The organism is Pseudomonas saxonica, from assembly GCF_007858365.1.
GTDB classification, from domain to species: domain Bacteria; phylum Pseudomonadota; class Gammaproteobacteria; order Pseudomonadales; family Pseudomonadaceae; genus Aquipseudomonas; species Aquipseudomonas saxonica.
This window is the reverse complement of record NZ_VFIO01000001.1, coordinates 397,345-455,015: the sequence shown is the minus strand read 5'-3', so window position 1 is coordinate 455,015 and position 57,671 is coordinate 397,345. Positions and strand designations below refer to the sequence as shown.

Annotated in this window: 41 protein-coding genes (2 of these 41 only partly in view); 21 read left to right on the top strand and 20 right to left on the bottom strand. The window is 53.1% G+C overall.

Annotated features, from left to right (window positions below):
- Positions 1–294, bottom strand: partial view of an ABC transporter substrate-binding protein gene (locus FJD38_RS02150; RefSeq protein WP_146383794.1) — the beginning only. It extends 774 nt beyond the left edge of the window; only the first 294 of its 1,068 coding nucleotides appear in the window; the start codon lies at positions 292–294; the stop codon falls past the left edge of the window.
- 335 nt (positions 295–629) lie between these two features.
- On the opposite strand from FJD38_RS02150, the gene FJD38_RS02145 reads away from it, so the two are divergent.
- A complete protein-coding gene (locus tag FJD38_RS02145; RefSeq protein WP_122784500.1) occupies positions 630–1,352 on the top strand; it encodes a UTRA domain-containing protein in 723 nt (240 codons plus the stop codon).
- A gap of 46 nt (positions 1,353–1,398) precedes the next feature.
- On the opposite strand, the gene FJD38_RS02140 is transcribed toward FJD38_RS02145, so the two are convergent.
- The 7 genes from FJD38_RS02140 to minC form a co-directional block, all read right to left on the bottom strand.
- Positions 1,399–3,558, bottom strand: coding sequence for a mechanosensitive ion channel family protein (locus tag FJD38_RS02140; RefSeq protein ID WP_146383793.1), 2,160 nt, complete (start codon positions 3,556–3,558; stop codon positions 1,399–1,401).
- 117 nt (positions 3,559–3,675) lie between these two features.
- Entirely contained in the window at positions 3,676–3,858 is a 183-nt protein-coding gene (locus FJD38_RS02135; RefSeq protein WP_122784502.1) for a hypothetical protein, read from the bottom strand.
- A gap of 143 nt (positions 3,859–4,001) precedes the next feature.
- Positions 4,002–5,291, bottom strand: coding sequence for a M18 family aminopeptidase (locus FJD38_RS02130; protein ID WP_122784503.1), 1,290 nt, complete (start codon positions 5,289–5,291; stop codon positions 4,002–4,004).
- A gap of 186 nt (positions 5,292–5,477) precedes the next feature.
- Entirely contained in the window at positions 5,478–6,113 is a 636-nt protein-coding gene (locus FJD38_RS02125; RefSeq protein ID WP_122784504.1) for an RluA family pseudouridine synthase, read from the bottom strand.
- Positions 6,114–6,203: 90 nt separating this feature from the next.
- Complete coding sequence (gene minE, locus FJD38_RS02120; RefSeq protein WP_019410761.1) at positions 6,204–6,458, bottom strand: cell division topological specificity factor MinE; 255 nt, start codon at positions 6,456–6,458, stop codon at positions 6,204–6,206.
- Positions 6,459–6,461: 3 nt separating this feature from the next.
- Entirely contained in the window at positions 6,462–7,274 is an 813-nt protein-coding gene (gene minD / locus FJD38_RS02115) for a septum site-determining protein MinD (RefSeq protein WP_146383792.1), read from the bottom strand.
- Positions 7,275–7,463: 189 nt separating this feature from the next.
- The gene (minC, locus tag FJD38_RS02110) at positions 7,464–8,204 is read right to left on the bottom strand and encodes a septum site-determining protein MinC (protein ID WP_122784506.1); all 741 of its coding nucleotides are present in this window, start codon (positions 8,202–8,204) and stop codon (positions 7,464–7,466) included.
- Between the two features lie 118 nt (positions 8,205–8,322).
- On the opposite strand from minC, the gene FJD38_RS02105 reads away from it, so the two are divergent.
- Complete coding sequence (locus tag FJD38_RS02105; RefSeq protein WP_146383791.1) at positions 8,323–9,255, top strand: lipid A biosynthesis lauroyl acyltransferase; 933 nt, start codon at positions 8,323–8,325, stop codon at positions 9,253–9,255.
- A gap of 76 nt (positions 9,256–9,331) precedes the next feature.
- Here FJD38_RS02105 and FJD38_RS02100 read toward each other — a convergent pair whose 3' ends face one another.
- The 6 genes from FJD38_RS02100 to FJD38_RS02075 all read right to left on the bottom strand — a co-directional run bounded on the left by FJD38_RS02100 (position 9,332) and on the right by FJD38_RS02075 (position 20,119).
- Positions 9,332–10,423, bottom strand: coding sequence for a fimbrial protein (locus tag FJD38_RS02100; RefSeq protein WP_158637845.1), 1,092 nt, complete (start codon positions 10,421–10,423; stop codon positions 9,332–9,334).
- Between the two features lie 71 nt (positions 10,424–10,494).
- Complete coding sequence (locus tag FJD38_RS02095; RefSeq protein WP_146383789.1) at positions 10,495–13,011, bottom strand: fimbria/pilus outer membrane usher protein; 2,517 nt, start codon at positions 13,009–13,011, stop codon at positions 10,495–10,497.
- A gap of 19 nt (positions 13,012–13,030) precedes the next feature.
- Positions 13,031–13,771, bottom strand: coding sequence for a fimbrial biogenesis chaperone (locus tag FJD38_RS02090; RefSeq protein WP_146383788.1), 741 nt, complete (start codon positions 13,769–13,771; stop codon positions 13,031–13,033).
- Positions 13,772–13,845: 74 nt separating this feature from the next.
- On the bottom strand, positions 13,846–14,397 hold the full coding sequence (locus tag FJD38_RS02085) for a fimbrial protein (protein ID WP_122784511.1): 552 nt from the start codon (positions 14,395–14,397) through the stop codon (positions 13,846–13,848).
- A gap of 221 nt (positions 14,398–14,618) precedes the next feature.
- On the bottom strand, positions 14,619–19,562 hold the full coding sequence (locus FJD38_RS02080; RefSeq protein ID WP_146383787.1) for an RHS repeat domain-containing protein: 4,944 nt from the start codon (positions 19,560–19,562) through the stop codon (positions 14,619–14,621).
- A 26-nt stretch (positions 19,563–19,588) separates the two neighbouring features.
- Positions 19,589–20,119 (bottom strand): hypothetical protein, encoded by a 531-nt coding sequence (locus FJD38_RS02075; RefSeq protein WP_122784513.1) that lies wholly within the window; start codon positions 20,117–20,119, stop codon positions 19,589–19,591.
- Between the two features lie 192 nt (positions 20,120–20,311).
- Between FJD38_RS02075 and FJD38_RS02070 the strand changes: the two genes are divergently transcribed.
- From FJD38_RS02070 to FJD38_RS02055, 4 genes are all read left to right on the top strand, one after another.
- On the top strand, positions 20,312–22,099 hold the full coding sequence (locus FJD38_RS02070) for a hypothetical protein (RefSeq protein WP_146383786.1): 1,788 nt from the start codon (positions 20,312–20,314) through the stop codon (positions 22,097–22,099).
- A 46-nt stretch (positions 22,100–22,145) separates the two neighbouring features.
- Complete coding sequence (locus tag FJD38_RS02065) at positions 22,146–24,524, top strand: hypothetical protein (RefSeq protein ID WP_146383785.1); 2,379 nt, start codon at positions 22,146–22,148, stop codon at positions 24,522–24,524.
- Between the two features lie 93 nt (positions 24,525–24,617).
- The gene (locus FJD38_RS02060; protein WP_146383784.1) at positions 24,618–28,025 is read left to right on the top strand and encodes a hypothetical protein; all 3,408 of its coding nucleotides are present in this window, start codon (positions 24,618–24,620) and stop codon (positions 28,023–28,025) included.
- Between the two features lie 75 nt (positions 28,026–28,100).
- Entirely contained in the window at positions 28,101–31,706 is a 3,606-nt protein-coding gene (locus tag FJD38_RS02055) for an RHS repeat domain-containing protein (protein ID WP_146383783.1), read from the top strand.
- A 105-nt stretch (positions 31,707–31,811) separates the two neighbouring features.
- On the opposite strand, the gene FJD38_RS02050 is transcribed toward FJD38_RS02055, so the two are convergent.
- The 3 genes from FJD38_RS02050 to FJD38_RS02040 all read right to left on the bottom strand — a co-directional run bounded on the left by FJD38_RS02050 (position 31,812) and on the right by FJD38_RS02040 (position 34,741).
- A complete protein-coding gene (locus FJD38_RS02050) occupies positions 31,812–32,447 on the bottom strand; it encodes a response regulator (protein ID WP_122784518.1) in 636 nt (211 codons plus the stop codon).
- A gap of 214 nt (positions 32,448–32,661) precedes the next feature.
- The gene (locus FJD38_RS02045; protein ID WP_122784519.1) at positions 32,662–33,450 is read right to left on the bottom strand and encodes an MlaA family lipoprotein; all 789 of its coding nucleotides are present in this window, start codon (positions 33,448–33,450) and stop codon (positions 32,662–32,664) included.
- Positions 33,443–34,741 (bottom strand): serine/threonine protein kinase, encoded by a 1,299-nt coding sequence (locus FJD38_RS02040; protein WP_146383782.1) that lies wholly within the window; start codon positions 34,739–34,741, stop codon positions 33,443–33,445. The genes FJD38_RS02045 and FJD38_RS02040 overlap by 8 nt, the downstream gene beginning before the upstream one ends.
- Positions 34,742–34,971: 230 nt before the next feature.
- Here FJD38_RS02040 and FJD38_RS02035 point away from each other — a divergent pair, with 230 nt between their 5' ends.
- On the top strand, positions 34,972–35,337 hold the full coding sequence (locus FJD38_RS02035; RefSeq protein ID WP_146383781.1) for a hypothetical protein: 366 nt from the start codon (positions 34,972–34,974) through the stop codon (positions 35,335–35,337).
- Between the two features lie 121 nt (positions 35,338–35,458).
- On the opposite strand, the gene FJD38_RS02030 is transcribed toward FJD38_RS02035, so the two are convergent.
- The gene (locus FJD38_RS02030) at positions 35,459–37,006 is read right to left on the bottom strand and encodes a glycoside hydrolase family 17 protein (RefSeq protein WP_146383780.1); all 1,548 of its coding nucleotides are present in this window, start codon (positions 37,004–37,006) and stop codon (positions 35,459–35,461) included.
- Between the two features lie 279 nt (positions 37,007–37,285).
- Between FJD38_RS02030 and FJD38_RS02025 the strand changes: the two genes are divergently transcribed.
- The 3 genes from FJD38_RS02025 to FJD38_RS02015 all read left to right on the top strand — a co-directional run bounded on the left by FJD38_RS02025 (position 37,286) and on the right by FJD38_RS02015 (position 40,331).
- Positions 37,286–38,140 (top strand): glycine betaine ABC transporter substrate-binding protein, encoded by an 855-nt coding sequence (locus FJD38_RS02025; protein WP_122784523.1) that lies wholly within the window; start codon positions 37,286–37,288, stop codon positions 38,138–38,140.
- A gap of 224 nt (positions 38,141–38,364) precedes the next feature.
- Positions 38,365–38,676, top strand: a complete 312-nt coding sequence (locus FJD38_RS02020; RefSeq protein WP_122784524.1) for a DUF485 domain-containing protein — start codon at positions 38,365–38,367, stop codon at positions 38,674–38,676.
- Positions 38,673–40,331 carry a cation acetate symporter gene (locus tag FJD38_RS02015; RefSeq protein WP_122784525.1) on the top strand — a complete coding sequence of 553 codons (1,659 nt, stop codon included), beginning with the start codon at positions 38,673–38,675 and terminating at the stop codon, positions 40,329–40,331. Before FJD38_RS02020 ends, FJD38_RS02015 begins: the two co-directional genes overlap by 4 nt.
- Positions 40,332–40,552: 221 nt before the next feature.
- Here the strand turns inward: FJD38_RS02015 and gltA are convergent, their stop codons facing one another.
- On the bottom strand, positions 40,553–41,842 hold the full coding sequence (gene gltA, locus FJD38_RS02010) for a citrate synthase (protein ID WP_122784526.1): 1,290 nt from the start codon (positions 41,840–41,842) through the stop codon (positions 40,553–40,555).
- Between the two features lie 349 nt (positions 41,843–42,191).
- Between gltA and sdhC the strand changes: the two genes are divergently transcribed.
- From sdhC to brnQ, 10 genes are all read left to right on the top strand, one after another.
- Positions 42,192–42,578 (top strand): succinate dehydrogenase, cytochrome b556 subunit, encoded by a 387-nt coding sequence (sdhC, locus tag FJD38_RS02005; protein WP_199750930.1) that lies wholly within the window; start codon positions 42,192–42,194, stop codon positions 42,576–42,578.
- Complete coding sequence (gene sdhD, locus FJD38_RS02000) at positions 42,572–42,940, top strand: succinate dehydrogenase, hydrophobic membrane anchor protein (RefSeq protein ID WP_003446906.1); 369 nt, start codon at positions 42,572–42,574, stop codon at positions 42,938–42,940. Before sdhC ends, sdhD begins: the two co-directional genes overlap by 7 nt.
- A 3-nt stretch (positions 42,941–42,943) precedes the next feature.
- A complete protein-coding gene (gene sdhA, locus FJD38_RS01995; RefSeq protein ID WP_122784527.1) occupies positions 42,944–44,719 on the top strand; it encodes a succinate dehydrogenase flavoprotein subunit in 1,776 nt (591 codons plus the stop codon).
- An 11-nt stretch (positions 44,720–44,730) separates the two neighbouring features.
- Positions 44,731–45,435 carry a succinate dehydrogenase iron-sulfur subunit gene (locus FJD38_RS01990; protein WP_122784574.1) on the top strand — a complete coding sequence of 235 codons (705 nt, stop codon included), beginning with the start codon at positions 44,731–44,733 and terminating at the stop codon, positions 45,433–45,435.
- A gap of 259 nt (positions 45,436–45,694) precedes the next feature.
- Entirely contained in the window at positions 45,695–48,526 is a 2,832-nt protein-coding gene (locus tag FJD38_RS01985; protein WP_122784528.1) for a 2-oxoglutarate dehydrogenase E1 component, read from the top strand.
- A gap of 40 nt (positions 48,527–48,566) precedes the next feature.
- Positions 48,567–49,787 carry a 2-oxoglutarate dehydrogenase complex dihydrolipoyllysine-residue succinyltransferase gene (gene odhB / locus FJD38_RS01980; RefSeq protein WP_146383779.1) on the top strand — a complete coding sequence of 407 codons (1,221 nt, stop codon included), beginning with the start codon at positions 48,567–48,569 and terminating at the stop codon, positions 49,785–49,787.
- 105 nt (positions 49,788–49,892) lie between these two features.
- Positions 49,893–51,329 (top strand): dihydrolipoyl dehydrogenase, encoded by a 1,437-nt coding sequence (gene lpdA / locus FJD38_RS01975; protein ID WP_122784530.1) that lies wholly within the window; start codon positions 49,893–49,895, stop codon positions 51,327–51,329.
- Between the two features lie 224 nt (positions 51,330–51,553).
- On the top strand, positions 51,554–52,720 hold the full coding sequence (gene sucC, locus FJD38_RS01970; RefSeq protein WP_122784531.1) for an ADP-forming succinate--CoA ligase subunit beta: 1,167 nt from the start codon (positions 51,554–51,556) through the stop codon (positions 52,718–52,720).
- A complete protein-coding gene (gene sucD, locus FJD38_RS01965) occupies positions 52,720–53,601 on the top strand; it encodes a succinate--CoA ligase subunit alpha (protein ID WP_095002114.1) in 882 nt (293 codons plus the stop codon). Before sucC ends, sucD begins: the two co-directional genes overlap by 1 nt.
- Before the next feature lie 422 nt (positions 53,602–54,023).
- Positions 54,024–55,337, top strand: coding sequence for a branched-chain amino acid transport system II carrier protein (gene brnQ, locus FJD38_RS01960; protein ID WP_122784532.1), 1,314 nt, complete (start codon positions 54,024–54,026; stop codon positions 55,335–55,337).
- 171 nt (positions 55,338–55,508) lie between these two features.
- Here the strand turns inward: brnQ and FJD38_RS01955 are convergent, their stop codons facing one another.
- A complete protein-coding gene (locus FJD38_RS01955) occupies positions 55,509–55,787 on the bottom strand; it encodes a hypothetical protein (RefSeq protein ID WP_122784533.1) in 279 nt (92 codons plus the stop codon).
- Positions 55,788–56,020: 233 nt separating this feature from the next.
- Between FJD38_RS01955 and htpG the strand changes: the two genes are divergently transcribed.
- On the top strand, positions 56,021–57,671 hold the 5' portion of the coding sequence (htpG, locus tag FJD38_RS01950) for a molecular chaperone HtpG (RefSeq protein ID WP_122784534.1). It continues 257 nt past the right edge of the window; the window shows 1,651 of its 1,908 coding nt (coding positions 1–1,651); its start codon is at positions 56,021–56,023; its stop codon lies off the right edge, out of view.

Here is a 57,671-nt window from a genome sequence, read left to right as displayed (position 1 = left end):
TGCCGCGCCGACGTCACCGATATCGGCGCTGGCGTTGTCTTTCTCTGCATCAAACTTGGCCACTTCTTGAGCCGAGCTCATGTCGGTGTCCATGTGTTTGAGGCCGTATTTTTTTTCCAGATCTGTCCACGTGGCTTTCCAGTTGGCCCAGTCATCGGGCATGCCGACACTGTTCACTGCACCTTCGGCTTTTGCAGCGGTTTCGAGGGCTTGCAGGTCAACGTCGGCGGCCATGGCCGAGGTGCAAAGGGCGATGCTCGTGCCTAACAGTGATGCCAGGAAAAACTGTTTCATCCGAAGCTCCTTGGGCGTTTTCAACGCTGCGTTTTATTGATCTTTTGCGGTGGTTTGGTCTAGGTCAGCAATACCTGAGCCAATTTAAGGGGCGCTCATGACACTTTAATGTCGGTATGGGTTGTGCAAGCTCTTTAAGCCATTAAAAGCAACGCTCTGGCTAAGCGTAGACCATGCTCAAAGCCTTACCGGGCCTGGCCTCCAAGCGTTGGCCGGGGTGCGCTGTCATCGAACAGTCATCTGCGCGGCCTAGGCTGATAGTCCGATGATTTGAAGCATTTACAGGCGCAGCCTGCCCACATTTGGTGCTGGACTAGTCCAGATAGGTAACAGTGATGCGAGATGATGCGCCCAAGGCGGTGACAGCCATAAGCCGGACGCTGCAAGAGCAGATAGAGCGAGGACTGCTGGCAGGGGGTAGCCAATTACCGGCGGAACGCAAGCTGAGTGAGTTGTTTGCCACCACCCGCGTTACGCTACGGGAGGCGTTGCTGCAGCTTGAATCCGAGGGCTTGGTCTATCGAGAAGAGCGTCGCGGCTGGTTTGTGTCACCGCCACGGCTGGCCTACAACCTGATGCAGCGCAGTCATTTTCACGCCATGGTCAGCGCTCAGGGACGGGTGCCAACCACCGAAGTGATTTCAGCGCGCTTGCAACCCGCCACGGCGGCGGTGTGCGAGCGTTTACAGCTGCCAGCGCTGTCGAGCGTGATCCAGATTTGTCGGGGGCGACGCATTGACGGTCGACTGGTGCTGTACGTCGAGCATTATCTGAACCCGCAATACTTTCCGCAGATACTGGGGTTTGATCTCACTCAATCAATTACCGAGTTATACGCCCGGCATTATGACTTGCACTACGGTCGAGTGCGTTTCGAGATTGTGCCTACGGCTTTACCCATTGAAGCGGCAGCCACATTGAAAGTGTCCACTGGAAGCCCTGGCTTGAGAATTGTGCGAGTCAATTACGACCAGCACGATCGGCTGATCGACTGTGATCTTGAATACTGGCGACATGATGCGATTCATGTCGGCGTGGATGTAGGCACGCGCGTGTAGAAGCGAGCTTGCTGATCTTCACGCGCCCGTGCCGTCATGCCCCCCCTCAATCCTTTTGCAACACACCGCTTCCCGCAGTAATCACTTGCACGCTCAAACGCGGAGTTGCCAAATCCAGCCCTGCTTCATCCAGATGGCGTTTGAGCGACAGATTGAACGCCCGCGACACTTCCCACTGCTTGATAGGTGCAGTCTTGAAGCGGGCCCGCAAAATCGCGCTGCCGGACTCGAAACTCTCCACACCCTGAATCTCCAGCGGTGACCAGATGTTGCGACGTTGCAGCGGATCGCTGCGCATCTTTTGCCCCACGTCGCGCATCAACTTGATCGCGTCGTCAATTTCCATGTTGTAAGGGATGGCCACACGAAAGATCGCGTAGCCGAATTCGCGGGAATAGTTCTTGATGCTTTTGATTTCGCTGAACGGGATGGTGTGCACAATGCCGTCGATATCTCGCAGGCGCACTGTGCGAATGGTCAGGCCTTCTACTGTCCCCAAATGGCCACCTACATCCACGTAATCATCGATCGCCAGTGAGTCTTCAATGATGATGAACAGGCCGGTGATCAAGTCAGCCACCAGCGATTGGGCGCCGAAACCAATGGCCAGACCGATCACACCTGCACCTGCCAGCAGCGGCGTTACATTCATGCCCATATTGGCCAGGGCGACAATCAGGGCAATGATGAATATGGCTGCAAACAGGACATTGCGAATCAGCGGCATCATGGTTTGCGCGCGAGCATTGGCCAGGCCTTTGCGAGAGCGGGTCAATGCATGGTGGATGGCGGTATCGGAAATAATCCAGATAAACCAGGCAAACAATAAGGTGCCAGCGAGTCCAAACAGTTTGACGCTGATCTCGTGGCCGTCACCCTCGGTAAAACTGATCAGCGACATGCCCCACACGCGCAGCCCCAACTCTATGAACACCAGCCACACCACCATATGAATCAAGGTGTAGACAAAGCTTTTCAGGCGTTCGGAATACAGGGCGTGACGCTTGATCCCGCGTTGAGGTTTTTGCGCGTGGCGCCGCACCAGTCCGTTGATCACCATGCACAGCACAACCAGTACGGTGCAGATCAGTGACTGGCGCAGGGCGGTGCTGCTGTCGCCCGCCGAGATAAAGGTCGCGGCCAGAGAAATGGCAACCAGAATCAAGGCCGCCACATACCAGTAAGTGCCCAGAATCTCGATGCTCTCACTCAAGGCGCGTCGGGTGAGGCGGCGCGACAAGGGTTGGTTGCGGATCAGGTGGGCGATGGGACGGCGGAACCGGATGATAAACAATCCGGCAGACAGTGCTGCCATCACATTCGCAAACGTGGCTGCGGTGTGCGCCAGATGCACACCCAGGGTCGCGACCAGTCGTGGGTCGCTCAGTGCCTGGCCAAATGCAGCAAAGCTGCCGATCCACCACAAAGGACGAAATGCCTGATGCCGCAGGATGTGCAAGGCGCGATGGCGATGCGGGCCGTCTAGCAGCGAAAAGGCGATGACACAGATCGCCGAGAAACAGGTGCCAATCACCAGCGCATAGGCCAGCACCATCGCGAGGTCTTTACCCAGGGATGAGGGCAGCGCGTAGCTACCGTAAACCGTGATGACCAATGCCACGAGCCAGGGGCCCAGTTTGCGCAAGGCAAAGCGCAGCATGTCGACTGCCTTGGGGTGCTGCGGCAACTCCTCGCTCAGGCCAAAGCGCAAGCGCACACGGTGGCTTACCCAGATCAGCAGCGCCGCCAGCAGGCTCCAGACCATAATGATCAGCGCAAACGCGAAGATGATCGGCAGCCATTGATTGGCCGGCAACATGAGTTGCGTAAGTTCTTCTTTGGCCTGACTGATTTCTTTGGACCAGCGATAGGTGGGGCTGTCAGTTCCTGAAAACTGCTTTTCGAGGTCTGACAGCGTGCTGCCGATGAGTCCCAAAACGCCAATTTCAGCTTCAGGTTGGGCTTGCTTCGTGGCGTCGCGGAGCTTTTTCAGGTCAGTCAGCAGCTTGCTGCGCTGTTGATCGTTTTCGAGGTTTTTGATCACCTCGTCCAGTGACTGGCCCAAGGGTTCGGTCGGTTGCGACTGGGTCTTGTCCGACCCGCCGAGCATGCTGGAAATACCAACGGCCTGAGCTGATGTCAGTGGCAGCAGAGTCAGCAGGCAGGCAAGCAAGAGGGAAGGGAAGGTAAAAAGACGAAAAAGCACTGGGCGATCAACCTCGTAGGCGGCGAATTGACCGAGTGTACGCTAGGGGCCGCAATCATTCATTTCTTGTCACATTTAAATAAATGACGGCAAATGTGGCCGCTAAGGGAAGCGTGATTAGTCGTTAAGCTTTGCGAGAATCTTGAACACAATGGTGCCGAAGATCAGCAACATGCCACACCAGATCATCAATACGCCGAAACCGCTTGGGCGCTCGCGAAAGGTGAAGCCAAGGGTCAGTAACAACATGCCGCAGACGATGGGAATGAACACTGACTGAAATTCGGATACCGAGACCATTGTTTTAGACCTGAAGGAAATAATGCTTCGAGTCTAGGATGCTTTTCTGAAAAGTGTGGTGATATGCGTCAAAAATCAATGAGGCCGGCGCGCAGCCTGTGGCCACTACCGCACATTGCGGCAGCGACCACGCAGGGCTTTGTTCAGGGTAATTGGTTGCTGGCGTAAAACGCGCTGAGTACTTTGACCAAGTGCGCGAGGTCGTGACTGCCGGCAAGCTCGCGAATGGAGTGCATGGCAAAGGTTGGCAGGCCGATGTCTACAGTGCGCACCCCCAAATGGCTGGCAGTGATAGGGCCAATGGTCGAGCCGCAGCCCATGTCGCTGCGTACCACAAAGCTTTGCACGGGCACTTCTTCGGCCATGCACAGGTGGCGGAAAAACCCGGCGGTTTCGCTGTTGGTGGCGTAGCGCTGGTTGCTGTTGACTTTGATCACCGGCCCGGCATTGAGTTTAGGGCCGTGGTTGGCGTCGTGCTTGTCGGCGTAGTTGGGGTGAACACCGTGGGCATTGTCGGCCGAGACCAGCAGCGACTTTTGAATCGTGCGCACGTATTCGTCGCCTTCAGGCAGCACCCGTTGCAGGATTTGCTCCAGCATCGGTCCGTCGGCACCGCAAGCCGAACAAGAGCCGACTTCTTCATGATCGTTGGCCACAAACAGGCAGGTTTCTTCTGTTTCGGCATTGAGCAGCGCTTGCAGACCGGCGTAACAGGACAACAGATTGTCGAGGCGTGCGCCGGCGATAAAGTCGCCGTTCAGGCCAATTACCGCTGCGCTTTGGGTGTCGTAGAAACTCAGCTCGTAATCAAGCACCACGTCGGCATTCAAGCCATGCTCACGGGCTAACTGGTCGGTCAGCAAGGCACGGAAATCGGCGCGCTCGTCACCCGCAACCTGAGCGAGAATTGGCGGCAATTCGGTTTGCGGGTTGATTGCCCAGCCTTCATTCGCAGCACGATTGAGGTGGATGGCCAGATTGGGGATGGTCGCAATCGGAGCCCTGAAGTCGATCAGTTGGCTTTCGACCTTGCCATCACGGCGGAAGGTGACACGTCCGGCCAGTGAAAGATCACGATCGAACCACGGAGCCAGCAAAGCGCCTCCGTACACTTCGACACCCAATTGCCAAAAGCCCTGGCGTTGCAGTTCGGGTTGTGGCTTGACGCGCAGGCAAGGGCTGTCTGTGTGTGCACCCACCATACGAATGCCGCCGTGCAGAGGTGAATGGCGACCCAGCTTGAAGGCGACGATGGATGAGTCATTACGCGTGACGTAATAGCGGCCATTGGCTTCGGTGAACCAGGTTTCGCGCTCGTCCAGGCGCTGATAACCGGCAGCCTCCAGACGTTGCACCAGGCTGGCAGTGGCATGAAACGGGGTAGGGGAGGCCTTGAGGAAGTCGATCAGGCCTTGGTTCAACTCTTCGCGCATAAGTTACTCCAGACAGCAAGGCCGCGAGTTTAGCGCATTGATCGCAAGAATTGTTGTTAGGGCTGGAGTAGTCGATGTCACCTGTAGTCGCTGGCGCAGGCTGCGGCAAGATCCGAAGGATCATCCAGAGCGCGACCGCTTCACGCGCGGTCGCAGCCTGCGGCAGTGGCTACCGGTTAAGGGGCTTCAAAACGGTGCCGGACACTCGAAGCGCAGGCGCTCGCCTGTCTGCGGATGGGTAAAGCTGAGCATGCTGGCGTGCAGACACAGGCGTGGCCAAGCGGCCAACGCTTGAGGGTGTGCGTAAAGCCCATCACCCAGTAGAGGGTGGCCGATAGACAGCATGTGTACGCGCAATTGATGGGAGCGCCCGGTGATCGGTGTCAGCTCAACCCGGCAGTAATCGCCACACCGGTCCAGCACTTTCCAGAACGTCAACGCGTTTTTGCCAAACTCATGGTCGACCACGTGACGAGGCTTGGTGGGCGGGTCATAGCGCAGGGGCAGGTCAATACTGCCGCTGTCCAGTTCGGGTTGGCCCCATGCCAGTGCGGTGTAGGCTTTTTCGGTTTCACGATCATGAAACTGACGGGACAACTCGCGGTGAGTGTCGGCGTCACGAGCCAGCAGGATGATCCCCGAGGTTTCCCAGTCCAGCCGATGCACGATGCGCGCTTCCGGGTAACCGTTTTCTTGCAGGCGGGTAATCAGGCAATCCTTGTTGTCATCGGCGCGCCCCGGCACTGACAGCAACAGGGTAGGTTTGTTGACCACCAGAACGCCAGCGTCCTCATGAAGGATGTGAATATTGGACAACGGCATTAAAGCAGCCTCTTAACAAACGCCAACGGCGACAAGGAAGTCTTCTCGGTAGAGAAGACGACCAGGTCGCCGTGGTGTCTGCCGGATCGATTAACGATCTGGCAGTGTGATATTGAGTTCCAGAATCGAGCAGCTACCTTCATTCTCGAGGGCAATCTGAACTTGATCGTCGCCGATATTGACGTATTTGCGGATCACTTCAACCAGCTCTTTTTGCAGGGCAGGCAGGTAGTCCGGGGTGCTGCGTTGGCCGCGCTCGTGCGCCACGATAATCTGTAGACGCTCTTTCGCGACCGACGCGGTGGTAGGCGTTTTGCGGGTACGAAAGAAGTCAAAAATGTTCATTGTTTAGTTGCCTCCAAACAGGCGCTCGAAGAATCCCTTCTTCTGTACATCAAGGAACCGATGCTCCACGGTTTTGCCCAGCAAGCGATCAACGGCATCGCTGTAGGCCTGACCGGCGTCGCTCTGATCATCGAGGATCACGGGCACACCCTGGTTGGAGGCTTTAAGAACGGCCTGAGACTCAGGGATCACGCCCAGCAAGGCTACGGCCAGAATTTCTTTAACGTCTTCAACACCCAGCATTTCGCCTTTGGAGACGCGGTCCGGGTTGTAGCGAGTCAGCAGCAAGTGTTCTTTGATCGGGTCTTCACCGTTCTCAGCGCGACGTGACTTGCTGGCCAGCAGGCCCAGCATGCGGTCGGAGTCACGTACCGAGGACACTTCGGGGTTGGTCACGACAATGGCTTCGTCAGCAAAGTACATCGCCAGGTGAGCACCGGTTTCGATACCCGCCGGAGAGTCGCAAACTATGTATTCGAAGGATTCCTTAAGTTCCATCAGAACTTTTTCGACGCCGTCTTTGGTCAGTGCGTCTTTGTCACGGGTCTGACTGGCGGCCAGCACGTACAGGTTTTCAAGGCGTTTGTCCTTGATCAGCGCCTGTTGCAGGTTGGCTTCGCCGTTAACTACGTTAACGAAGTCATACACTACGCGGCGCTCACAACCCATGATCAGGTCGAGGTTACGCAGGCCAACGTCGAAGTCGACGATGACTGTTTTGTGGCCGCGCAGAGCGAGACCGGTACCGATAGCGGCGCTGGTGGTGGTCTTACCCACACCACCCTTGCCGGATGTAACCACTAGAATCTTGGCCAAGGTGCTTCACCCCTAAGGAAAAAGGACTTTCTAGTCCCTGAATAACATCTTTATAAACGACAGCAGGTGAACAGCCTTGGGGATTTCTGTATAGGTCAGGTTTACACAAGGGAAAAACTGCCGATTATTTCCTACAAGATTGCTGTTCGCCTACGATTTCAAGATGCTTGGAAATGGCGAGAGTATCCGTTAAAGACGGGTGATGTTCAACATGTCACTTGACAGGCTGATCTGCACCGCTGTGCCCCATAAGGGGTCGCGACGCAGGTCTTCTGAAACTTTGTACTTACCAGCAATTGACACCAGTTCGGCGCTCAATTGCTGGCAAAAGATTCGTGCTTTGGTATTTCCTTTATGGCCGGCGAGTGCACGGCCACGCATAGGCCCGTACACATGGATGTTGCCATCGGCCATAAGTTCCGCACCGGGGCTGACTGAAGCGATGACCACCAGGTCACAGTTTTCGGCATACACGGTCTGACCGCCGCGTATCGGAGTGGTAATGATCTTGGTCGGCTTTATCGTTGGCTCAGGCGGTTTTTCAGGTTTTTTCGCAGGCGCCGGGGCTTCAACAGGTTCAATCAGTCGCTCGCGCGCGCCTGAGGGCGGCAACACGGGAAGGTCGATTGCGATGGCTGCGGCAATGTCTTCAATACGGCTGGCGCGAATCGCCAGGGTGCGCAGGCCGTGTTGGCGGCAGATACGCATCAGACCCGGCAAATCGATTGGCCCTATACCGGCGGGAAGCTTGTCGAGTGCCAGTACCAACGGGGTGTTGCTGAAAAAATTGGGTGCTTGCGCCACTTTCGCAGCCAGTTGGCGGTCAAGGGCTTCAAGGTCGTTTTTGGCCAGTTCCAGCACCGTAATGGCGAGCATACTGCCCTTTAGCTGGAACACAGGGGCTTGGTCTAGCGATTCGGTTTGGCTCATGGTCTGTTAACGCGGCTTGTCACTTAAAGTGTTGAGACTTATAACGAGAACGCTCGCGAGCCGCAAGCGGGGTCGAACGATGTAGAATGGCCGGCCTTGTATCTGCCCGGAATCATTAATGGATCGCCCGCATTTTCGTGCTGCTTTTTTTCACCCCAGGTTTTGGCTGCTATGGCTAGGGCTCGGTGTGCTGTGGTTAGTGGTACAACTCCCTTATAAAGTTCAACTGTGTATCGGCCGCGTCCTGGGTGGCCTGATGTATCGAGTCGCTGGCGATCGACGGCGCATTGCTGCGCGCAATCTTGAGCTGTGTTTTCCGGAAAAAACGGCGGCTGAGCGTGAACGGTTACTCAAGGATAACTTCGCTTCCACCGGTATTGCCTTCTTCGAAATGGCCATGAGCTGGTGGTGGTCCAAGCCCCGACTGGCCAAGTTGGCTCATGTTGAAGGGCTGGAACACCTTGAGCACGCGCAACGAGAGGGGAAGGGCGTCATCTTGATGGCGTTTCACTTCACCACGCTGGAAATCGGCGCAGCGTTGCTCGGTCAGAAGCACACCATTGATGGGATGTACCGTGAGCATAACAACCCGCTGTTCGATTTTATTCAGCGACGCGGGCGTGAACGGCACAACGCTGATTCGTTAGCCGTAGAGCGCGATGATGTTCGCGGTATGCTTAAGTTACTGCGGTCCGGGCGGGCTATTTGGTACGCCCCCGATCAGGACTACGGTTCAAAGCAGAGTATTTTCGTGCCGCTGTTCGGTATTCCAGCCGCTACCGTTACGGCCACCAGTAAATTCGCCAAGTTGGGCAAGGCGCAGGTTGTGCCTTTTACTCAACAGCGACTGGCGGATGGCAGCGGTTATAAGCTAGTGATCCATGCGCCCTTGAGCGATTTTCCCGGAGAAAGTGATGAAGCAGATTGCCTGCGCATCAATCAATGGGTTGAACGTGCCATTCGTGAGTGCCCTGAGCAATACCTGTGGGCCCATCGACGTTTCAAAACCCGTCCGCCCGGTGAACCGAAGCTTTATGACAAGCGTCGCTGACACACGGCTGCCCTAAGAGACTATTCGGTTAGAGGGCGGTGCATCGGTTCGAATACACCGCACCCACTGGGTTGAACTATTTATAAGTAATGGTGAAACCCAGCGCACCATCCGCGGCGCCAGCAACAACAGCGTTTGCTGGCGCGGTCTGATAATAGCGTGCATTAAACTGAAGCATCATGCCTCCTGTAGCTGGAATTGCGCCTTGGAGTACATCCGTTTCCAGGGTTACGGGAGTAAGTGCATCGCGCCCCAAAATTTGAATACCGATGCCTTGCGCGGTAGAGCTTGGCATCAAACTCATCAATCCCAGGCTGGCGTCCAGGGTCACCGCGCCTGCCGTGGGCTCCAGGCGGATATGTGCATGGGTCACAGTTCCTCCGGGTTTGTCGGAGATACAAGCATTCAACGCGATCGTGAAGGGCACTGCATCGCTCGTATGGCCTTCACCAATGAATTCGGTATTTGGCCAATCACCGAGTTTGACCGGGTCGGCGCTTACAGGGTTGGCTGAAAGGGTGCATTCTGCACGTGTTACAGAACCGCTCAAGGCCACGCCGAAGGCATCCGGGATATCGTTAAACGAGCCTTTGACCAATTCTTTTCCCGAGTCCAGCGTCTGCATGCCGGGATCGATTTCGCCGGTTTTGATCAGGGTGATGGTGCCCCTTAACAGGTTGTGTTGAATTGGAAAAGGGGTGTAAAAATCGATGTGGGCATTGAATGGCACCGAGCTGTCAGGCCCGTCCAGTTTCCACAGACCTGTGTTGCGACCATCATAGGGGCTGCCGAAACTGATTAGGGCGCCAACACCCGAGATGTTGGTCTGTAACAGGGCGCCGGTTGTCATGCCGCTCTTAAGTGAAATGGGCCCGGCTACCGTTGCCCCGGCGCTTCTGGCATTGAACCTCAGTATGACTGTGCCGTCATTCTCACAGAAGATGGCGCTCCTGCTGTTTCTTGAAACAAATAGCTTATCAACCGGGCCTATAGGATCACCTACCTGAGCATCCCTGGGAACAAAGAGTGCGCCGACATCGACCGTATACTGAATGGGTCCCTGCCCGGTTCCCCAGTAACAACTGTTGCTGGAAGCGTAGGTAGTGCCAAGGGGTAATAGCCCGCTGGCTGCGAGTAAGAACACGCCAGGCGTTAATCTTTTCAGCATGCTTTGTTTCATCCCGGCAAAAGTAACGCAGGCAGTGCAAAGTGCCCGCGTATTAGTAAACGAAGAGTGAATCAGCGGCACACCAGGTCTTGAACCCGGTAGCCTTGTTCCAAGGGCATGCTGTGAGTGTCGAACTGCGCCTGGCATTGCTCTGCGGACGTTTTGCCCCATCGCACATAGATGATTTGCTGTCCCTCATCAGTGCTCAACAGGGCCTGACCGGCCTGACCGACAATACCCAGAACAAGGCCATCGGCGTTGCTGATCTGAGCGCCAAAGGGTAGGGCTACGCCATGATGATCACGGGTGCTGACGAGGATCCTCTCTACTTTACGGGCAGGAAAACTCGCCTTGACCACGGCACCACGTCTTGGAACCACTTGGGTAACGCCGTTATCAATTTCTACATTTGGATCCAGCTGGGCGGTATCAAGGATTACCCGGTTGATTCGAAAGGGTTGCAGGTAGGGGATCAAGGCATAACCACGGTCGTTGGTTCTGGCACTGGAATCATTCAACTGGCCTACGTTGGCGATATTCGGGACATGGATCAGGCCGCTGGTTTCACCCAAATAGGGTCCGGTTTCCAGCCCATCGGCATGCAACAGCAATGCGCCGCTGGCGTTAAGCGAAAGGGTGTTGAAATCGGTCCCTTGCGTAAGGCCCGCGCCAAGGCTGGCAAAGGGGGCCTGATAGCCAAGAGACAGTTCAGCGCTTTGTTGACCGGTTTCATTATGGGTCACGGAGGCCCTGTAATTGAGCAAGCTATTTTTGGCGCGGCCTGACACAGAGGCACGGTGGTTGAGCTGACCTCTGTTCTGGCGCACGTCGTAGGTGGCGGTGGTTGATCGTCCGAAATTCAGAGGTACTGAGATGTTCAAGCCGAACTGACGCTCGTTGAACTCATCATCGTTCAACGATTGAGAGGCGTAGAGGGAGTAGTTCACCGTATTGAAGCGACTGCTGAAACTGAACTGGAATTGACGCTGAGCGTCATCCTGCTGCCAGTAACTCTCCTGGGAAAATATCAGGTTCAGTGAGCTATAGAGACCGATGTCCTGAAACACCGAAGCTTCCAGCATGCTGCGTCGGCTTCCACGAAAGCGCTGGTCTGCGCTGCGTTCGCGCACAGCTTCATTAAAGTCACGATAGCCTTCGGTGGAGTAGCGATAACCCGCGAAGCGCAGGTTTGTTCTAGTCTCGAATGACTTGCCGTACTTCACGGCGTAGCTCATGCCCTGGACGTTGTGCTGGCTATTATCGGGATTGGTTTGCGCGTAGGAGCGTGTCAGGTCAAATGACAGGGCCCCTAACACCCCAAGGCCTTTACCCAGACCCACCGTAGTGGCCTGATAGAAATCATTGCCCATCAAGCCGCCGTACACTGTCGAATCCCATCGTGTACCCATAGCCAGGGTGCCTTGCCAGAGCATTGAATCATCCGTGGCGTAAAACGGTGCGTTGTAGCGACCCATGCTGGCGCTATAACGCCACACGCCCTCGCGCAGTAAATGAGTGAGCGTTGCATACGGTTGAGTGAAACGCCGCACTTGGCCATTAGCCTCGGTCAGGATTATTTCCAGTTCACCGCTGCCGCTGGCCAGAGTGAGGTCATTGATTTCATAGGGGCCTGCACTGACATAAGTGGAATAGATCGGGAAACCGTTCTGACGTATCTCGAGCTTGGCCCGTGTTTGCGCAACGCCGCGTATTATCGGCCCATAGCGTTGTTGCGAGTCGGGCAACATGCTCATGTCCGAGGCAATCTGTACACCTCTGATCGGGACGCTGCGGAATACATCTCCCGGCGTGAAAGTCTCGCCCAGTGTCAACTGCGAATGGACACTCGCAAGGTCGCGTTGCAGATAGGTATAGGCGCGCGACCATGCGCGACCGCCTGTGGCGTCACTGCGAAAAGTGTTATTGCTGCGCAAGCGCCAGACGCCCAGGTTCAGCCCGCTATTCAAGTACAGGTTGTGACTGTTGTCCTGACCGGTTCGATCATTACGGCCTTGCTGCGCCGAAAGTTGATAATTTACAAATGCGGAGTTGATGCCGTAATCCCAGCGTTGTGGGTCGACATAACCGGCAATGTCACGGCGCATGGCAATTTGCGGAATGGAGATAGAGAGGGTCAGTTTTGCGCTATCCATTTGCACCGTTGCGCCCGGAATCAGCCGTTGTATATCAACGCATGTTTCGAGCACCACATCCGATTGCTCCAGGCTGTCGAGCTTAACGCCCATGTCGTTGAGCAATTTTTGGGGTAAGCAAGGCGTCAATTCATCACCCGGTTGATTGGCTGCAAAATCGATCTCTTGACTGTCGAAAAAGGTCTGGTTGATGTCGATACTGACCCGGTAACGTCCGGGTGTCAGATGCAGGCTGTTGGACAATGTTTTCAGGGCAAGCGCACCCGCATCGATGTCATGGGTGTCCATTTGGCGCATGAAGGTTGATTGGAACTCCACTGGCTTGGACGCGTGAGCAGAATCTGGTTTTAACCCGGTGATGCTGGCGCCGATTAATACAATGCACTGTGAAAACCGCTGCACAGGCGAACAACTTCCGTGCGGTGAAAAAGGCATGGCGGGAGTCCGCGAAATGTTAAAGATCAAGGGCCACGGGCAATGTCATGGGCTCAGTGATAGCACCGTAATCATTGATAACCGAGAAGGTCACCTGCATTCCCGGGGTCGGCTTGAAGCCATCCAGTTCATATGTCTGAGTGTCGAGAGGGTGTGCCATGGTTGTGTCCTTCAAACTGAACGTTTGCCCGTTAGCGCTGAGTTCAATGCGTATGAAAGACACATGAAAGGGGCTTGGGTTGTTAACAATCAGATGAGGTTTGCCGTCGGTGCTCTGTATTGACCATTGCAAGCTTTTCAGACTGTCCAAAGGGCTGGCGGTGAGTTCAGTGGGGCGCCAGAACATTTTGATACGGGTACGCAACGCAATGTTCAATTGGTTGGTTTCGCGGGATTCAAGTTGTGGTATTTCCTGAATATTGAAATAAAAGAGTGACTCGCGATCCTTGGGTAGCGATTGAGGTAAACCATTGATCTGCACCTGCTGTTCTTTATTTGCGTTTAGGCGAAACAACGGTGGAGAAGCGATGAATGGGACCGCGGTGGTTTGATCATCTGCAATCGTATTAACCCAGGTCTGAACGGCAAAAGGTTTAGAACTGGGGTTTAGAACCCTTAGAGATACATTTCGTTTGTCACTGTCGAATACCACTCGAGTACTGCTTATCGTCAAGGCGGCATGGCTGTTGGGGAGCCAGACTAAAAAACAGGCCAGAACACCACTCTTTATTCGAATGGCATTTTTAATACAACTGAGCATAGGCACTCCAGGTATCGAAGTATTGGCGTGAACAACGGGCTATCAGGCCCGTTGTTTTAAAGAGAGTGGGGCAATCAGTGTATGTCTACGCGGAAATTGACATCAGCGTCGGCAGGCCCAGCGCCCACTGATGCGGCCGTGGAGATGTATGAAGCAACAAAATACATGAGAGTGGGATCATCCTCACTCAGCGGATAAACGGTGGATGCTGTCCCGGTGGGGATGAAGTTGCCAGTATTGTCTTTGATTGCCACGGCTATACCTTCGGCAGCCCCAGGGAGGCGTTTGATTCCGTAGTATTCCCCGGCACCTCCCTGTACCGAGGTGAAGGTAACCGTTGCATTCAGCTTGTTCTTGTCAGTGAGGCAATTGCTGTCAGGGCTGATGCGCATTTGAAAGCCACGACCGCCCACCTCTGTGCCGGATGAGGTGAACTCACTGACGTCCACCTCGCCCATTGGGACGAGATTGCTGACTGCACCACTTTCAGGATTAACGATTTCAATCGGACAGGTTGCACTGGTTATTTTGCCGGAGAAATTGATTGTGCCGTCGAATGCGAATGCTGAAGTTGTTGCAAAACTTAAAGCAAGGCCCAATGGTAGAGTCAGTAAAGATAGTTTCATTAAATTAAGTCCCTTAATAGAATATTTCCGCAATTATCGAACCGGATGTTGCCAAATTTGTTAGCACCATGCGGGGCGATTAGAGCCGCCAAATTCTAGGAGGGGAGCGATTAGCTGGATATGAGAGAACTCTCATTTTTTGTGAGTTGTGAATGACGTCATGTGCGCAAATGCCCCAGCTTTATTAAGCTGGAGCATTAGGTGATTCGTTCAATAGCTGGTTATCGTAAATTAAGTTTTGCGCCTATTTTTTTTCTGAGTGCTGCAACCGTCGATTTTGGGGGTTGATCGAGACTTTTATTATTTAATTTGCTATCACCGGCTTCGGTGGCTCTTGTCCAAGTGCCATCAGGGTTAACTGCCCCTCCTGTGTGTCTTTTGGGCTGTTTCGGTGATGCTGGAGGACTATTATCATAATCGGTTGGCGGTATAACAGGTTCGGAGCTGCTTTTTACCTGTCGGCTCGGACTATTGAGATCGAACATTGGTTTATAAACCATGGGCGATTCACCGACAGAGCTTTGACCACTGGCCGAACGGACACTGCTGTTTCGAGAAAGCCCGGCGGGTGTTTCGATGCCTGCACCACTGGCATTGCGTGAAGCATTACGAGCCGCATAAGCTCCATCCACTTTACCCAGACTCTCCTGGACCATGTTGTGCCAGCTCACTCTTGCCGCCGCTGTTTTTTTTGCAGCGCGGATGGCTCCCCAAAGGCCCCATGCACCAAACGCTACATCCAGACCGCCAGAGATGAGAGCACTGGTCTCGTTTTTTTCACGGTCCTTGAGTCTAGTCGCATGGGTTGCCATGACACCTTCATACATACCATAGGCGCCGCCACCAATGCCTATTGCCGTGAAAGCTGCGGTAGTTGCAATCGCGGCTACTCCTATAGGGGGAGCAATGACAACGGCTGCGACTGTAAGAGCGATACCGACCGCAGCCATTGCGGCCCCAAACACCCCCATCCAGTTAACCCCCCGATTGGCATGCCCCGTAGGGTCGACAAAATTGATGGGGTCGCCAGCGCAATACGTATACGGGTTAATTCCGCCCGCGCTGAATGGGCTGAGTGAGTCCGGGCTATGAAAGCGCATCAATGTCGGATTATAGGCCCGGTATCCCTGGCCCAGCAGGTACCAGCCACTTTGCTGGTCGCGTACCTCTCCGTTGAAGCCTAGCGTGCACTTAAGCTCATCATCCAGGTTGCGTGCACCATAAGCATCATAGGTAGCTTTGCGCAGTTCACGTTGACCACACTCAGCTAGTACGCTGTTTTTGCCGTCGGTCATCAGCAGAAGGGTTTGAGCAGGGTCGTCCTGCTGCTGTTGACTCAAGGGCTGGTTATCGAAATACAGATAATGCGCCTGACTATCTCCTTGTTCTGTCCGACACAGCATATCGTCTTGATAAAAGCGTAGAGTTTCGTGTTCTGTGCCGTGCTTGACACCCAGCAAAGAGCTATGGGCGTCGTAGCGGTACTGACTGACGTCCTGACCGTCGGTGCCGGTCACTCTTACCAGTCGGCTCTGGCTGTCGTAATGCAGGATTTGGCCGGTTTCATCCTGAACAAGATTGCCATTCTCGTCATATTCGAGTTCGATTTCGCCCTCGAGTACATAGTCGGGGTGGCTGTGAGTGATCCTGATCAATTGGCAAGGATCACTCTGGGCAAACGAGCTCACAGCTTCGTCCATAGTGCCGTCAGCAAAGGTGGTGTACACCGCAGTGATATTGTCCAGTGCATCGAAGGTGAACAGTTGATTGTGAATGGCATTGCCATAGCGGTCTTTTGGCTGACGTTCACCTTCGCAAATGTACTCCATCATCCGCCCGTGCTGGTCGTAGCCGAAGGTTTCCAATAGTTCAGTTTGCTCACCGACTTGCAGGTGTCGATTTTTCAGCCTGTTATCGTCCCTGTAGGACTGGGTAATGGTTTGCGCGGGGTGATCACCGCCCAGGGATATATGACGCACGGTTTCACGGCCCTGGTCATCAAAAGTCAATCGTGTTTCAACGATCTGTTGGCTGCTTTGATCCTGCACGCTAATCAGGTTCATTTGGCCCAGTTCGTCATAGTCGAACGTGGCGAGAATTTGCCCTTGGGTAACGCTCTTTATACGTGCCAAGTGGTCGTAAGCGTAGACGCAAGTCATACCATTGGTATCGATGCGAGATAACGGACGCCCGCTCAGGGTTTGGGTGAAGGTGGTCGCGGATTCTTTACCCGAGACGTGGTCCTTCCAGGCTTCAGTGACTAATTGACCAGTGAAGTTGTACTCAAAGGTGTGTTCACTTTGAAGGTTCTGCGACCCTGTCAGTTGAGCAGTGTGAGGGTCATAGTTGAAAATTGAGGCGTCATCGGGTGCAGTGCTGGTCACTGGCGTTTGCGCAAGGCCAGGTATGTAGGTGTAGGAAATAGTTTTTTGGCCAGCGGTGATCATCCTGCTTGCCTGAGACTGGCCACCGTCATAAAAGAACTGTTGAAGGCGTGGCCCGACCTGCAACGTGGTCCGTCGGTCGAGACCGTCAAAGGTCTGGTTGCCGACACACGATGTTGTCCCGCCATAAACCACGCTCATGCTCACAGGCAATTGCGCTGCTGTGTGTGCTGCATATTCGCGATGTATTTCAGTGTAATCCGGCAGTATTGTGGTCTGAACGCGGGAAAAAGAATCGTACTTGAAACGGGTAGGCACGCCCATTTCGTTGAACTGCTCTACGCAGTTACCCAAGCCGTCGTACAAGTACCGCCGCTCGCTGACTAGCCGCCCGTTGGCGTCCAGAGCTTCAATTTTGTCTTCTTTGCCGAACAGGTTGAGTGTTGTTCGACGCTTACCACTGACTTTCACCGGCATACCGATGTTTTGTATCCACGTGGTAGAGGTCTGACGGGCGGGATCGTTTTCAGTAATGCGCACCACGCCATCAGCGCCGGTGACTTTATATTGTTCGCCCCAGGCGTCGTATTCGAATGTGTTGGTCAAGGCGATGTTTTTGTCGCCTTCCCAATCGACAGTGGTTTCATGGGTCAATTGGCCCAAGTGATTATACGTTGCGCTGTAGGTCGTTCGAAAAAGACTCGGGTCCCCGCCCAAAGCGTCCTTGTCCTGGCGCTCCACTTTTAATGGCCGATTCAAACCGTCGAGCCATGTGCGGGTCGTAACACCCTTGATGTCTGTTGTGTAGTTGATTGCTTGTTGAACGGCGGAACCATTAGCCAATACATATTGATATCGACGATTGGCCACATAGGGCGTGCCAGGCGCAACGACCTCTTCAGTCACACGGCCAAGACGGTCATGGTGATAGATGATTTCAGAGCCGTCTGCATCCTGGCTCCTGAGTTTGATGCCGTTGAGTAACGAGTGTTCCTCAGTGATGACCTGGCGTACCTGCTTGTCTGGAGCGTCGTCATGACCGATCAGGGTGCTGACGGTTCGCCTGGCCATTACATCGGCGTGACGGCTGTGCGCGAAGTCATAGTCATAGGTTGTAGTGGTCGAGCTATCTATTTGATCGTTTACGGTCAGTGTCATCTTTCGGATGAGTCCATACAATAGCGGATCATCCAGGTCGTTTTGATACTCGTGAGTAATGGTGCGTAACACTGCAGAGGCATCACCCTTGCTCACTTGAGTGAGCGTTTCCTCGCTCATCGCTAGCCAGGCCTGGCTGCCATTTAAACCTTCATGTGCGGTATAGCTATAACGGTGTTGCAGTGTCGGTGCATCGCCATAAGCTGAGGGTGCCGGGGTCACCGTTTTACTTTTCAGATTACGCACAAACTGTTGCGGATCAGCAGGGCAGCCCTCTTCGCCGTTCTTGTCATACCACGTGTAAGTTTCTGTCACACCATTGGCATTGGTTTGAATCAACATGTTGCCGAAATTGTCATAAGTGGTGCTTACCACTTCGGTATGACGGGGTTTTGTGTAACTTGCCTTGCGCCAGATTTGAGTAATCGTTTTAGGTAATTGGCAATAGTTCGGCTGGTCCTTAAAGTCAAACGAAGGGGTAATGTGGTACTCGATATCAGTCACAAACAGGGTGTCGTCTTCCTCGAGTAATGCTTTTTGTTTGACTTCTTCGGTCCGCATGAGATGAAAGCGGTTGTACACCCGCCGAGTGCTACGTATGGCCCGGTTGCTGGAAGCATCCCATAGGTGCTCCTGAGTTTCATATTCATAGTTGGATCTCACCTTATAAAGGTTGTCCAGACCATCGTCAGACCACGCAATGTCGCTGCCGTAGCCTAGAAAGTTATGATCGTTAGCATTGTTAGAGTCATTCGAGCCATAGGTATAACGGGTTTCGATCGCAGGCTGACCAAATCCGGGATCGCGTCTATGGGTGCCTACGCGGGGCAATTGGCGATCGGTAATACCGGGAAAGTAATGGGGGGTGCCCGAGTAGGTGACCGTTTCATGGCCTGCCGTTGGCGTGTCGACCTGCTTAAGGCAGGTTAGATCGTTCAAGGTGATGTAGGTGAAGCGCCAAGAGGCACTGTCCTCGGTGGGTAAGACAATACGTTTGGTTTCCCCCCCACTTATATTCAACACGAACACGGTTTCTAATGCAGTATCAGGGAACAGCTTGACCTTCATTTCGTTTGGGGTACGAAGCAGACTGATTAAGGATGAGCCGTCTTCGTTGTTGATGCTACTGAGCAATGGCTGAGTACCAAAGGCTTCGTAGTTGAGCGAAACACTGTGGCCCTGGGGTGAAAACATTTGCACAGGCATGGCCAATTGGCCCTGGCCGACCTCAAGGATTTCTACCAAGCCTGATTTATGCTCAACTCTGTAACGATTTTTGTCCAGAATATGGAAGTGAAAAGAGTCGATTTTTTTCTCTGGGATAACGATTTCTGCACCTTGAACATTAACTTTAAATGTTTCGCCGGTGTGCAGTGCCAATATACCGTTGGCAGGGTTGAACTGCGTGAGCTGCAAGTTCCAACCTCGGCCAAAACCGCTGTCGGCGTTGTTCAAGGGGTTGAAGTTGAGGTGCAAGGGAACAGTGGGGCCTGCTAATTGATTGGCTTTGAGTTCGGGCAATCGAAGGGCGCACGTGTATTGGCCCGTTCGGGGGTCAACTTGGCTGTTTATAAAGTTTAGAAAATTAAAGGCGTTAGACGTGACGGCAGCAGAAATGGTCATAATGTAAGCCTGGCTTGGGATAATGATCAGTTAACCGGTTGAGACCGCTCAATATAAACGCAGCTGAGTTGCTCATTCAGGCTCTTGTTGTTGAAGTCAGCGCCCACAAAAGTGGATTCGATGCGTACATTTTTTTTGGGGAGCAGCCATCCTTCTCTGAGGTTTCTCAAGCCGTCAACCGTAGTAACGTTATTTGGGGTTCCCCAGTCAGTAGGCTCCTTTACTGTTTTAAATTTTATAAAAAAATTATCTTTTGATAGGCCGTCGGAACAGCTTTCAGCGGAGTGAAAATTTATCAAGGTGGCTGACGGCACGTCCTCTAACCAAAATGCGGTAACCATATTGTTTTCACAATATTCATTGCTGGCCCCGAAGTTGAAAATTTGATTGAACTCTGGCACTGCCAAGGTGCATTTTTCTTCATATTTATCATTCAAAAAATGAATGATACCTCTGTTTTGCTTCGTGGTCTCAAGCGGGGTTGCGCTGCTGAGGCTGGTGAGTGCCATTAGCATAAGTACGAACATCGAGTTGAACGGTTTTTTAAAGTGCAACATGGTTAACCTCATGTGTGAGTCCTGCGGAAGATAATTGACAAGATTGCAGACTGTAGCAGGCGAGGGTGTTGTGGGAACCTGGCACTTCTGTGAGTACTCGGCACTTATAAATGGGCGTACAAATACTGATCTATTCACGTTGTCGGTTAGAGACAGTACGTGCACACATACACAATAAGTGAGGAAAGAGTCATGGCAGTCGAAGACGCTCTTCAAGGGCCAGTCATTCCACTTTTGATTAATAATACCGTTGACCCGCAAGCCTTGAACGGTGGGCCGTTGTTAACGTATGCGAAATATGACAACCCGCAACTGGGGGATGAGCTGTATCAAAGTTGGCTCGGGGTGACGGAAAACGGCGACCCTGTCGATTATCCGGGGATTCCTATTCCTATTGATCCCGACCATGAGTATGAATTGGGATTTGTAATGCCGGTTTCCAATCACGTTTTGATGAGCTTGGACAAGGGGCAGGTTTTCTACTCTTATTATCTCCAGCGTGTTACCGACGATCCTGATGAGCCGAAGGTGGAATCCAAGAGGATTCATTTTGGTATCGGTAAGGCCGGCCGGTTGTCGGCTCCCCAAGTAAAAGAGTCACACGATAACCAACTCCACATAGACAATATACCCGGTGACTCGATGACTATCGCTGTTGCACCTTATGCCGCCATGTCCAACGGAGATAAGGTTCAGCTCGTTTGGAAAGGGGTAAAAAAGGATGGAACTGACGGCCCATCGGTACCTATTAATGCCTATATTCTGAGCGATTCAGACACTGAACCCGGTAACAATCCTGGGCAAGTGTTGAGTTGGACTTTATACAAATCAAACTTGGCGGCGTTGAATGGAGGCGTCTTCAGGCTGCATTACGAGATCACCTATGCATCACCTGATGAAGAGCGTCAGACCGTGTCTGCTGAGCGCAGCATTGTGGTGAAGAGTCCCTTACTTGAAGCACTGCCAGCCCCAAGTGTCAGGGATCTGGTGGGCACCGAGATCAATCCAAGCCTGTTTCCCGACGGGATACGGGTAGTGATACCCCCCTACCCGGGTATACGCGTCGGTGATGATGTGTTGGTGTATGGCACAGGCTCGAGCACCGACCGTTTAAAAAATACAATCGTTCACCTTAAAGTCGATGCTTCCAACATTGAAAGCGGCAAGCTTGAGGTGCCCCTTGCTGCGTCCTGGTTGTCTTCCAACAGAGGGAGTGCCATTGACGTGCGCTATCAATATGCCCGTGCAGACAGTGCGGGGACGGGGACCCCGTTAGAGTTGACCGTGCGTGAACCCATGGTGTTGCCTACACCCACCGTCGATAACAGTGTCGTCAATTCTAACAGGGACGAGTTGGATCCGATGCTCGCCTACAGCGGTGCCTATATTGTGATTCCTGCAGACGCCACCATTGGTGAGGGGGATTCAGTCACGGCATACTTCAAAGGTTTTGATGCCAGTGGTTCTTGCGAAATTAACGACGCCAGTCAGTCTAATCCCACCAAGTTCAAAGTGCCTGCAACTGTATTGCCGTCTAACTTCGGTAAAACCGTCGAAGTCACCTACAGCGTGGCTGGGCAAATGGCAGATCATTCATTGTTTCTCTTTATTCGTGAGCTGAATATTACTTCGAGAATTACCTGCGAAGGGGTTCAGATCGGCTCACCGGCAACGCTTCGACTTTCGGATATTCCAGCAGACGGCGCACAACTGGGCATTGGGCTTTGGCCTTTTATTTCGACACAACAAAAAGTGCGTCTTTGGTTGACCGCCAACGGTATGGATGATCGAGACATTATTACTCTTCGTGAGGTGTTGCCAGATGAGTGTGTCAATGGGGTTGCCGGTCATTTAACGCGTGCGGATCTAGAGGGGGTGGCCGTTAACGGATATTTTACGTTGCGTGCAAGCGTCAGTTTTGATGGTGGGTATTCAACCCAGCTCTTTAACAATCCGTTAAAGCTAAAACTGCTGGCCTGACAGGCAGTCATAAACTCCAGAAGAGAAATAATCAATAATGAGTAAAATGACGCTGGTCGAATTAGTCAACGCCATGAAAGGCAAGTCTCTGACCCATGGCTGGGATGCCGTAACGCTGTATGATCAGAGAAAATCCAATGAATTATTGTTTCTGCGATACCTAGAGCGCTTTGATACTGAAGGTGGTTACATTGAACCCCTCTCGATGGTGATGTGCTGGGGGGAAGCAAATAAAAAAGAGCATATTCAACATTTAAAACTCGGTGCGCCAAGGCTTTCCTTTGAGATTTCCAACCCCCAGCAGGATCCTCGCGCCCGACTGACTATGAATATGATTGCAGGGATGATTGTCAGCACGGATAAATTTTTGGGAGGGCCGCCCTATATTAACAGGATACTCCGGGTGTTACCGGTTGGCGGCCCCAGTTTATGGATGGATCAACCCCTGACCAAAGGCAATGTTAATGGTATAGGCGAGGTCATCATTGATATTGATAATGCCGATACTTTTATGGCTGACTTTGTAATGGGTACCCTCGCCCAGGAAGACGTGGGTAGACGTTTTAAAGAGTACTTCAGTACGTTGCCTTCCGAGCAAAAAAAGTTTTCCTTGGGGGCGATTGACGGTTATGAAAGTGGCGTATTAACACCCATTAATTTTGAAATAAAGGTGGTTAAATCCAGCTATCTTTCTGTCTTGGGTGATGAAGATTATGGTGATGGCGCCGTCATGCTGTTTATTACGTTGAAAGACGGCGCAGACGGTACATCATTTCCAAATCAAAGCTCTATTTATCTGCTGCCTTCGGATCAATGCGGTTACACCTTTACAGGTGCTATGTTGCTGTCCAGCCGTGTATTGTTCGATGTCATTATGCGCGGCCCTGCAATGGCTGATATTGGTCATGGCATCGAGTTTTTGGATTACACACCAGAGAATGGCGGGGGTAAGGATATTGCCTGGAGTTTAAAGGCGGGGGCGGGCAGCATAAGAAATAAGTTTGTTCATAAATACAAACGCCGCGGTGATGATTTTGATGCTACGTTTGAAGCGAACTTGCACGTTACCTTTGAAGTCGATGCGGGTGGTCCGGCATTGACGATAAGGGGGCGTGGCGAACGAATCGAATTTGTGCTGGATAAGACTTATGCGATTCCTTTCAGTCGTGTTGTTTACTGGCAGCCTCCGTGGAAACCAGAGTGGGATTATGGCACTCTTGAACTCACCTGTCAGTACACGGTCAACTTTGATGTGGTGTTGGACAACGATACCGGTCGCGTCAGTTTTACCCGCGATGAGAGCTCTTCCAGTTTTGCGATGTCTGTGACAGGCATTGAGGCTCTGGAAGACTTGAGGTGGGAGAGTTTACAAATTATCACTCGTATGAAGGATGAGTTTAGACCGGTACTAGAGGGCATTCTTAAAACGCTCACCACACCTGTCCTCGAAACTTTCGTACTGCGAAATCTTCTTTTTCCAGGCGATAATGCCTTGCACTTGACCGAGGCATTCGTGCCCGGTGATCTTGCTGTATTCGGGCAAATAGATCCCCTGCGCACAACCGCCGTATTGACGCCATTGAATTCGAACATCGAGGCCGGCAGTGCATTGCAATTCCGATTGACTCCCACGCCAGACAACGTCACCTGGAAAGTACGTGATATGGATGGCGTCAGTGAGCAGGTAGGCACTATCAGCGCCAGCGGTGTATACCGTGCGCCTTCTCAGGCTGAACTGATTGACGGATTACTGACTGTTATTGTTACTGCAGAAGGGGACATCAAAGGGCAGCCTGTAAAAAGCTCGGCTTTGGTGTCGGTGTCTAATGAGATGATCTCGGTAAACCCTCTGTTTATCAGTTGCGATCCCGGAGGCACGACTGAGTTCTCTGCGCAGTCATTAAATGACGACACTTTGGAGTGGACGCATTTGACCCCGGAGTGGGGCTCAACGCTGACTGAAGTTGCAGGTAAACCTAATAGCCGTATGTACACTGCAGGTGATCTATCTACGCCTGTTACGCCCTTTTTTATGGACAGGTTTGAAGTTAAAACAACGCGCAATGGCAAGACAGCTAATGCTGTTATTCATGTACTAATAGTCGGGCAGAGGGTCGGAACGCCGATGTGGCTATCTGAGGACAGCGACCCTTCAAGTGGGACCGTTCAATTTGAACTCAGGGGTAAAAATGGCCCAATTGAATCGAGTAATGTGATCTGGAAAATGCTCGGAGGCGTAGGTTCATTCGACGATAAAACAGGTATTTATACCGAGCCTGCCGTCATTGTACCGGGCAGTTTTGTTGTGGTGTCCGGTACTGTGCTTGGCACCCAAAATAATGTGCATACCTATGCCGCCGTTCCTTTGCCTTTGACTAAGTACACGGAAATACTGACTGCTGCCCAAGAGTATGTGTGTCCCTAGCAACGCCCTAATTCATTGTCGTCAATTTAAAGGCGGGTCTGCTACGGCAGTGCTCGGCACTTTATTTATCATTTTATTGAAGGTCTATACCCCATGAGTTATTCATTGGCTGAATTAACCCAAAAAATGTCAGGCACGTCCGTTACTCTCGGTTGGGATGCTGTTGTCTTTATGAACCGAGCCAAGGTCAACAGCTTGCTGGAACAGCAATACATTACTCGTTTCAATCGCGACAGCTTTATGAAAAGTATTACAGGCGTCGCCGTTGTGACCCATGACGGCGATGAAGTACTGGAAATTAGCGGTTTGATACTGAGTCAGCCTCGTTTAAGCTTTGAGACAGCGTCGTTGCGTAACTCTAGAGTGACTGCCACCCTGGATATTGTCTCGGGTACTGTTTCTTATGTGCGTAAAGGTTCCAATTCAGCCCCCGGCAGTGTTGTGTATAGCTACGTGGTGACGGCGAATCAAGGCTATACCTTGACGATGGATATTGATTTGACTGCCAGTAAAGGCACGGTCAATGAGCAAGGTAAAGTCATACTCGACATTGGCGAGAGTTATAACTGCCGCTGTGATCTGGTGAGGGACAAATCATCACAAGAACTGCTGGGTAAATTTTTCAAAGACTTGTATATGGAGCAAAAGCCGGAAGATCGCGTCTACGAATTGGGAGCCCTTGATCTTCGGGATGTGGATCTGCTGGCACCTCGCTCATTTATGATTCGCACCATGGCGGCCGAACCAGGCGCGCTGCGTAACTCCGACGGTTACGGTGAGGGGGCCGTGGTGTTGTTGGTCAGAACCAAAGGGAATCCCAAAGAGGGGGAAACCCCTATGGAAGGCTCGTTCGATTATCTCATTCCTAATGATGTGGATCCCACGACTAAAAAAGCCAAGTATTCGGGCGCCGTAGTATTGGCCAGTCGGGCAGTATTTGACTGGTATTTTCAGTACCCTATCCAGAATATGTTGGGTCATGGAACCATTTTTGAGCGCCTGCATGAGGGGGACACAGTAGCCGGGTCTCTGAAGGCTGTGAGTGGAGCTCTACCGTTACCCGGTTATTATCACCGATGGCACAATAGTCCTGGACTTAAAGAAGAAGTGGCGAGCGTTGGTGAACATAAGCTCCCGTTCTATAATCCGGAGAGTGATAAAGCGTTAAGAATCACTTCGACCTCAGACGGCGCACTCTCACTTGTCTGGCACTTAGGCACCATCAAGCAACCTTTCAGTGTGCGTACTTGGGACTTCATTGGTGGGGCGAAAGATTATGATTCTGATGGCGAAGTGTCAGGGGATGTGAGTGTGTTATTCGACCCTGTCGTTGATCCCGCCGATAATACCGTGTTGTTTAAGGTCAGAGAGCTAGCGGCAAATTTTTCACTCAATTATCAGCCTGTTATTGAGAGTTATACCAATATTGAATTTCACGATGCATTTTACGATAATTGCATTCCTGTTGTTCAAGATCAGTTGAATAAGTATTCGAATTTTTTTCAGGATGCCTCAAGCTTTTATAATTTTGGCATCCCTGAAATAAATGCACTGGCCATTAGCAACCTGCTTTTCCCTGAAAAAAATGCTTTGCAGTTGACGGATGCCCGACTGCCGGGGGATCTGCTCATGGTTGGGCAGATCGACCCTAAAGAAACAACGTTTACCCTTTCGCCACTGCTGCCAGTGATCAAGGCGGGTGAGACGATCACTTTCGACATTGTTCAGCTAGCTCGTAAATCCACGCAGGTGAACTGGTCTGTTCGTAGTGTCGACGGCGCCAGAGCTTTGGGAACGATTGATAACGGCACCTATACGGCGCCGGCGGTTCATTTGCTTGAGGGCAGCGCATCGCGCAATGTGATTACTGCGACTTACATCGATGAGATGACAGGCAAAGAGGTGACTGCTTCGGCTCTGGTCACTGTGGTGATGGTCGGTGTAGTTGTCACCCCCGCAATATCGTTGATTGATATGAGTGAACCCGAAACCGTGGCACTCAAGGCCTCAACGTTGGGTGCGGGTTCTTTGAAATGGACGCTGCGTGATGATATTGGCAGTTTGGTGGTCGAGGGCTCAGAGGCTATTTATACCCCGCCGACAATGAATATGCCTGACAATACATTGCAAGCAGTTTTGATCGATGTTGAGGATACAATTACCGGTGATAAAGCTCTTGCAACGGTATTGTTTCGGCAAGGGTTTTATTCACTTGATATTTCACCTGCCATTCACCCAGGGTTGAGGTCTTCTAATTCTGCACTGTTGAAAGTTTCGGGTGATGATGAACCTGCCACCTATAAGTGGGAGGTTGTAGTCGGAGAGGGAGAAGTCGATCCTGCTACCGGCGTATTTACAGCCCCATCGGTTATCTCTCTTCCCTACAGTGTTGTCAAAATAACGCTCGAGGAGGAATTTTTCGATAATTACGGATACAGCGTTATTCATCTGTCTGACCATGCCAGACAATCACAATGGTTTGAAATGGATGTGTTCTTATTCGAAGTGACAGAGATGCCACCTACGGTATATGCCAACGGTTTGCAGCAGGCCAGAGTGGTGGTGAGGGCGCGACCGACAGATGTGGATGGCAAAGAGGTTATGTTGTCGGACGCTGAATTCGCCAGCATCTGTCTGGTAAGTGCTGATGAACACAACCCTCTTCCGCAGGTTGGCGCAGGCGGAGTGCCAAAGGATGGTAAGTGGCACTATACCGAAGTCGCTGATGTGCTGTATGACCCTTACCCTCGCCCGGGCTTGGCTTCACCTGTTGCGGTGAACAATCATTCGGCCAAGGCGGTGCAGGTTAAAGAGTTTTATGTTCAGTGTCATAAAATTGAAGACCTGCGCATAGCGGCCATGTTGATCAGTGACAGTTACAAACCTTTTTATTCTAATTCATCACCCAATGACGGTGAGGCGGATAAAAAAGTTATTAACCTTGTAGCAAAAGAACCGCCTCAGGGAGGAACGGTAGGAGGGGTCATTTTGACCTTTGGTAATCCTGGTGAGTGGCCGGTCCGTATGGAAGGCGGTCAGGATGACGATGATCTAAGCTCGCTGGATTATTATTATTTAAAACTTAAAATTCATGATGTGCAGAAGAAGATCAAACGTGTTGAGTTTCATGGCAACACGAGCATGGTCAAGTGGGAGAGTAATACGACACTGGAAGATGTTCATAGTATTACGGGCTATTCTTTTGGTGACCAAAAAAATGAACAGGGTGAAACGATCTTGCATTATGATGAGATTCTTTTGCGCCGAATTGATGGGCAGGTTCAGCCTCCGCGACTCACCCTCGTTAATGGCCTTAACGTACCTGATGGTCAAGTCTTGTTCAGCGTGCAACGACGTGAATACTGGCAATACGATCGCTATATGAAAGCTGATTTTGATCGGCCGCTCGATATCAACGTTTATGACAATTACGGCAATAAACATCCCGTACAGATTGGTTTCGAAGGCACTAATCGAAACAGACTTAAAATTGTCGGTTAGGGTATCGCTGCTTTAGCTGATGCGCACCCTTTGCAGGGTGCGCTTTCAAATTCGTCTTTTTGATAGAGGTCCGAGATGTCAACTTCTACGTCGGTTCATAGCAATGCATTCAACTTCATGAGTTTCATTGAGGGGCAGGTTGATCCGCGAACAGGGCAATATACCTGTTCAATCAAACTTCCTGAATTGTTGGGTAATAAGTTGTGTGGCCCTGTGGTTCCCTTGCACCTGAATTTCAATCCTCTGAACAGTGGTGACAGTGGATTTGGGAAGGGTTGGAACTTGCAACTTTCGCAATTCAACCCGGCCAACGGTGTTTTGGCGCTGTACACCGGTGAGGTCTTTAAAGTTAATGTACAAGGTTCAGGAATCAATATTCCGGAGAAGAAGCTCGACTCGTTTCATTTTTATGCCCTGAGCAATCAGCGTTATCGCATTGAGCATAAATCCGGATTGGTAGAGATCCTGGAGGTTGGACAAGGCCGGCTTGCCATGCCAGTGCAACTGCTCTCACCGCAGGGCCACAGCGTAACGCTTCACTACGGAGCTTTTGGCACCGACCCGCTGCTCAGTAGCATCAACAATGCCGATGGTTCACAATTACTCCGGCTTCTACGTTCCAACAATGAGATGAAACTCATACTGCATCCCGGCACAGACCGCGAAGCGTTGTTTGTACTCAATATCAGCGGTGGTCAAACACAGAGTATTGTCTTACCCACTCATGACAGTGCTTCCTGGCGGTTCAACTATATTGTTGTGAACGGTCTGACCTGCCTCAAGCACGTTAACACCCCCACTGCAGGTCATGAAACTGTCACTTATTCGGGTAAGCCCCATTATTTTCCGGGCACTACCGATCGCACATTGCCACGTGTAGCCTCGCATACTCGAGATCCTGGTTTTGGCCAGCCTGCGATCGAAACCCGTTATACCTATGGCTCGAATGACTCTAACAAAGCTAACGATCATAACTTTCTAGGCTATGGCAGCAACATTGCGTGGTCTGACGATGGTCTGGACAACCTTTATAAGGTCAGCTCCAACTATGAATATGAAACCCAGGAGCACCTTTGGGATAATTCCAGTAATCGGGCATTACGCACAACACGGCGGGTATTCAACCGTTTTCATTTGATTGTGCGCGAAGAAGTGACGCATAAGGCGTTAGATCAGGTCGACGACACCCTGTTAGTGACCGAGACGGAGTACTACATTAATCCATCAGTGGAATTCAAAGACCAGCCTAACTACTTTCAATTACCTAAAACAGTGACTCAGACGTGGCGCAAGGTAAGCTCAACACAACCCCGTCATAGCGAAGTGGTGAGCACTACTTATGACAATTTCGGCAACGTGTTGATTCAGACCAATGCCAATGGAGTGACAGAAACTTACACGTGGTATGACAAGAACGGCGAAGAGGGCTGCCCTGCTGATCCGCAACAGTTTGTGCGTAACCTGAAAAGTAAAACGGTGACTCCCGTGCCCTCCGTATTCGGAAAAGCACCGACCCTGCAAACCCGCTATCGCTACAGCCAATACGAAGGGCTGGCCGGTAATAATCCCTGGCTGGCAATCAGCGATGAGACGTTATGCAAGGATGAGCTCATTCTGCAAAATAGCACCGTCAGCTACATTGAAATTCCCGACAACCCGTTCTTGCACGGGCGCAAATTGCGCGACACCTTGACCCTCAACGGTAATACCACCACTACAGACTACGAGTACGGCGAAACAAAAAATGCCCGTGCCGGTGAGCTCGTATTACAAACAATTACCACCTTGATGGGTTATGACGACGTACCTGGCGATCCAGGCCAGTGGGTACGTAAAACCGTAACGCTTGAGCATTCATTACTCAGCGGTGAGCCTTTGCTCACTCGCGATGACAATGACGTTGAAATTGCATACGAGTACGACCTGCTGGGGCGTGTGACCAAAGAGACCGTGGCGCCGGGCACTGACGCTGTTGCCAGTCGTACTTACAGTTACAGGCTGTGCAGCACCACAGGCCAGCAGGCCAGTCAAAGCGCAGTAAATGTTAAAGGTGTTGAGACTATTACCTGGCTGGACGGGCACCACCGGGTACTGAGTGAAACTCGACAGGATGCCGATGCTTTAGGTGGTAACCCTCATGCAGTGCGTGAGATCTATCGTGCGAGCTATAACCATCTAGAGCAGAAGATTAGTGAAACAGTTATTGATTGGGAGCGAGAAAAAGACGTTCGTCTGACCAGTCTGTTCAAATACGACGTGTGGGGTGAGCAGCGCAGCATGATTCGTCCCGACGGTGTGGAGGAGCACGAGATCACTGATCCGATTAACCGCACAACCACCACATGGGTCGAGGGTATGGGTAAAACCATCACCCTCAATAATCTGTTCGACAAATCCGTCAGCGTGAGGCGCATAGGCCTGGGGGGCGGCCAGTTCAGCGAACATATTTATCGTTATGATGGGCTTGGTCGTACCGCAGAGGAGGTTGATGCTGTCGGGAGCTGGACGCGTTATGAGTACGACGCTTTCGACCGAATGACCAAAACTATATTGCCGGACAGTAGCGAAGTCGTACGTGAGTACGTCGCGCACAACAGGGAAAACCTTCCGGTAAAAATCAGTGTCAATGGCCAAGTCTTGGGAGAGCAAGCATTCGATGGTCTTGATCGGATGACTGTCTCAATCACGGGTGGACGAAAAAGTGTTTACACCTTCACTGCAGGGCAGCGACAGCCCCAACGCGTCACGCGTCCAAGCGGTAATCAAATCGAGTATGTTTACAGGCCTGAACTGGGTGATGAACCTGCACAAAGAATTGCAGCAGAAAGCACGGCTAATTATGAGTACGACTTACAAAACGCCCGTCTTTTACGCACTGTAGAATTGGGCACGACGCTGGAACGCAGCTATTTCAGCTCTGGAGAGTTGAAAAGTGAGCATATTAGCCATGGGGGTAAAGAGGCGTATGTCATGGGCTATGAATACAGCCTGCAAGCTCGATTGCTCAGCTATACCGATGTACTTGGCCAGACACAGACGTATGAATATGATAGCTATACCCGATTGAAATCCACCCGTATGGGGGGGCTGTGCTCAAACTTTCGCTACGATGCTCTAGGGCAACTGATAAGCCTCGAAACCGTTGATGAAACTGCCGGTTACCTCCAGCGGTTGTGTATAGATCTTGAATACGATGAGTTCGGTCGAGAGTGCAAACGGACCTTTGATTTGGGTGCAGGGTTGGTTCAAACACTCGAACAAACCTACGACGAAGTGGACAGATTGACCCGCAGAACGTTGAAAGCCGGGAGCGAACTATTACGTGATGAACTTTATTACTACGATTCCCGCTCACGCTTGTACGACTACAAGTGCAGTGGCAGTCAAGCCCCTGTTGATCCCTACGGAAAGATCATAAATCGTCAGATATTCAATTTTGATGCTACTGACAACATCACTTTCGTAGAAACGACCTTCGAGGGCGGGAGCAATGCGAGTTTCTATGAGTACACTAACCCTTCTGATCCTTGCCAACTAACGGCCCTGACCAATGACTTCCAGCCGGACTATCCTGCCCGGTTAGAGTTTATTTATGACGCTGACGGCAACATGGTGCACGATGAAGCAGGTCGTACGCTGGTTTACGACAGTTTGGGGCGTTTGAGCAGTGTCAGTGTATAAGTAATCGCCGCTTAACGTACCGCTAGGGAAGGGGGCACGTTAAGCCTTACCTGTCATTGCGCCCTATATAAAATGCAATGAGCGTCTGCACCGTTCAAGGGATTACTAAGTCAATCCATTCATGCGGATATATTCCATCAGATCACTGTTGCACCGAATGCCAAGTTTTTGCATGGCCATGCACTTTTGCCGGCTGATGGTTTTTTCACTTCGATTCAAGTGTTCGGCTATTTCTCGCCCGGATCGATTCTGGCCGAATAATCTGAGCACTTCCAACTCGCGCCCTGTCAGGGGTTTATGTAGCGTATCACCACGTCGCGGGCTGGCCAGCACGCTTGAAAATGTATCGCTGATATACGTGTTGCCTTTACAGACGCGTGTGACTGCGTTGATGAGCCCTTCCAGGGGTTGGTGTTTATCAAACAGGCCATGTACCCCGGTTTTTAATATTTCATGAAGCATCAGTGGATTACTGAGCATTGTCATGACAATTATTTTCAGGGAGGTGAAGTGGCTTCTGATATGTTTTATCAACACCATGCCATCAGGGAAATGTCCATTTGGCATTGAAAAATCTGTAATCAGAATATCGCAGTGTTGTTGCTTGAGACGTTGCATCAGCTCATCCGTGCTAACGGCCTCAGCCGAAATGGAGGACGCATAGCGCGAGTTACCCAGTGCCATGCGAATACCCATCACAACGACAGGATGGTCATCAGCCACAAATATGCGTGGGCTCATGAAGTCATACAGCTTGAGAGTTTGGGGGGGAAATACGTAGAGATTCGCATGCTAATCCAGTAGCGGTGGGTCAGCCCGTATTTTAGTAAGTTTGGAGTCCTCAAAGCTGTAGGCAGTATCTGTTCAAAGCTGGGTATTATTGCTTGCGAAAGGGTTATTTCGTACACCAAGTGCAGTACATAGGGTTGAGGGCTGCACGCAGCCCTGAATAGTCCTACTCAGCGATCTGCAGTTTTCTCGCTTCGGTGTAGATGTAGCGCAACTTGTCATATTCAAACGGTGAATCGAATTGCCCGTAGCGATAACTGGTGTTGTAGCGTTTGTCGACTGCTCCCAGCACCCAGATTTCCGGGTGTCTGGTGCTTTCGTGAGGGACGTTGAGGAAGTTGATTTCCTGATTGGCGCCGTAATCGACTACCAGCCCTGTGGTATCGCGCAAGTTTGAAGGGCCAAGGATAGGCAGCATCAAGTAAGCGCCGCCGGGTACGCCATAAAAACCCAACGTTTGTCCGAAATCCTCGCTTTGGCGCGGCAGGCCCATGGCCGTTGCCGGATCCCACAAACCGGCAACACCTAACGTCGTATTCAGCAAGAGCCGGCCTGTAGTTTCCAGCGAGCGGTGCCCTTTGAGTTGTAGCAGGCTATTGAGCAGATTAGGTACATCGCCAAGATTATTGAAAAAGTTGGTGACGCCCGTCCGCAGAAAGCTCGGGGTGACATACCGGTAACCATCGACTACGGGCAGGAACACCCACTGATCGAAGCGGTAGTTGAAGTGGTAAATGCGGCGGTTGATGGGCTCCAGCGGGTCGTACACGCTGAGGGCGCTCATTGTTGCTCGTTCGAATTCACGCTGATCCAGCCCGGGATTGAACTTAAGGAGTTTCAAAGGCTGGGTAAAGCCGTCGATGTCCTCGCTGCGCTGCGTGTCAGTCTTGGTGTTATCCGCTTGGGCATAGCTTGCGCTGAGTAGGGCGGCGAGAAGCAAAAGATGTTTAGCCACGGAAGAACTCCAGCATATCGTCAGCGTTGACACGGTAGTTGAGGTTGCCGCAATGGCCGCCGTAGGGGTAGACCGTCAAGCGATCACCGAAGGTTTTGCGCAGGAACCCAAGATCACCCGGGCCCAGGATGATGTCGTCCGCATTATGCATGACGGCAATTTTCGGGCTGTTTTGCAGGTAGTCCTTGAGTGCATACAGGCTGACTTGGTCAATCAACTGTAACAGGCTGCCGCCATCAGTTTTGGCCCGCCACATCGGTATGACTTGTTCAGTGAGGTAGCAGTCAAAGTCGCACAGCAGTGAGCGCTTCAGGAACGGTGTGAGGCTGGTCCCTTCAGTGATCGGGTAGTTGGGCGGGGTAATCAGGCCTCGGCGGTTGATCAAGTCAGAGGTGAACACGATATCGGCCGACGAGAAACGAAACATGGTGCCAATCAGCATGGCCATTTGTTCGTTGGTCAGACGTTCCTTGGAGTTCTGTATGTCGTAGACCAGCGCGGCATTGATATCGACATAGCCTTTTTGCTTGAAGTAACGGGTGAGTTTGCCCAATACCAGTTCATAGAACGTCGTGCTGTTATTGATGCCTTTAACTTCGGTCTGCACCAACCTGTCGAGGTTGCTGATCGAGGTGTAAAGATTGACCGGAGGGTTGAGCATCAACACTTTTTTGAAATTGAAGCTTTTCCGGGTCTCATCGAGGTGGCTGACAAAGGCTGCATCCAGTGCGCCCAGGCTATAACCCGCGAGGTAAAAATCAGTTACCGGTACGCTTGCTTGTTGCGCGCGTACGGCCTGCATCACCCGGTACAAATCTTCAGCGTCGTATTGACTGATGCCCGGTGTGGCATAGCGTGACGCCGCGCTCATAAAGTCATAGCTGGTGGGCGATGACAACTGCACTACGTGATATCCCGCCTGATAGAACAGCTTTTTCAAAAATTCGTTGAGGCTGCTGTCATAGGGAGCGCCCGTGCCGGCGATCAAAAACATTAGCGGCGCGGGGTGATCCTGCTTTGCCATGCGGTAGTTGAGTTTTTTTACTGCCCAGAAGTTAGCAGGCAGCGTGAACTCGCGATCAGGTCGCATCGTCAGGGTGTAATCGGATTGATTGATATCATCTTCGCTGGGCAAATACGGACGCATTTGCGGAGGCGTGGTAGCAATTGTCGCTTCAAAAGGGTTGGTAATGGGGTAGCCATAGGTGGCGGGATCAACATCAACCGCCTGTGCAGACGCACTCACAATAAGGCCGACCAGAAGGGCGGCGAGGGGCAGAGAACGAAGCATGAAGACTATCCCTAGAGAAGGTGCGGAGAAGATTCGCAGGCTATGACCGCAGGGCGACTGCCAAAGTGCCATGCCGGGGCACTAAATAATTACCACACAGTCGCAAGCAGGCAAATGGCTATCGGAAGATACACGTTGAATGACTTTAGTGAACAGATATCTGTTTGCAAGGCTTGCATAGCGATGAAGGGCGATTAAGCTGGGCGCCGTTTTGCTTATCGGAGTTTTCTATGCGTGCTCGTTTGCCATTAATCGTGCTGTTTTTCGCTCTGGCCATATGGCTGGTTGCCAGTTATGGCCTGCGTTATGGCTTGATGGAAGATCCGCAGTGGGTGGGCACATGCGTTGCACAGACGGCGCGTTGGGAATGCCAACTGCGGGCCAACTTGGGTTGGTTGATCCATTTCAGGGTATTGGGCTGGATTGCCTTGATCGCTTCAGTGTTGGCGTTTTTTGTGCGCGGGCGAGTCGGTTATGCGCTGGCAGTGTTGGCGCTGCTGTTTGGTTTTCCGGCATTGGCGCTCTATAACGCCAGCTTGGCTGTGTTCGCTGTGGTGATTGCGGCGCTGCGGCTGGTGCGAGCCCCCAGGTCGTAATCATTGCTGACCGTTACAGGCAAGAATGAGTGCGCGAGCGCGCGATACCTGATGGCTTGCAATGATTTGACTGTCGGGCTTGGCCCTGGGCATTGGCAAGCATCAGGTCCGCGCACCTGTTTCAGCGTTTGCGCACGCTACGACTCAACGCCAGAACCATCAGCACGCACACCAGTGCCCAAACCCAGGCTTGCTGGTTGTTAAGCCCCTCGCGGTAAAGTTGCACCGGTATCCCGGCACCGATGATAAATGCCAGCAGGCCAAGCTCACGGCGCGGCCCACGTATTGGCCGCATGAGGTAGACGAGTGCCGGAAGCAGCAGGGCGGCACTTGGAAAACTGCGGTAACGCGGCTCAAAGACCAAGCCCAGCATCATTACGGCTGCGGCGAAACCTGCGCCGGCCAGCCACCAACCTGCGCGGCGCTCCAGTGCGTTAAACCAACGGCCCCGCCAACCTTCTTTCTGGCCAACGGCCAATGCAGCATGGGTCAAAACAATCAGATTCAATCCAATCAGCAACCCGGCCCATAGCCATTCCCCGGCAAAGCGGCTGGTGACGGATGCCAGCTCTGCCCATGCGACGATGCTGCAACCTGCGACTGCTCCCAGGGCGGGCAACAGCAGTGCTGAACGGGCAGTCGTCACGCGTCCGCCGATCAGCAGCGTGCTGAACAACAGTGCAAGACCAAGACCCAGCCAGGCAGGCCAATGCGGCAGGTTGGTCACAGGGCCCGCAAGAATGCCTTTATCCTGGCGGTCAGCATCAAATAAGCCCCAGTAACCTCCTACAGCACCTTCGCTTGTGCGTTTCCAGGGTTGGTCGAAGGCTTCTATCAAGTTGTACTTCCAGCCATTTTGTTCTGCCAGGGTTACAAATCCGCGGATGAACTTGGCTTCGTTTACGCGGCTGGGCAGGGCTGTTTCACGCTGGCGGCCTTCGCTTGGCCAGCCGGTTTCACCAATCAAAATGTCTTTGGGGGCGAACTTGTTACCAAAAATCTGGCGAATCTCTGCGACGTGATTGACCGCACGGTCGATCCCTGCAGGGGCATCTTCCCAGTAGGGGAGCAGGTGAATAGTAAGAAAGTCGACTGCGGGGGCAATTTCCGGGTGCTGTAACCAGAACTCCCATACATCGGCATACGTGACTGGCTGCTTGACCTGGCTTTTCACCTGGTTGATCAGTTTGACCAGTTGAGTGGCTGTCACCTCTTTGCGCAGCAGTGTCTCGTTGCCGACGATCAAGGCGCTGATGACATCGGAGTTGGCATTGGCCGACTTGATCAGGGCTGAAATTTCTTTCTGGGTGTCTTCGGTGTTTCCATTGACCCAAGCACCGCTCATGATTTTCAAACCATGCTTGCGCGCCAGCTCCGGCAGGGCTTCAAGCCCCGTCTGTGAATAAGTGCGAATGCACTCAAAGCGTGTGGCGAGCAGGGCAAGATCTGCGTCCATGCGTTCTACGCGAGGCACGAAGGGCTGGTCGAAGGGCGACTGATCCTTGTCGAACGGCGTATAGGACGCGCATTGCAGTTTATGCGTAGGGGTGGCCGCGTCCGGCAATATGACCGGTTGGCCCAAGCCGTACCAGAAACCGGCTATAGCAAGTACGGCCAGTAAAGAGGCGAAGAAATAAGGCAGGGCAGGGAAGCGTTCGATCGCGGACATTGTCAGGCCATATGTAAGCAAAGGCGCGCATCTTACCTGTAATTAGGCCTCCGAGCGTGGTTGGCAAAATTTGGACATGTAACGAGAAAAGCACGTTTTGGTATTAATCAGGCAATGCGTTCAGTGTCGTTACTGATTGTATCGGGGTCGCCGTCAGAGCAGGCCGCTGGCCTGGAGCGGTTAATGATCAAGGCGCATAGAGGATGGGTGGGGTATGCCCGCCTCAATGTCTTGATGCGGCCCGGCACTCGTCGGGCCACGCACGGTGGGGGATCGACAATGAAGATGCGACGACTATTGCGCACCACAGCGGCCTTGATGCTGGCGATGAGTGCAGGTTTGGCAATCGCCGAAGAAAAACCGACCTTGAGCATCGGTTATGTGGATGGTTGGTCCGATAGCGTGGCTACAACGCATGTAGCCGCTGAGGTGATCAAGCAGAAACTGGGTTATGACGTAAAACTTATGCCGGTTGCGACCGGGATCATGTGGCAGGGCGTGGCGACGGGCAAGCTTGATGCCATGTTGTCCGCGTGGTTGCCCGTGACACACGGTGAATACTGGGCAAAGAACAAAGACAAAGTGGTCGACTACGGGCCTAACTTCAAGGATGCGAAAATTGGGCTCATCGTCCCTGACTATGTGAAAGCCAAGTCTATTGCGGATTTGAAAGATGACACGGGTTACAAGCAGAAGATCGTCGGTATTGACGCTGGCTCCGGGGTGATGCTGAAAACGGATGAAGCGATCAAGGATTATGGCCTGGGCTATAAACTGCAAGCCAGTTCAGGCGCGGCGATGACCTCGGAGTTGGGCCGTGCTTATGCCAAGCAAGAGCCTATTGTTGTTACAGGCTGGGTGCCGCACTGGATGTTTGCGAAATGGAAGTTGCGATTTTTGGACGATCCAAAAGGGGTTTATGGCGCAGCTGAAACTGTTAATAGCATCGGCAGTAAAGACCTGAAGGACAAAGCCCCTGAAGTTGCCGCTTTTTTGAAGAAGTTTTCGTGGAACTCAAAAGATGAAATTGGTGAGGTAATGTTGGCAATTCAAGAGGGCAAAAAGCCTGACGTTGCTGCTAAAGAGTGGGTTGCTCAACACCCGGAGCGAGTTGCTGAATGGGTCGCTAAGTAATCGCGAGGTCTCTAGCTCGCAGCACACAGAACCGTTTGGCGTTTACGCCAAACGGTTTTTGCGTCTAAGGGGGCTTCTCGGGGTGCTTGATAGTCGTGAGGGCCAGAGAATACGTGCGCTGTAGCTAAATCAAGAGCTCTACTACTAAAGTCGTCTGGTGTTGATTTTGAAGCCCGCCAATAGTGAAAACGTTCCATCTCATCTGTGCTGCGAGGACAAAAATAATGAACGACAGCATTTACCTCACGATTCAAAACAGCCCCCGATTCAAGGAGCTGGTCAAAAAAAGAGAACGATTTGCCTGGATTCTTTCGGCAATCATGCTCGGCTTATATGTTGCTTTCATCCTGTTAATTGCTTACGGGTCACACATCATGGGGGCCAAGTTAAGCCCTGGTTCGTCAATCACCTGGGGTATCCCGATAGGCGTGGGGTTGATTCTTTCGGCCTTTATTCTGACCGGTATCTATGTGCAGCGGGCCAATGGCGAATTTGATGACCTGAACAATGCAATTCTCAAGGAGGCAGGGCAATGATCAGGCGTCTACTGGCAATTCTGGGCGCTGCTGCCTTTGCTCCTGCTGTCCTGGCGGCTGACGCCCTGACTGGCGAAGTGCAAAAACAACCTTTGAACGTCGCTGCAATCATCATGTTTGTTGTGTTTGTGGGGGCAACGCTTTGTATTACGTATTGGGCCTCCAAACGTAATAAATCAGCGGCGGACTACTATGCGGCCGGAGGCAAGATCACAGGCTTTCAGAATGGGTTGGCGATTGCGGGTGACTATATGTCCGCCGCGTCCTTTCTGGGTATTTCCGCGCTGGTTTACACCTCTGGCTACGATGGCCTGATCTATTCGATCGGTTTTCTGGTGGGCTGGCCCATCATCCTGTTCTTGATCGCAGAGCGTTTGCGTAACCTGGGCAAGTACACCTTTGCCGACGTCGCTTCGTACCGCTTGGGCCAAACTCAGATTCGCTCGCTGTCTGCCTGCGGCTCGCTGGTGGTGGTGGCGTTTTACCTGATCGCGCAGATGGTAGGGGCCGGTAAGCTCATTCAGCTGCTGTTTGGTCTGGATTACCACGTTGCAGTCGTCCTGGTGGGCATCCTGATGTGCTTGTATGTGCTGTTCGGCGGCATGCTGGCAACTACATGGGTGCAGATCATCAAGGCCGTATTGCTGCTGTCCGGTGCGACATTTATGGCTGTGATGGTCATGAAGCACGTCAACTTTGACTTCAATGCGCTGTTTGCCGAGGCGGTCAAGATTCACCCTAAAGGTGAAGCGATCATGAGCCCGGGCGGTTTGGTGAAGGATCCGATTTCGGCCTTCTCGCTGGGTCTGGCGTTGATGTTCGGGACGGCGGGCTTGCCGCATATCCTGATGCGCTTCTTTACCGTGAGTGATGCCAAAGAAGCCCGTAAAAGTGTGTTTTACGCTACCGGCTTTATTGGTTACTTCTATATTTTGACCTTCATTATCGGCTTCGGCGCAATCATTCTGGTGAGCACCAACCCTGCGTTCAAAGACGCGGCAGGCGCTTTGCTGGGTGGCAACAACATGGCGGCCGTGCATTTGGCTGATGCGGTGGGCGGCAGTATCTTCCTGGGCTTTATTTCTGCAGTAGCCTTTGCAACGATTCTGGCGGTAGTTGCCGGTCTGACGCTGGCCGGTGCCTCGGCGGTGTCGCACGACCTGTATGCCAGTGTTATCAAGAAAGGCAAAACCAACGATAAAGATGAGATTCGTGTTTCGAAGATCACCACTATTGCGTTGGGCGTGCTGGCAATTGGTCTGGGCATCCTGTTCGAAAGCCAAAACATTGCGTTCATGGTCGGTCTGGCATTCTCGATTGCGGCGAGCTGTAACTTCCCGGTGTTGCTGCTTTCCATGTACTGGAAGAACTTGACCACCCGTGGAGCCATGATTGGTGGCTGGCTTGGGTTGATCAGCGCGGTTGGCTTGATGATTCTGGGCCCAACCATCTGGGTGCAGATCCTGCATCATGAAAAAGCTATCTTCCCTTACGAATACCCGGCGTTGTTCTCCATGATTATCGCGTTCGCGGGTATCTGGTTCTTCTCTATTACTGACAAGTCCAAAGCTGCAGAGAAAGAGCGCGCATTGTTCTTCCCGCAGTTCGTGCGTTCACAAACGGGGCTGGGGGCGAGCGGGGCGGTGGATCATTAAGGCAATGGTCGGTATTAAGCTGCACACTGCACGTTAGAAACAGTCTGTGTAATGAAATCCCCCTGTCGTGAGGCAGGGGGATTTTTTATTGGCCCCGACATCTGTGGCATACACAGCTGCTACGAAATGGGTTTGGGTTTTGTGGGCACAAAAAAATACGGCCTCTATTGGATAGAGGCCGTATTCGGTGCAGCTAAGACACTATCGTGGAATGACAGGTCTTACTTGCGGTCTTCCAGCTTGGTCAGGTCACGCTGTTCGTAGCCTGTGTACAGCTGGCGTGGACGGCCAATTTTGTACGGGCTGGAGAGCATTTCTTTCCAGTGCGAGATCCAGCCGACTGTACGGGACAGGGCGAAGATCACGGTAAACATGCTGGTTGGAATGCCGATCGCCTTGAGGATGATCCCCGAGTAGAAGTCGACGTTCGGGTACAGCGAGCGCTCGATGAAGTACGGGTCGGTCAGTGCGATCTCTTCCAGGCGCATGGCCAGTTCGAGTTGCGGGTCGTTTTTGATCCCCAGCTCTTTAAGCACTTCGTCGCAAGTCTTCTTCATGACGGTGGCGCGCGGGTCGCGGTTTTTGTAAACGCGATGACCGAAGCCCATCAGTTTGAACGGATCGTTCTTGTCCTTGGCCTTGGCGATGAATTTGTCGATGTTGGACACATCGCCAATTTCGTCGAGCATGGTCAGCACAGCTTCGTTGGCGCCGCCGTGAGCAGGGCCCCACAGTGCGGCAATACCGGCAGCAATACAGGCAAACGGGTTGGCACCCGAAGAGCCTGCCAGGCGTACGGTAGAGGTCGACGCATTCTGTTCATGGTCAGCGTGCAGGATAAAGATCTTATCCATTGCCTTGGCCAGTACCGGGCTGATCGGTTTGATCTCGCACGGCGTGTTGAACATCATGTGCAGGAAGTTTTCGGCGTAGCTCAGGTCGTTACGCGGGTACATCATGGGCTGACCCATGGAGTACTTGTAAACCATCGCTGCCAGCGTTGGCATCTTGGCAACCAGACGCACCGCAGAAATTTCGCGATGCTGCGGGTTATTGATGTCCAGGGAGTCGTGGTAGAAGGCCGACAAGGCGCCGACTACACCGCACATGACCGCCATCGGGTGGGCGTCACGACGGAAGCCGTTGAAGAAAGTCTTCAACTGCTCGTGAACCATGGTGTGGTTCTTCACGGTGCTGACAAACTGCGCTTTCTGTTCTGCGGTCGGCAATTCGCCGTTCAGCAGCAGGTAGGCAGTTTCAAGGTAGTCAGAGTGTTCAGCCAGCTGTTCGATCGGGTAGCCGCGGTGAAGCAGGATACCGTTGTCACCATCAATATAGGTGATCTTCGACTCGCAAGACGCGGTCGACATGAAGCCAGGGTCAAATGTGAATCGGCCCGTGGCCGTCAGGCCTCGCACATCGATTACATCGGGACCCACGGTGCCAGTTAAAATGGGCAGCTCGACGGGGGCTGCGCCCTCGATGATCAACTGCGCTTTTTTGTCAGCCATGTGGCCTCCTATTTATGCTTGAAATCATCAGACTGCCCCCCACGCAGGGCCCGCACCACTATAGATAGATAAATTCGAATGTCAATTTGCCTAAAGTCTTGCTGTACAAGGCTTTGGTATGTCTTTTTTTAAGATGATCAGCGGCGTTTACGCCTTTTATCGAGCTAGCGCAATGCGCTATTAGAGGGAGGTGATTGCGTTGTCATTAGTAACCTAACTGTCTATACTCGGCAGCCGACCGCCAGAGGCTTTTGGGCCTGTTTAGATGGGGGTCGTCACTCCCGGGTGGTGGGTACCTGACCAGTGCGCATCCCAACAAACTTGCCCTGATAGTTAGGGGCTCTTCAGTGTGAAAAAAGCCGTGAATAGCCAACGACCTGTAAACCTAGACCTAAGGACCATCAAACTCCCGATCACCGGCGTTACGTCATTTCTGCACCGTGTTTCGGGCATCATTCTTTTTCTCGGCCTGGGCTTCATGCTTTACGCATTGAGCAAATCCCTGGGTTCTGAAGAAGGTTTTGCCGAGGTGAAGGCATGCTTGACCAGTCCTCTGGCCAAGTTCGTAGCGTGGGGCCTGCTCTCTGCCTTGCTCTATCACATGGTTGCCGGTGTGCGCCATCTGATCATGGACATGGGCATTGGTGAGACGCTGGAAGGCGGCAAACTGGGCTCGAAAATCGTAATCGTCATCTCTGTAGTGATGATTGTTCTGGCGGGAGTTTGGATATGGTAACCAGCGTTACAAACCTGTCGCGTTCGGGCCTCTATGACTGGATGGCGCAACGTGTGTCTGCGGTTGTTCTCGCGGCTTATTTCATCTTCCTGATCGGGTACCTCGTTGCGAACCCTGGCATTGGCTACGCCCAATGGCATGAACTGTTCGCAAGCAACTGGATGCGTATCTTCAGCCTGCTCGCCCTTGTTGCACTCGGCGCTCACGCCTGGGTCGGCATGTGGACCATCGCGACCGACTACCTGACGCCAATGGCGCTGGGCAAGTCCGCGACAGCAGTACGTTTCCTCTTCCAGGCAGTCTGCGGCGTTGCAATGTTCGCTTACTTCGTCTGGGGTGTGCAGATTCTTTGGGGTATCTGAGTCATGGCTAACACAGTTAATACACTTTCGTTCGACGCCATCATCATTGGCGGCGGCGGTGCTGGTATGCGCGCAGCTTTGCAGTTGGCGCAAGGTGGTCACAAGACTGCTGTAATCACAAAAGTTTTCCCGACCCGTTCGCACACCGTATCGGCTCAGGGTGGTATCACCTGCGCGATCGCGTCTGCAGATCCAAACGATGACTGGCGCTGGCACATGTACGACACCGTCAAGGGCTCCGATTACATCGGCGACCAAGACGCTATCGAATATATGTGCTCCGTGGGCCCGGAGGCCGTGTTCGAGCTTGAGCACATGGGCTTGCCGTTCTCCCGTACCGAGCAGGGCCGTATTTATCAGCGTCCTTTCGGTGGTCAGTCCAAGGACTTCGGTAAAGGTGGTCAGGCTGCCCGTACATGCGCTGCAGCTGACCGTACCGGTCACGCACTGTTGCACACCCTGTACCAGGCCAACCTGAAAGCCGGCACTGTATTCCTCAACGAATACTACGGTGTCGATCTGGTCAAGAACGAAGACGGCGCCTTTGTCGGCATGATCGTCATCTGCATTGAGACAGGCGAGACTTCCTACGTTCGCGCTAACGCCACCGTACTGGCGACTGGCGGTGCAGGCCGTATCTACTCCTCCACGACCAACGCCCTGATCAACACCGGTGACGGTATTGGCATGGCTCTGCGTGCAGGCGTTCCGGTACAAGACATCGAAATGTGGCAGTTCCACCCAACCGGTATCGCCGGTGCCGGTGTACTGGTTACCGAAGGTTGCCGTGGTGAAGGTGGATACCTGATCAACAAGCACGGCGAGCGTTTCATGGAGCGTTATGCTCCGAACGCTAAAGACCTTGCAGGTCGTGACGTTGTCGCTCGCTCGATGGTTAAAGAAATCATCGCGGGCAACGGTTGCGGTCCTGATGGCGACCACGTAATGCTCAAGCTTGATCACCTCGGTGAAGAAGTTCTGCATAGCCGTCTGCCAGGCATCATGGAGCTGTCCAAAACCTTCGCTCACGTCGATCCTGCTCTGGCGCCGATCCCGGTCGTGCCAACTTGCCATTATATGATGGGCGGCGTTGCCACCAACATTCATGGTCAGGCGATCACTCAAGACGCCGAAGGCGTTGACCAAATCATCCCTGGCCTGTTTGCAGTGGGTGAAGTGGCTTGTGTATCCGTACACGGTGCCAACCGTCTGGGCGGCAACTCGTTGCTCGACCTGGTGGTATTCGGTCGTGCTGCTGGTCTGTTCCTTGAGCAAACACTTAAAGAAGGCGTTGATTACGCCCGTCCACGTCAATCTGACATCGATGCTGCCCTGGCGCGTCTGGATGGCCTGAACTCGCGCACTGATGGCGAAGACGTAGCGACCCTGCGTAAAGAGCTGCAAAGCTGCATGCAGAACTACTTCGGTGTATTCCGTACTGGCGAATACATGCAGAAGGGTATTGCTCAGCTGGCTGATCTGCGCAAGCGCATCGCCAATGTGAAAATCAACGATAAGAGCCAGGCGTTCAACACGGCCCGTATCGAAGCCCTTGAGCTGCAAAACCTGCTCGAAGTGGCTGAGGCGACTGCAATCGCTGCTGAAACCCGTAAAGAATCGCGCGGTGCTCACGCCCGTGAAGACTTCGAAGATCGTGACGACGTGAACTGGCTGTGCCACACCCTGTACTTCCCGGGTGAAAAACGCGTAGCCAAGCGTGCGGTGAACTTCTCGCCGAAAACCGTTCCGACCTTCCAGCCAATGATTCGGACTTACTAAGGGTGGCCGATATGTTGAAAGTCAGTGTTTATCGCTACAACCCGGATCAGGACGCCGCGCCGTTCATGCAGGAATTCCAGGTCAATACCAACGGTAAAGACTTGATGGTGCTGGACGTACTGGCCTTGATCAAAGAGCAGGACGAAGGTTTCTCCTATCGTCGCTCTTGCCGTGAGGGCGTTTGCGGCTCCGACGGCATGAACATCAACGGCAAAAACGGCCTGGCGTGTGTCACGCCGCTGTCCTCTGTCGTAAAAGGTAACAAGTTGGTTGTTCGTCCTCTGCCAGGTTTGCCGGTTATCCGTGACCTTGTCGTCGACATGAGCATCTTCTACAAGCAATACGAGAAGGTGAAGCCGTTCCTGCAGAACGATACGCCGGCCCCGGCCATCGAGCGTCTGCAATCTCCGGAAGAGCGTGAAAAGCTCGACGGTCTGTACGAGTGCATTCTGTGCGCTTGCTGCTCGACCTCGTGCCCGTCCTTCTGGTGGAACCCGGACAAGTTCCTGGGCCCTGCTGCACTGCTGCAAGCCTATCGTTTCCTGGCTGACAGCCGTGACACCAAGACCAATGAGCGTCTTGCTTCACTGGATGACCCGTTCAGCGTATTCCGCTGCCGCGGGATCATGAACTGCGTAAACGTGTGTCCGAAGGGCCTGAACCCGACTAAGGCCATCGGTCACGTGCGTAGCATGCTGCTGCATAGCGGCGTTTGATACACAAGCTGTACCGTAGATCGCTGTAACCGTAGATGCTACGGCGCAGGCTTCAACCGGCGCCGTAGTTATAACCTGAGCAACAGCTCATAAGCTGCGGCTCTTATTTTGAAGAAATGAGACCAGCAGGGGCATCCGGGCTGGTACCCGGACTATCAGCGTGATCCTAAGTGGCTTGTTTTAGTCGCTGTATTCGGACTTTCTCAAGTGTGCTCTGGTGTTTTCGCCGATGGTGTCCCCTAACCGAGGGTGACCAAGCATGCAAGAAAGCGTGATGCAGCGCATGTGGAACAGCGGCTATCTTTCAGGTGGTAACGCTGCCTATGTGGAAGAGCTCTATGAGCTCTACCTGCACGACCCTAACGCTGTGCCAGAAGAATGGCGCACCAAATTTCAGACGTTGCCTACTGAAGGGAACTCTGCCAACGATGTTTCGCACTCCACAATCCGCGATCATTTCGTGCTGCTGGCGAAGAACCAGCGCCGCGCCCAACCGGTTTCTGCCGGAAGCGTGAGCAGTGAGCACGAGAAGAAGCAGGTTGAAGTGCTGCGATTGATCCAGGCCTATCGGATGCGCGGCCACCAGGCAGCCCAGCTTGATCCGCTGGGGCTGTGGCAGCGTCCTGCACCTGCAGACCTGTCAATCAATCATTACGGCTTGACCAATGCCGATCTTGATACGACCTTCCGTGCCGGCGACCTGTACATCGGCAAAGAGGAAGCGAGCCTACGCGAAATTCTCGACGCGTTGCAGCAGACATATTGCCGCACCATCGGCGCCGAGTTCACGCACATCGTCGATTCCGAGCAGCGCCACTGGTTTGAACAGCGCCTCGAAAGCGTACGCGGCCGCCCAACGTATTCGGCTGAAGTCAAAAGCCATCTGCTTGAGCGTGTTACAGCCGCTGAAGGCCTTGAGAAGTATCTGGGTACCAAATACCCGGGCACCAAACGTTTCGGCCTGGAAGGCGGTGAGAGCCTGATTCCTTTGCTGGACGAGCTGATCCAGCGTTCGGGCAACTACGGCACCAAAGAAATCGTTATCGGCATGGCCCACCGTGGTCGTCTTAACGTATTGGTGAACACCTTCGGCAAAAACCCGCGCGAGTTGTTCGACGAGTTCGAAGGCAAGAAGAAGATCGAGTTGGGTTCCGGTGACGTCAAGTATCACCAGGGCTTCTCCTCCAACGTCATGACCTCAGGCGGCGAAGTTCACCTGGCAATGGCGTTTAACCCGTCCCACCTGGAAATCGTTTCTCCAGTGGTTGAAGGGTCTGTACGTGCACGTCAAGACCGTCGTAATGACAAGACTGGCGATAAAGTGCTGCCTATTTCCATCCACGGTGATGCTGCTTTCGCAGGTCAGGGCGTGGTCATGGAAACCTTCCAGATGTCGCAAACACGCGGCTTCAAGACGGGCGGTACTGTTCACCTGGTGATCAACAACCAGGTTGGCTTCACCATCAGCAACCCGGAAGACTCCCGTTCGACCGAGTACTGCACTGACGTCGCGAAAATGATTCAGGCGCCGATCCTCCATGTAAATGGTGATGATCCGGAAGCCGTATTGTTCGTGACCCAGCTGGCTATCGACTACCGCATGCAGTTCAAGCGTGACGTCGTGATCGACCTGTTCTGCTACCGCCGTCGCGGTCACAACGAGGCCGACGAGCCAAACGGCACGCAGCCGCTGATGTATCAGCAAATCGCCAAACAGCGCACCACCCGTGAGCTGTATGCAGAGCGTCTGACCCAAGAAAACGTGGTTGACGCAGATCGCGTTCAGGCCAAGATCGACGAATACCGCAACGCGTTGGACAACGGTCTGCATGTTGTGAAAAGTCTGGTCAAAGAGCCGAACAAAGAGCTGTTCGTTGACTGGCGTCCATACCTGGGTCACGCCTGGACTGCGCGTCACGACACGCGTTTCGATCTGAAAACCCTGCAAGAACTGTCTGCCAAGCTGCTGGAAATTCCAGAAGGCTTCGTGGTTCAGCGTCAGGTTGCGAAGATCTACGAAGATCGTCAAAAAATGCAAGCGGGCGGTCTGCCGATCAACTGGGGTTATGCCGAAACCATGGCATACGCGACCCTGGCGTTCGAAGGTCACCCGATCCGCATGACTGGTCAGGACATCGGCCGCGGTACGTTCTCGCACCGTCACGCTGTGTTGCACAACCAGAAAGACGCAGGCACCTACATTCCGCTTCAGCACCTGTACGAAGGTCAGCCACGCTTTGACCTGTACGACTCGCTGTTGTCCGAAGAAGCGGTGCTGGCCTTCGAATACGGTTACTCGACAACCACGCCTAACGCGCTGGTTATCTGGGAAGCCCAGTTCGGCGACTTCGCCAACGGTGCACAGGTTGTGATTGACCAGTTCATCACCAGCGGTGAGCACAAGTGGGGCCGTCTGTGCGGTCTGACCATGTTGCTGCCACACGGTTATGAAGGTCAGGGCCCTGAGCACTCCTCGGCACGTCTTGAGCGGTACCTGCAACTGTGCGCCGAGCACAACATTCAGGTGTGCGTACCAACCACTCCAGCGCAGATCTATCACCTGCTGCGTCGTCAGGTCATCCGTCCGCTGCGCAAGCCGCTGATCGTCCTGACACCGAAGTCGTTGTTGCGTCACAAGCTCGCCGTCTCGACCCTGGAAGATCTGGCCGAAGGTTCGTTCCAGACCGTTATTCCAGAAATCGATGCACAAGATCCGGCCAAGGTCGATCGCATCGTGCTGTGTAGCGGCAAGGTCTACTATGACCTGTTGGAAAAACGCCGTGCCGAAGGTCGTGAAGACATCGCCATCGTGCGTCTTGAGCAGTTGTATCCGTTCCCTGAGGACGACTTGATTGAAGTCCTGGCTCCGTACAAAAACCTCAAACACATTGTTTGGTGTCAGGAAGAGCCGATGAACCAGGGTGCTTGGTACTGCAGCCAGCATCACATGCGCCGCATCATTGGTGGTCACGATAAATCTCTCGTACTTGAGTACGCGGGCCGTGATGCTTCTGCTGCACCTGCTTGTGGTTATGCATCGATGCACGCTGAGCAACAGGCAAAACTGTTGCAAGACGCGTTTACTGTTTAACGCCTTCGCGCACTGAAACCGAATTTAAGGAACCACGAACATGGCTATCGAGATTAAAGCCCCTACTTTCCCGGAATCGGTTGCCGATGGCACCGTTGCCACCTGGCACAAACAACCGGGCGACGCTGTAAAGCGTGATGACCTGATCGTTGACATCGAAACCGACAAAGTTGTGCTGGAAGTGCTGGCAACAGCGGACGGCGTACTGGGCGCAATCGTCAAGAACGAAGGCGACACCGTTCTGTCTGACGAAGTGCTGGGTTCCATCGTTGAAGGCGGCGCTGCTGCTGCCGCTCCGGCCGCCGCTGCTGCACCGGCTGCTCAAGCTGCTGCCCCGGCTGCTGATGGCGAAGACGACCCGATTGCTGCTCCAGCTGCTCGCAAGATCGCTGAAGAAAACGGCATCAACATCGCTTCCGTTGCCGGCACTGGCAAAGGCGGTCGTGTGACCAAGGAAGACGTAGTAGCCGCTGTCGCTGCCAAGAAAGCCGCTCCGGCTGTTGCTCCGGCCAAGCCTGCTGCACCTGCCGCTGCTGCCCCGGTATTCGCTGCCGGCGACCGCGTCGAAAAACGCGTTCCGATGACCCGCGTTCGCGCCACTGTAGCCAAGCGTCTGGTTGAAGCTCAGTCGAACATGGCGATGCTGACCACGTTCAACGAAGTTGACATGACTGAGATCATGGCCCTGCGTTCGAAGTACAAGGACCTGTTCGAGAAGTCCCACAACGGCGTACGCCTGGGCTTCATGTCGTTCTTCGTGAAAGCGGCTACCGAAGCGCTGAAACGCTTCCCGGCTGTTAACGCCTCGATCGACGGTTCCGACATCGTTTACCACGGCTACGCGGACATCGGTGTTGCTGTGTCCAGCGACCGTGGTCTGGTGGTTCCGGTTCTGCGTAACGCCGAACTGATGAGCCTGGCTGAAATCGAAGGCGGCATCGCTGCTTACGGTAAAAAAGCCCGTGACGGCAAACTGTCCATCGACGAAATGACCGGTGGCACATTCACCATCACCAACGGTGGTACTTTCGGTTCGATGATGTCGACTCCGATCGTTAACCCGCCGCAAGCCGCTATCCTGGGCATGCACAACATCCTTCAGCGTCCAATGGCAATCAACGGTCAGGTTGTTATTCGTCCGATGATGTATTTGGCTCTGTCTTACGATCACCGCTTGATCGACGGCAAAGAAGCTGTAAGTTTCCTGGTAGCAATCAAAAACCTGCTGGAAGATCCGGCACGTCTGCTGCTGGATATCTAATAGAAGCAGCTGCAAGCTTCAGGTGACAAGCTGCGAGAAAAAGCAGTTTGGCTTGGGCTTGCAGCTCGCTGCTGACAGCTTGTAGCTAATAGAGGATCTATTTTCATGTCTCAGAAATTTGACGTTGTAGTGATTGGTGCGGGCCCTGGCGGCTACGTTGCAGCCATCAAGGCCGCGCAATTGGGCCTTTCGACTGCTTGCATCGAAAAATACACCGACAAGGAAGGCAAACTGGCGCTGGGCGGTACTTGCCTGAACGTTGGTTGCATTCCCTCCAAGGCGCTGCTGGACAGCTCCTGGAAATATCACGAAGCCAAGGATGCATTCGCCATCCACGGTATCACCACCGGTGAAGTGAACATGGACGTGCCAGCGATGGTAGGCCGTAAAGCCAACATCGTTAAAGGTCTGACTTCCGGCGTTGCGACCCTGTTCAAGGCTAACGGCGTTACTTCCCTGCAAGGCCACGGCAAACTGCTGGCCGGCAAGCGTGTTGAACTGACCAAGCCAGACGGCAGCGTTGAAATCATCGAAGCCGAGAACGTGATTCTGGCTTCCGGTTCGCGTCCAATCGACATTCCACCGGCTCCAGTTGATAACAACGTGATCGTTGATTCGACCGGCGCACTGGAATTCCAATCTGTACCTAAGCGTCTGGGCGTTATCGGCGCTGGCGTTATCGGTCTGGAACTGGGTTCGGTATGGTCCCGTCTGGGCGCTCAGGTCACTGTTCTGGAAGCTCTGGACACGTTCCTGATGGCTGCCGACGCTGCCGTTTCGAAAGAAGCCTACAAAACCCTGACCAAACAAGGTCTGGACATCAAGCTGGGCGCTCGCGTAACCGGTTCCAAGGTTAACGGCGAAGAAGTCGTTGTGACCTACACCGACGCCAACGGCGAACAGACCATCACCTTCGACAAGCTGATCGTAGCCGTGGGTCGCCGTCCAGTGACTACCGAACTGCTGGCAGCTGACAGCGGCGTGACCATCGACGAGCGCGGTTTCGTGTTTGTTGACGATCATTGTGCTACCAGCGTACCGGGCGTATTCGCCATCGGTGACGTGGTTCGCGGCATGATGCTTGCACACAAAGCTTCCGAAGAAGGCATCATGGTTGTTGAGCGCATCAAAGGTCACAAGACCGAGATGAACTACGACCTGATTCCATCGGTTATTTACACTCACCCTGAGATCGCATGGGTCGGGAAAACCGAACAGGCCTTGAAAGCTGAAGGCGTTGAAGTTAACGTCGGCACTTTCCCGTTCGCAGCCAGTGGCCGTGCCATGGCAGCAAACGACACCGGTGGCTTTGTTAAAGTCATTGCTGATGCCAAAACTGACCGCGTACTGGGCGTCCACGTGATTGGCCCGAGCGCAGCAGAGTTGGTACAGCAGGGCGCGATCGGTATGGAATTCGGCACCAGCGCTGAAGATCTGGGCATGATGGTTTTCTCCCATCCAACCCTGTCCGAAGCCTTGCACGAAGCAGCACTGGCAGTGAATGGCGGCGCCATCCACATTGCCAACCGTAAGAAACGTTAAGACCAGACAATAATAAACCACGGCGGTATGCCCGTCGTGAGCCTTGCTTGCAAGCCTCACCGCGGAACTTCCGCCGGACGCAGTCTTGTCTGATTTGCGCCAGGCCGTCTCTGCTCACGCAGTGCCGGCTTGTCGAAAACAGAATAAGCAGCAGTCACAGGTGGTGCGGCACTAATTAAAGTGCAGCGCCGAATGCGCAGTACCTAACGAAGACGGTAAAAAGCATGAATCTTCACGAGTATCAGGGTAAGCAGCTGTTCGCTGAATACGGCCTGCCAGTATCCAAGGGTTATGCAGTAGATACCCCGGAAGCGGCCGCAGAAGCGTGCGACAAGATCGGCGGAACCGAATGGGTTGTAAAAGCTCAGGTTCACGCAGGTGGTCGTGGTAAAGCGGGCGGCGTAAAGCTGGTTCGCAGCAAAGAAGACGCTAAAGCATTCGCACAACAATGGTTGGGCAAGCGTCTGGTGACTTACCAGACTGACGCCAATGGTCAGCCGGTCACCAAGATCCTGGTTGAATCGTGCACTGATATCGCTAAAGAGCTGTACCTGGGCGCTGTTGTTGACCGTTCGAGCCGCCGCATCGTGTTCATGGCTTCCACCGAAGGTGGCGTGGACATCGAGAAAATCGCTCACGACACTCCAGAAAAAATTCTGAAAGCAACGATCGATCCGCTGGTTGGCGCTCAGCCATTCCAGGGTCGCGAGTTGGCATTCCAGCTGGGTCTGGAAGGCAAGCAAGTTACTCAGTTCGCCAAAATCTTCGTAGGTCTGGCGAAACTGTTCAAGGATCACGATCTGGCACTGCTGGAAGTGAACCCGCTGGTTATCAAGACTGACGGCGATCTGCACTGCCTCGATGCCAAAATCAACATCGACGCAAACGCCATGTACCGTCAGCCTAAGCTGAAAACTTTCCACGATCCGTCGCAAGACGATCCGCGCGAAGCGCACGCTGCCAAGTTCGAACTGAACTACGTGGCGCTGGAAGGCAACATCGGTTGCATGGTCAACGGTGCTGGCCTGGCCATGGGCACCATGGACATCGTCAACCTGCATGGCGGCAAGCCAGCTAACTTCCTTGATGTTGGCGGCGGTGCTACCAAAGAACGCGTAACCGAAGCGTTCAAAATCATCCTGTCTGACAGCAATGTCGCTGCAGTGCTGGTTAACATCTTCGGCGGCATCGTTCGTTGCGACATGATTGCCGAAGGCATCATTGGCGCCGTGAAAGAAGTCGGCGTAAAAATCCCGGTGGTTGTACGCCTTGAAGGCAACAACGCTGAACTGGGCGCTAAAGTACTGGCAGAAAGCGGCTTGAACATCATCGCTGCTACCAGCTTGACCGACGCTGCTCAACAAGTAGTTAAAGCTGCGGAGGGCAAGTAATGAGCGTCCTGATCAATAAAGACACCAAAGTTATCTGCCAAGGCATCACTGGCTCGCAGGGCAGCTTCCACACCCAGCAAGCCATTGAATACGGCACCAAGATGGTCGGTGGCGTTACTCCGGGCAAAGGCGGTACCACTCACCTGGACCTGCCTGTTTTCAACACCGTGAAAGAAGCCGTAGAAGCCACTGGCGCAACTGCCAGCGTTATCTACGTACCGGCTCCTTTCTGCAAGGACTCGATCCTTGAAGCAGCGTTCGGCGGCATCAAGCTGATCGTGTGCATCACTGAAGGCATTCCTACCCTGGACATGCTGGACTGCAAAGTTAAGTGCGACGAACTGGGTGTTACCCTGATCGGCCCTAACTGCCCGGGTGTTATCACTCCAGGCGAATGCAAGATCGGCATCATGCCAGGTCACATTCACTTGCCAGGCAAAGTAGGCATCGTGTCGCGTTCCGGCACCCTGACTTACGAAGCTGTGAAGCAAACCACTGACGCCGGTTTCGGCCAGTCGACGTGCGTAGGCATCGGCGGTGACCCGATTCCAGGCTCCAACTTCATCGATATCCTGAAGTTGTTCCAGGAAGACCCGAAGACCGAAGCGATCGTCATGATCGGTGAGATCGGCGGTTCGGCTGAAGAAGAAGCGGCTGCCTACATCAAGGCAAACGTGACCAAGCCGGTTGTTTCCTACATCGCTGGTGTGACTGCCCCTCCAGGCAAGCGCATGGGCCACGCGGGCGCAATCATCTCTGGCGGCAAGGGTACTGCAGACGAGAAGTTTGCTGCCCTGGAAGACGCAGGTGTAAAAACCGTGCGTTCGCTGGCAGACATCGGCAAGGCTCTGTCCGAGCTGACTGGCTGGGCAATGAAGTAAGCCTCGCGCTTAACTGACTGCTTCACCAGGCAAAGGCCACCTTCGGGTGGCCTTTGTGCGTTTGGACGATAACCCCTGAGTCTCTACAGGTTTTGATCAAGCCTTCGAGGCGCTGACGAGAATCGAATCATCCTCCAATCACGTAATTACATGTAGGAAATACAGATATTGTAATTACGAAATCACACCCCATCTATTTTCGATGTCAACAAGGCGACAACTGCGTGCGTTCATCGGACAGATCGCCCTGTAACAGTGCGTTTCATGTGAAAAATCGGTAGGCTAACAGCCAAATCTGCGTAGGCATCCCACAAGGAAGCCGCGCGCTAGACGGGTCGGTCTTACTAAGGCTGGCAGCATTTCCCACATCCGCACGGGAAATTCCCCTCTAAATTCCGATTCAGTAGTGTGGTATTTCCGTAATGAAAGTATTGAAAGGCCAGGATATCCTGGCACTTGGGTTTATGACTTTTGCCCTGTTTGTCGGGGCTGGCAACATCATTTTCCCGCCTATTGTTGGCCTGCAAGCGGGGCCGCATGTCTGGATTGCTGCATTGGGCTTTCTGGTCACAGCAGTAGGTTTGCCGGTCATCACCGTGGTAGCGCTGGCTAAAGTCGGCGGTGGCATGGACGCTCTGAGCAGCCCGATTGGCAAAATCGCTGGAGGCTTGTTGGCGGCTGTCGCGTATCTGGCCGTTGGCCCGCTGTTCGCTACACCGCGTACGGCCACTGTATCGTTTGAAGTCGGCCTGGCACCGTTGACCGGCGAAAGTCCACTGGCGCTGTTTCTGTACAGCTCCGTTTACTTTTTGATCGTGTTCTTCGTTTCACTTTATCCGGGCCGTCTGCTGGACACCGTCGGGCGTTTTTTGGCGCCGCTGAAAATTATCGCTCTGGCGATTTTGGGCATTGCGGCTTTCGCGCTACCTGCCGGGGATACGGGCGTTGCGACTGCGGAATACGTTAGCGCACCGTTTTCCCAAGGCTTTATCAATGGTTACCTGACCATGGATACCTTGGGCGCCCTGGTATTCGGCATTGTGATTGTGAACGCCATCCGCTCGCGCGGTGTAGAGTCGCCGAAGTTGATTACCCGCTACGCCATCATTGCCGGGCTCATCGCGGGTGTTGGTTTGGCGCTGGTTTACATCAGCCTGTTCCGCCTGGGTGCGGGCAGCCACGAAGTGGCAATGGGCGCAACCAACGGCGCTGCGGTACTGCATGCTTACGTTCAGCACACCTTTGGTTCGCTGGGCAGCGGCTTCCTTGCGGTGCTGATCGCGTTGGCGTGTCTGGTCACCGCGGTAGGCCTGACCTGCGCGTGTGCTGAATATTTCAGTACTGTGCTTCCGCTGTCCTATAAAACACTGGTAATTATTCTTGCCGTGTTCTCGTTGGGTGTATCGAACTTGGGGCTGACTCAGTTGATCGCATTCTCGATCCCGCTGCTGACTGCCATCTATCCGCCATGCATCGTGTTAGTGGCGCTGAGCTTCTGCAAAGGGTTCTGGCATGCGCAATCGCGGATTGTCGGCCCTGTGATGTTGGTGTCTTTCTTCTTCGGCACTATCGATGCGCTTAAAGGTGCCGGCTTTGGCGATTGGATTCCAGGCACACTGGCCAACATGCCATTTAGCGAACAAGGTTTGGCTTGGTTAGTACCTTGTGTAGTCACACTGATTGGCGCAGTTATTTGCGATCGTTTGCTGGGTAAACCTGTTCAAGCGCTTGCCTGAATAACTATCCGGCTCGCCAAAAGCACCGCTGGATAATAAAAATGCCCTGCATCAATTAGATGCAGGGCATTTTTTATGGCCGGTATTTAGTCGTTTAATCCACTCATGTTAAAAGCCAGATACAACAAAGCCCGCACTTGGCGGGCTTTGTCGTTGTCGCAGAAAGCGTGATTACTTGCTTTCTGGAGTAGCCACAGGTGCAGCTGGAGCAACCGGGGCAGCCTGACCGGCTTCTTCAGCGGCGGCTTTGTTGGACTCAGCCTGAGCTTTGGCCGCTTCGGCATTTTCTTTCGCCGCGTCGTTCACTTTGTCCTGAGCTTCAGACATTTTTTCCTGAGCTTGCTCAGCGTGCTGAGTAGCATCTTGCGCTTTGTCTTCGGATTTTTTATCGCAGGCAGCCAGGCCAAGCGAAGCAGCAAGCATCAAGGCAACAGCAAAAGTATTACGCATGGGGTGTTTCTCCTTATGAGTAGATCTACGGGGCGTTTGAGCATTGGCCGATCGCTTAAGTTCCATGGCCGTGCACATATATAAGTAAAGCCCCGCGGGCGGCGATTATTGTTAAAAAGCCCGCAGGTTTCAAGTAGCCCTTGAAATCTTAATCCAAGACCCCAACTTTAAACTCATCCCGCCGCCAACCCTCTAGGGCGTGGCTCATGCCATCTAATCGGAGTTTGATAACAATGAGCGTGGAAACTCAAAAGGAAACCCTGGGCTTCCAGACCGAGGTCAAGCAACTCTTGCACCTCATGATCCATTCGCTGTACTCCAACAAGGAAATTTTCCTTCGCGAATTGATCTCGAACGCCTCTGATGCTGTCGATAAATTACGTTTTGAAGCGCTGTCCAAGCCAGAACTACTGGAAGGCGGCGCCGACCAGTTAAAAATCCGTGTGAGCTTCGACAAGGACGCTAATACCGTCACGCTCGAAGACAACGGTATCGGTATGAACCGCGACGATGTGATCACCCATCTGGGGACCATCGCCAAATCCGGTACAGCCGACTTCATGAAGAACCTGACGGGCGATCAGAAAAAAGACTCTCACCTGATCGGTCAGTTCGGTGTGGGCTTCTACTCGGCCTTTATTGTCGCTGACAAGGTTGACGTCTACAGCCGTCGCGCGGGCACCCCGGCAAGCGAAGGTGTGCACTGGTCCTCCAAGGGCGAAGGCGAGTTTGAAGTTGCCAACATCGAAAAAGCCGAGCGCGGCACCAAAATTGTTCTGCACCTGAAGTCTGGCGAGTCCGAGTTCGCTGACGGCTGGCGTCTGCGTAACATCATCAAGAAGTATTCTGACCATATCGCCTTGCCGATCGAACTGCCAAAAGAGCAGAACGTTGCCGAAGGTGAAGAGGCGCCTGCGCTGGAATGGGAAACCGTTAACCGCGCCAGTGCCTTGTGGACGCGTCCTCGTACCGAAGTCACAGACGAGGAGTATCAGGAGTTCTACAAGCACATCGCTCACGACTTCGAGAACCCGCTGGCCTGGAGCCACAACAAGGTTGAAGGCAAGCTGGAATACAGCTCGCTGCTTTATGTACCGGCGCGTGCTCCTTTCGACTTGTACCAGCGTGAAGCGCCTAAAGGGCTGAAGCTGTACGTACAGCGTGTATTTGTCATGGACCAGGCAGAATCGTTCCTGCCGCTGTATCTGCGCTTCATCAAAGGCGTGATCGACTCCAATGACCTGTCGTTGAACGTGTCGCGGGAAATCCTGCAAAAAGACCCGATCATCGACTCCATGAAGTCGGCGTTGACCAAGCGTGTGCTCGACATGCTGGAAAAACTGGCGAAGAACGAGCCTGAGAAATATCAGGGCTTCTGGAAAAATTTCGGTCAGGTCATGAAGGAAGGCCCTGCTGAAGATTTCGCCAACAAGGAAAAAATCGCCGGTCTGCTGCGTTTTGCCTCGACTCACGAAGAGGGTGGTGAACAGGTTGTGTCGTTGGCTCAATACCTTGAGCGCGCCAAAGAAGGTCAGGACAAGATTTACTACCTGACCGGTGACTCCTATGCGCAGGTTAAAAACAGCCCGCACCTCGAAGTCTTCCGTAAGAAAGGCATCGAAGTTCTGTTGTTGACCGACCGTATCGACGAGTGGCTGATGAGCTACCTCAGCGAGTTCGACGGCAAAAACTTTGTTGACGTGGCACGCGGTGATCTCGATCTGGGCAATCTGGACTCCGAAGAGGACAAAAAGGCTGCAGAAGAAGCTGCCAAGGCTAAAGAAGGTCTGGTTGAGCGTATCAAAGCAGCCTTGGGCGAAAGCGTCAGCGAAGTGCGCGTATCGCACCGTCTGACTGATTCGCCAGCCATTCTGGCTATTGGTG

Bases quoted from the DNA above. Each gene is read 5' to 3' on its own strand.
- FJD38_RS02035 (WP_146383781.1), top strand. From the start codon at position 34,972: ATGCGTGCTCGTTTGCCATTAATCGTGCTGTTTTTCGCTCTGGCCATA.
- sdhD (WP_003446906.1), top strand. From the start codon at position 42,572: ATGGTAACCAGCGTTACAAACCTGTCGCGTTCGGGCCTCTATGACTGG.
- FJD38_RS02145 (WP_122784500.1), top strand. From the start codon at position 630: ATGCGAGATGATGCGCCCAAGGCGGTGACAGCCATAAGCCGGACGCTG.
- FJD38_RS01985 (WP_122784528.1), top strand. From the start codon at position 45,695: ATGCAAGAAAGCGTGATGCAGCGCATGTGGAACAGCGGCTATCTTTCA.
- FJD38_RS02015 (WP_122784525.1), top strand. From the start codon at position 38,673: ATGATCAGGCGTCTACTGGCAATTCTGGGCGCTGCTGCCTTTGCTCCT.
- minE (WP_019410761.1), bottom strand. From the start codon at position 6,458: ATGAACATTTTTGACTTCTTTCGTACCCGCAAAACGCCTACCACCGCG.
- FJD38_RS02060 (WP_146383784.1), top strand. From the start codon at position 24,618: ATGAGTTATTCATTGGCTGAATTAACCCAAAAAATGTCAGGCACGTCC.
- gltA (WP_122784526.1), bottom strand. From the start codon at position 41,842: ATGGCTGACAAAAAAGCGCAGTTGATCATCGAGGGCGCAGCCCCCGTC.
- FJD38_RS01990 (WP_122784574.1), top strand. From the start codon at position 44,731: ATGTTGAAAGTCAGTGTTTATCGCTACAACCCGGATCAGGACGCCGCG.
- sucC (WP_122784531.1), top strand. From the start codon at position 51,554: ATGAATCTTCACGAGTATCAGGGTAAGCAGCTGTTCGCTGAATACGGC.
- FJD38_RS02055 (WP_146383783.1), top strand. From the start codon at position 28,101: ATGTCAACTTCTACGTCGGTTCATAGCAATGCATTCAACTTCATGAGT.
- brnQ (WP_122784532.1), top strand. From the start codon at position 54,024: ATGAAAGTATTGAAAGGCCAGGATATCCTGGCACTTGGGTTTATGACT.
- FJD38_RS02100 (WP_158637845.1), bottom strand. From the start codon at position 10,423: ATGCTGAAAAGATTAACGCCTGGCGTGTTCTTACTCGCAGCCAGCGGG.
- FJD38_RS02080 (WP_146383787.1), bottom strand. From the start codon at position 19,562: ATGACCATTTCTGCTGCCGTCACGTCTAACGCCTTTAATTTTCTAAAC.
- FJD38_RS02030 (WP_146383780.1), bottom strand. From the start codon at position 37,006: ATGTCCGCGATCGAACGCTTCCCTGCCCTGCCTTATTTCTTCGCCTCT.
- FJD38_RS02085 (WP_122784511.1), bottom strand. From the start codon at position 14,397: ATGAAACTATCTTTACTGACTCTACCATTGGGCCTTGCTTTAAGTTTT.
- FJD38_RS02065 (WP_146383785.1), top strand. From the start codon at position 22,146: ATGACGCTGGTCGAATTAGTCAACGCCATGAAAGGCAAGTCTCTGACC.
- FJD38_RS02095 (WP_146383789.1), bottom strand. From the start codon at position 13,011: ATGCCTTTTTCACCGCACGGAAGTTGTTCGCCTGTGCAGCGGTTTTCA.
- sdhA (WP_122784527.1), top strand. From the start codon at position 42,944: ATGGCTAACACAGTTAATACACTTTCGTTCGACGCCATCATCATTGGC.
- sucD (WP_095002114.1), top strand. From the start codon at position 52,720: ATGAGCGTCCTGATCAATAAAGACACCAAAGTTATCTGCCAAGGCATC.
- FJD38_RS02090 (WP_146383788.1), bottom strand. From the start codon at position 13,771: ATGCTCAGTTGTATTAAAAATGCCATTCGAATAAAGAGTGGTGTTCTG.
- FJD38_RS02105 (WP_146383791.1), top strand. From the start codon at position 8,323: ATGGATCGCCCGCATTTTCGTGCTGCTTTTTTTCACCCCAGGTTTTGG.
- FJD38_RS02050 (WP_122784518.1), bottom strand. From the start codon at position 32,447: ATGAGCCCACGCATATTTGTGGCTGATGACCATCCTGTCGTTGTGATG.
- FJD38_RS02040 (WP_146383782.1), bottom strand. From the start codon at position 34,741: ATGCTTCGTTCTCTGCCCCTCGCCGCCCTTCTGGTCGGCCTTATTGTG.
- FJD38_RS01955 (WP_122784533.1), bottom strand. From the start codon at position 55,787: ATGCGTAATACTTTTGCTGTTGCCTTGATGCTTGCTGCTTCGCTTGGC.
- minC (WP_122784506.1), bottom strand. From the start codon at position 8,204: ATGAGCCAAACCGAATCGCTAGACCAAGCCCCTGTGTTCCAGCTAAAG.
- FJD38_RS02125 (WP_122784504.1), bottom strand. From the start codon at position 6,113: ATGCCGTTGTCCAATATTCACATCCTTCATGAGGACGCTGGCGTTCTG.
- FJD38_RS02025 (WP_122784523.1), top strand. From the start codon at position 37,286: ATGAAGATGCGACGACTATTGCGCACCACAGCGGCCTTGATGCTGGCG.
- odhB (WP_146383779.1), top strand. From the start codon at position 48,567: ATGGCTATCGAGATTAAAGCCCCTACTTTCCCGGAATCGGTTGCCGAT.
- FJD38_RS02135 (WP_122784502.1), bottom strand. From the start codon at position 3,858: ATGGTCTCGGTATCCGAATTTCAGTCAGTGTTCATTCCCATCGTCTGC.
- FJD38_RS02020 (WP_122784524.1), top strand. From the start codon at position 38,365: ATGAACGACAGCATTTACCTCACGATTCAAAACAGCCCCCGATTCAAG.
- FJD38_RS02070 (WP_146383786.1), top strand. From the start codon at position 20,312: ATGGCAGTCGAAGACGCTCTTCAAGGGCCAGTCATTCCACTTTTGATT.
- FJD38_RS02075 (WP_122784513.1), bottom strand. From the start codon at position 20,119: ATGTTGCACTTTAAAAAACCGTTCAACTCGATGTTCGTACTTATGCTA.
- FJD38_RS02130 (WP_122784503.1), bottom strand. From the start codon at position 5,291: ATGCGCGAAGAGTTGAACCAAGGCCTGATCGACTTCCTCAAGGCCTCC.
- lpdA (WP_122784530.1), top strand. From the start codon at position 49,893: ATGTCTCAGAAATTTGACGTTGTAGTGATTGGTGCGGGCCCTGGCGGC.